Source organism: Streptomyces sp. NPDC047841, from assembly GCF_040704085.1.
GTDB classification, from domain to species: Bacteria; Actinomycetota; Actinomycetes; order Streptomycetales; family Streptomycetaceae; genus Streptomyces; species Streptomyces argyrophylli.
Genome location: NZ_JBEYRP010000011.1, coordinates 187006 through 240685 on the forward strand (window position 1 = coordinate 187006; position 53680 = coordinate 240685).

General features: G+C 72.8%; 59 protein-coding genes and 1 riboswitch (2 of these 60 running past the window's edge). Of the genes, 36 read left to right on the plus strand and 23 right to left on the minus strand.

Annotation, left to right across the window (positions count from 1 at the left end; translation table 11 throughout):
• Positions 1-362: the 5' portion of a hypothetical protein gene (locus AB0947_RS19975; RefSeq protein ID WP_366751654.1), read on the minus strand. 145 nt of this gene lie to the left of the window's left edge; only the first 362 of its 507 coding nucleotides appear in the window; its start codon is at positions 360-362; its stop codon lies beyond the left edge, outside the window.
• A gap of 127 nt (positions 363-489) precedes the next feature.
• On the opposite strand from AB0947_RS19975, the gene AB0947_RS19980 reads away from it, so the two are divergent.
• Both AB0947_RS19980 and AB0947_RS19985 read left to right on the plus strand, forming a co-directional pair.
• The gene (locus tag AB0947_RS19980; protein ID WP_189889987.1) at positions 490-849 is read left to right on the plus strand and encodes a DUF779 domain-containing protein; all 360 of its coding nucleotides are present in this window, start codon (positions 490-492) and stop codon (positions 847-849) included.
• 141 nt (positions 850-990) lie between these two features.
• Positions 991-2160 carry a phosphodiester glycosidase family protein gene (locus AB0947_RS19985; protein WP_366751655.1) on the plus strand — a complete coding sequence of 390 codons (1170 nt, stop codon included), beginning with the start codon at positions 991-993 and terminating at the stop codon, positions 2158-2160.
• A gap of 33 nt (positions 2161-2193) precedes the next feature.
• Here the strand turns inward: AB0947_RS19985 and AB0947_RS19990 are convergent, their stop codons facing one another.
• The 6 genes from AB0947_RS19990 to AB0947_RS20015 all read right to left on the minus strand — a co-directional run bounded on the left by AB0947_RS19990 (position 2194) and on the right by AB0947_RS20015 (position 7428).
• Positions 2194-2388: a hypothetical protein gene (locus AB0947_RS19990; RefSeq protein ID WP_366751656.1), complete on the minus strand. Its 195-nt coding sequence runs from the start codon at positions 2386-2388 to the stop codon at positions 2194-2196.
• Between the two features lie 103 nt (positions 2389-2491).
• Entirely contained in the window at positions 2492-3355 is an 864-nt protein-coding gene (locus AB0947_RS19995; RefSeq protein ID WP_366751657.1) for a phosphatidylinositol-specific phospholipase C/glycerophosphodiester phosphodiesterase family protein, read from the minus strand.
• Between the two features lie 158 nt (positions 3356-3513).
• Positions 3514-4623 (minus strand): acyl-CoA dehydrogenase family protein, encoded by a 1110-nt coding sequence (locus tag AB0947_RS20000; RefSeq protein ID WP_366751658.1) that lies wholly within the window; start codon positions 4621-4623, stop codon positions 3514-3516.
• The gene (locus AB0947_RS20005; protein WP_366751659.1) at positions 4620-5801 is read right to left on the minus strand and encodes an acyl-CoA dehydrogenase family protein; all 1182 of its coding nucleotides are present in this window, start codon (positions 5799-5801) and stop codon (positions 4620-4622) included. Before AB0947_RS20005 ends, AB0947_RS20000 begins: the two co-directional genes overlap by 4 nt.
• Entirely contained in the window at positions 5798-6769 is a 972-nt protein-coding gene (locus AB0947_RS20010) for an NADPH:quinone oxidoreductase family protein (RefSeq protein WP_366751660.1), read from the minus strand. Before AB0947_RS20010 ends, AB0947_RS20005 begins: the two co-directional genes overlap by 4 nt.
• Positions 6770-6855: 86 nt before the next feature.
• On the minus strand, positions 6856-7428 hold the full coding sequence (locus tag AB0947_RS20015) for an XRE family transcriptional regulator (RefSeq protein WP_366751661.1): 573 nt from the start codon (positions 7426-7428) through the stop codon (positions 6856-6858).
• 65 nt (positions 7429-7493) lie between these two features.
• Here AB0947_RS20015 and AB0947_RS20020 point away from each other — a divergent pair, with 65 nt between their 5' ends.
• The 8 genes from AB0947_RS20020 (at position 7494) to AB0947_RS20055 (ending at position 15500) form a co-directional block, all read left to right on the plus strand.
• Positions 7494-8423, plus strand: a complete 930-nt coding sequence (locus AB0947_RS20020) for an NAD(P)/FAD-dependent oxidoreductase (RefSeq protein WP_366751662.1) — start codon at positions 7494-7496, stop codon at positions 8421-8423.
• A 117-nt stretch (positions 8424-8540) separates the two neighbouring features.
• A complete protein-coding gene (locus tag AB0947_RS20025) occupies positions 8541-10079 on the plus strand; it encodes an ATP-dependent DNA ligase (RefSeq protein WP_366751663.1) in 1539 nt (512 codons plus the stop codon).
• On the plus strand, positions 10076-10549 hold the full coding sequence (locus tag AB0947_RS20030; protein ID WP_366751664.1) for an NUDIX domain-containing protein: 474 nt from the start codon (positions 10076-10078) through the stop codon (positions 10547-10549). The genes AB0947_RS20025 and AB0947_RS20030 overlap by 4 nt, the downstream gene beginning before the upstream one ends.
• A gap of 108 nt (positions 10550-10657) precedes the next feature.
• On the plus strand, positions 10658-12043 hold the full coding sequence (locus tag AB0947_RS20035; protein WP_366751665.1) for an NADP-dependent succinic semialdehyde dehydrogenase: 1386 nt from the start codon (positions 10658-10660) through the stop codon (positions 12041-12043).
• Positions 12044-12068: 25 nt separating this feature from the next.
• Positions 12069-12302, plus strand: a complete 234-nt coding sequence (locus AB0947_RS20040) for a DUF6213 family protein (RefSeq protein WP_030655224.1) — start codon at positions 12069-12071, stop codon at positions 12300-12302.
• A 384-nt stretch (positions 12303-12686) separates the two neighbouring features.
• Positions 12687-13751: a type III polyketide synthase gene (locus AB0947_RS20045; protein WP_366751666.1), complete on the plus strand. Its 1065-nt coding sequence runs from the start codon at positions 12687-12689 to the stop codon at positions 13749-13751.
• Positions 13748-14971 (plus strand): cytochrome P450, encoded by a 1224-nt coding sequence (locus tag AB0947_RS20050; protein ID WP_366751667.1) that lies wholly within the window; start codon positions 13748-13750, stop codon positions 14969-14971. Before AB0947_RS20045 ends, AB0947_RS20050 begins: the two co-directional genes overlap by 4 nt.
• Positions 14972-14978: 7 nt before the next feature.
• A complete protein-coding gene (locus AB0947_RS20055) occupies positions 14979-15500 on the plus strand; it encodes a cupin domain-containing protein (protein ID WP_366751668.1) in 522 nt (173 codons plus the stop codon).
• A gap of 14 nt (positions 15501-15514) precedes the next feature.
• Here the strand turns inward: AB0947_RS20055 and AB0947_RS20060 are convergent, their stop codons facing one another.
• Positions 15515-16741 carry an acyl-CoA dehydrogenase family protein gene (locus AB0947_RS20060; protein WP_366751669.1) on the minus strand — a complete coding sequence of 409 codons (1227 nt, stop codon included), beginning with the start codon at positions 16739-16741 and terminating at the stop codon, positions 15515-15517.
• Positions 16742-16908: 167 nt separating this feature from the next.
• On the opposite strand from AB0947_RS20060, the gene AB0947_RS20065 reads away from it, so the two are divergent.
• Positions 16909-17553 (plus strand): TetR family transcriptional regulator, encoded by a 645-nt coding sequence (locus tag AB0947_RS20065; protein WP_014671263.1) that lies wholly within the window; start codon positions 16909-16911, stop codon positions 17551-17553.
• 16 nt (positions 17554-17569) lie between these two features.
• On the opposite strand, the gene def is transcribed toward AB0947_RS20065, so the two are convergent.
• A complete protein-coding gene (def, locus tag AB0947_RS20070) occupies positions 17570-18124 on the minus strand; it encodes a peptide deformylase (RefSeq protein ID WP_366751670.1) in 555 nt (184 codons plus the stop codon).
• Positions 18125-18276: 152 nt separating this feature from the next.
• On the opposite strand from def, the gene AB0947_RS20075 reads away from it, so the two are divergent.
• From AB0947_RS20075 to rocD, 8 genes are all read left to right on the plus strand, one after another.
• On the plus strand, positions 18277-19515 hold the full coding sequence (locus AB0947_RS20075) for a MurT ligase domain-containing protein (protein ID WP_366751671.1): 1239 nt from the start codon (positions 18277-18279) through the stop codon (positions 19513-19515).
• A gap of 28 nt (positions 19516-19543) precedes the next feature.
• Positions 19544-20272: a glutamine amidotransferase gene (locus AB0947_RS20080; RefSeq protein WP_366751672.1), complete on the plus strand. Its 729-nt coding sequence runs from the start codon at positions 19544-19546 to the stop codon at positions 20270-20272.
• A gap of 279 nt (positions 20273-20551) precedes the next feature.
• On the plus strand, positions 20552-21577 hold the full coding sequence (locus tag AB0947_RS20085) for a 6-phosphofructokinase (RefSeq protein WP_366751673.1): 1026 nt from the start codon (positions 20552-20554) through the stop codon (positions 21575-21577).
• Between the two features lie 128 nt (positions 21578-21705).
• Positions 21706-22656, plus strand: a complete 951-nt coding sequence (locus AB0947_RS20090) for a cytochrome c oxidase assembly protein (RefSeq protein WP_366751674.1) — start codon at positions 21706-21708, stop codon at positions 22654-22656.
• Between the two features lie 114 nt (positions 22657-22770).
• On the plus strand, positions 22771-22938 hold the full coding sequence (locus AB0947_RS20095; protein ID WP_366751675.1) for a hypothetical protein: 168 nt from the start codon (positions 22771-22773) through the stop codon (positions 22936-22938).
• Between the two features lie 37 nt (positions 22939-22975).
• On the plus strand, positions 22976-23461 hold the full coding sequence (locus AB0947_RS20100; RefSeq protein ID WP_366751676.1) for an Lrp/AsnC family transcriptional regulator: 486 nt from the start codon (positions 22976-22978) through the stop codon (positions 23459-23461).
• A gap of 152 nt (positions 23462-23613) precedes the next feature.
• Positions 23614-24423, plus strand: a complete 810-nt coding sequence (gene ddaH / locus AB0947_RS20105) for a dimethylargininase (protein WP_366751677.1) — start codon at positions 23614-23616, stop codon at positions 24421-24423.
• Positions 24423-25640: an ornithine--oxo-acid transaminase gene (rocD, locus tag AB0947_RS20110; protein WP_366751678.1), complete on the plus strand. Its 1218-nt coding sequence runs from the start codon at positions 24423-24425 to the stop codon at positions 25638-25640. The genes ddaH and rocD overlap by 1 nt, the downstream gene beginning before the upstream one ends.
• A gap of 48 nt (positions 25641-25688) precedes the next feature.
• Here the strand turns inward: rocD and AB0947_RS20115 are convergent, their stop codons facing one another.
• A complete protein-coding gene (locus AB0947_RS20115) occupies positions 25689-26333 on the minus strand; it encodes a DUF305 domain-containing protein (RefSeq protein WP_366751679.1) in 645 nt (214 codons plus the stop codon).
• A 93-nt stretch (positions 26334-26426) separates the two neighbouring features.
• Entirely contained in the window at positions 26427-26837 is a 411-nt protein-coding gene (locus AB0947_RS20120; protein WP_366751680.1) for a DUF6153 family protein, read from the minus strand.
• Between the two features lie 455 nt (positions 26838-27292).
• On the opposite strand from AB0947_RS20120, the gene AB0947_RS20125 reads away from it, so the two are divergent.
• Both AB0947_RS20125 and AB0947_RS20130 read left to right on the plus strand, forming a co-directional pair.
• Complete coding sequence (locus tag AB0947_RS20125; RefSeq protein ID WP_366751681.1) at positions 27293-28015, plus strand: lysophospholipid acyltransferase family protein; 723 nt, start codon at positions 27293-27295, stop codon at positions 28013-28015.
• A gap of 58 nt (positions 28016-28073) precedes the next feature.
• Entirely contained in the window at positions 28074-29096 is a 1023-nt protein-coding gene (locus AB0947_RS20130; RefSeq protein ID WP_366751682.1) for an NAD(P)-dependent oxidoreductase, read from the plus strand.
• A 92-nt stretch (positions 29097-29188) separates the two neighbouring features.
• Here AB0947_RS20130 and AB0947_RS20135 read toward each other — a convergent pair whose 3' ends face one another.
• The 8 genes from AB0947_RS20135 to AB0947_RS20170 form a co-directional block, all read right to left on the minus strand.
• The gene (locus AB0947_RS20135) at positions 29189-30754 is read right to left on the minus strand and encodes an alpha/beta hydrolase (RefSeq protein WP_366751683.1); all 1566 of its coding nucleotides are present in this window, start codon (positions 30752-30754) and stop codon (positions 29189-29191) included.
• Between the two features lie 195 nt (positions 30755-30949).
• Positions 30950-31708 carry an urease accessory protein UreD gene (locus tag AB0947_RS20140; RefSeq protein WP_366751684.1) on the minus strand — a complete coding sequence of 253 codons (759 nt, stop codon included), beginning with the start codon at positions 31706-31708 and terminating at the stop codon, positions 30950-30952.
• Positions 31705-32382, minus strand: coding sequence for an urease accessory protein UreG (gene ureG, locus AB0947_RS20145; protein WP_366751685.1), 678 nt, complete (start codon positions 32380-32382; stop codon positions 31705-31707). The genes AB0947_RS20140 and ureG overlap by 4 nt, the downstream gene beginning before the upstream one ends.
• A 61-nt stretch (positions 32383-32443) precedes the next feature.
• Positions 32444-33118: an urease accessory UreF family protein gene (locus tag AB0947_RS20150; protein ID WP_366751686.1), complete on the minus strand. Its 675-nt coding sequence runs from the start codon at positions 33116-33118 to the stop codon at positions 32444-32446.
• Positions 33118-34839: an urease subunit alpha gene (locus AB0947_RS20155; RefSeq protein ID WP_366751687.1), complete on the minus strand. Its 1722-nt coding sequence runs from the start codon at positions 34837-34839 to the stop codon at positions 33118-33120. Before AB0947_RS20155 ends, AB0947_RS20150 begins: the two co-directional genes overlap by 1 nt.
• Complete coding sequence (locus tag AB0947_RS20160; protein ID WP_366751688.1) at positions 34832-35143, minus strand: urease subunit beta; 312 nt, start codon at positions 35141-35143, stop codon at positions 34832-34834. Before AB0947_RS20160 ends, AB0947_RS20155 begins: the two co-directional genes overlap by 8 nt.
• A gap of 9 nt (positions 35144-35152) precedes the next feature.
• A complete protein-coding gene (locus tag AB0947_RS20165; protein WP_366751689.1) occupies positions 35153-35455 on the minus strand; it encodes an urease subunit gamma in 303 nt (100 codons plus the stop codon).
• A gap of 227 nt (positions 35456-35682) precedes the next feature.
• On the minus strand, positions 35683-35961 hold the full coding sequence (locus tag AB0947_RS20170) for a type II toxin-antitoxin system Phd/YefM family antitoxin (RefSeq protein WP_366751690.1): 279 nt from the start codon (positions 35959-35961) through the stop codon (positions 35683-35685).
• Positions 35962-36047: 86 nt separating this feature from the next.
• Here AB0947_RS20170 and AB0947_RS20175 point away from each other — a divergent pair, with 86 nt between their 5' ends.
• The 3 genes from AB0947_RS20175 to AB0947_RS20185 all read left to right on the plus strand — a co-directional run bounded on the left by AB0947_RS20175 (position 36048) and on the right by AB0947_RS20185 (position 38044).
• Entirely contained in the window at positions 36048-36683 is a 636-nt protein-coding gene (locus AB0947_RS20175; RefSeq protein ID WP_366751691.1) for an ATP-dependent Clp protease proteolytic subunit, read from the plus strand.
• 7 nt (positions 36684-36690) lie between these two features.
• Positions 36691-36996, plus strand: coding sequence for a hypothetical protein (locus AB0947_RS20180; protein WP_366751692.1), 306 nt, complete (start codon positions 36691-36693; stop codon positions 36994-36996).
• Positions 36997-37336: 340 nt separating this feature from the next.
• Positions 37337-37567: riboswitch (cyclic di-AMP (ydaO/yuaA leader) on the plus strand.
• 3 nt (positions 37568-37570) lie between these two features.
• Positions 37571-38044 (plus strand): C40 family peptidase, encoded by a 474-nt coding sequence (locus AB0947_RS20185; RefSeq protein ID WP_366751693.1) that lies wholly within the window; start codon positions 37571-37573, stop codon positions 38042-38044.
• Between the two features lie 1211 nt (positions 38045-39255).
• On the opposite strand, the gene AB0947_RS20190 is transcribed toward AB0947_RS20185, so the two are convergent.
• Positions 39256-39711, minus strand: coding sequence for an ATP-binding protein (locus AB0947_RS20190; RefSeq protein ID WP_366751694.1), 456 nt, complete (start codon positions 39709-39711; stop codon positions 39256-39258).
• A 212-nt stretch (positions 39712-39923) separates the two neighbouring features.
• Between AB0947_RS20190 and AB0947_RS20195 the strand changes: the two genes are divergently transcribed.
• Entirely contained in the window at positions 39924-40784 is an 861-nt protein-coding gene (locus AB0947_RS20195; RefSeq protein ID WP_366751695.1) for a helix-turn-helix transcriptional regulator, read from the plus strand.
• Between the two features lie 9 nt (positions 40785-40793).
• Complete coding sequence (locus tag AB0947_RS20200) at positions 40794-41015, plus strand: DUF397 domain-containing protein (protein WP_366751696.1); 222 nt, start codon at positions 40794-40796, stop codon at positions 41013-41015.
• A gap of 68 nt (positions 41016-41083) precedes the next feature.
• Here AB0947_RS20200 and AB0947_RS20205 read toward each other — a convergent pair whose 3' ends face one another.
• Positions 41084-42211, minus strand: coding sequence for an 8-amino-7-oxononanoate synthase (locus AB0947_RS20205; protein WP_366751697.1), 1128 nt, complete (start codon positions 42209-42211; stop codon positions 41084-41086).
• A gap of 147 nt (positions 42212-42358) precedes the next feature.
• Here AB0947_RS20205 and bioB point away from each other — a divergent pair, with 147 nt between their 5' ends.
• The 4 genes from bioB to AB0947_RS20225 all read left to right on the plus strand — a co-directional run bounded on the left by bioB (position 42359) and on the right by AB0947_RS20225 (position 47019).
• Positions 42359-43510 carry a biotin synthase BioB gene (gene bioB / locus AB0947_RS20210; protein ID WP_366751698.1) on the plus strand — a complete coding sequence of 384 codons (1152 nt, stop codon included), beginning with the start codon at positions 42359-42361 and terminating at the stop codon, positions 43508-43510.
• Positions 43503-44783 carry an adenosylmethionine--8-amino-7-oxononanoate transaminase gene (locus AB0947_RS20215; protein WP_366751699.1) on the plus strand — a complete coding sequence of 427 codons (1281 nt, stop codon included), beginning with the start codon at positions 43503-43505 and terminating at the stop codon, positions 44781-44783. The genes bioB and AB0947_RS20215 overlap by 8 nt, the downstream gene beginning before the upstream one ends.
• Position 44784: 1 nt before the next feature.
• Complete coding sequence (gene bioD, locus AB0947_RS20220; RefSeq protein WP_366751700.1) at positions 44785-45501, plus strand: dethiobiotin synthase; 717 nt, start codon at positions 44785-44787, stop codon at positions 45499-45501.
• Between the two features lie 825 nt (positions 45502-46326).
• Entirely contained in the window at positions 46327-47019 is a 693-nt protein-coding gene (locus tag AB0947_RS20225; RefSeq protein WP_366751701.1) for a class I SAM-dependent methyltransferase, read from the plus strand.
• Here the strand turns inward: AB0947_RS20225 and AB0947_RS20230 are convergent, their stop codons facing one another.
• Together AB0947_RS20230 and AB0947_RS20235 are read right to left on the minus strand one after the other, a co-directional pair.
• Positions 47020-47394, minus strand: coding sequence for a fic family toxin-antitoxin system, toxin component (locus AB0947_RS20230; protein WP_103815754.1), 375 nt, complete (start codon positions 47392-47394; stop codon positions 47020-47022).
• A gap of 4 nt (positions 47395-47398) precedes the next feature.
• Positions 47399-47641 (minus strand): toxin-antitoxin system HicB family antitoxin, encoded by a 243-nt coding sequence (locus AB0947_RS20235; RefSeq protein ID WP_366751702.1) that lies wholly within the window; start codon positions 47639-47641, stop codon positions 47399-47401.
• Positions 47642-47783: 142 nt separating this feature from the next.
• Between AB0947_RS20235 and AB0947_RS20240 the strand changes: the two genes are divergently transcribed.
• The 6 genes from AB0947_RS20240 to mug all read left to right on the plus strand — a co-directional run.
• On the plus strand, positions 47784-48209 hold the full coding sequence (locus AB0947_RS20240; RefSeq protein ID WP_366751703.1) for a GNAT family N-acetyltransferase: 426 nt from the start codon (positions 47784-47786) through the stop codon (positions 48207-48209).
• Positions 48210-48361: 152 nt separating this feature from the next.
• Positions 48362-49822: a hemolysin family protein gene (locus tag AB0947_RS20245; protein WP_366751704.1), complete on the plus strand. Its 1461-nt coding sequence runs from the start codon at positions 48362-48364 to the stop codon at positions 49820-49822.
• Positions 49819-50838, plus strand: coding sequence for a hemolysin family protein (locus AB0947_RS20250; protein WP_366751705.1), 1020 nt, complete (start codon positions 49819-49821; stop codon positions 50836-50838). Before AB0947_RS20245 ends, AB0947_RS20250 begins: the two co-directional genes overlap by 4 nt.
• Before the next feature lie 139 nt (positions 50839-50977).
• On the plus strand, positions 50978-51766 hold the full coding sequence (locus AB0947_RS20255) for an SGNH/GDSL hydrolase family protein (RefSeq protein ID WP_366751706.1): 789 nt from the start codon (positions 50978-50980) through the stop codon (positions 51764-51766).
• 267 nt (positions 51767-52033) lie between these two features.
• Complete coding sequence (purB, locus tag AB0947_RS20260) at positions 52034-53476, plus strand: adenylosuccinate lyase (protein ID WP_366751707.1); 1443 nt, start codon at positions 52034-52036, stop codon at positions 53474-53476.
• Positions 53477-53547: 71 nt separating this feature from the next.
• Positions 53548-53680 carry the start of a G/U mismatch-specific DNA glycosylase gene (mug, locus tag AB0947_RS20265; RefSeq protein WP_366751708.1) on the plus strand. The gene runs 398 nt beyond the window's last position, so only the first 133 of its 531 coding nucleotides appear in the window; the start codon lies at positions 53548-53550; its stop codon lies off the right edge, out of view.

Here is a 53680-nt window from a genome sequence, read left to right on the forward strand (position 1 = left end):
GCCGGGCGGCCGGACTCCTTCCCCAGGTGCATCCCGAGGCCGTGGAGCGTGCAGACCGGCCACACCTGCCACAGGCACCCCGTGATCGTGTCCTGGGCGGCCTCGGCGATGTCCCACAGCGCCCGGTCCGTGGAGCCGGCCGGTCGCAGGGAGTTGCCGTGCGCGTTGCCGTCGGCCAGTGCGACGTAGACCTGTTCGTCCTCGCCCGCGTCCGCCGGGTACGCGATGAGGCAGAGCGGGCGCTGCCCGGGCAGGGTGGCCGCGACGTCCCGGTTGACCGTCGCCAGTGCCTCGTCCCACAGCGGGTGTTCACCGGCGGGGACGAGGCGCGGCTCGGGCGGACTCGGGAAGGAAGGGCGCATGCGCCCCATGGTCCCAGCCCGCCCCTTGCGCGGACGCGGTGGGGCCACGAGGCGTTCTGGACGGGTTCGTGGCCGTCCGTGAGACTGGAGCCGACGATCCGACGCCCCCGCTGTCCAGGACGGTGACATGGAAGAGGAGATCCCGCGCGTCGCGCTGACCCCGCAGGCCGCGGAGCTGGTGCGTCGTCTGCGCGCCGAGCACGGTCCGCTGATGTTCCACCAGTCCGGCGGCTGCTGTGACGGCAGCGCCCCGATGTGCTATCCGGACGGTGAGTTCCGTACCGGCGGCTCGGACGTGCTGCTGGCCGAGCTGGCGGTGGACGGCGTGCCGGAACCCGTCACGTTCTGGATGTCGCGCAGCCAGTACCAGGCGTGGAGCCACACCCGGCTGATCGTGGACGTCGTGCCGGGACGAGGCAGCGGCTTCTCCCTGGAAGCACCCGAGGGGGTGCGTTTTCTCACCCGTTCTCGCGTCGTCGACGCCTAGTCGGCCCGCCGGCCCGCCCTTGTCTGGTCCACTGCCCCTGCACTGAGGACAGTTGACGAGACATCAGGGGGCACGGTGACGGGACCTCGCAGGCGTTCGGCAGCGGGCAGAGCGGTTCTCACGGTTGTCACGGCGTTCGGTGTGCTCGCCGGCGCCGCCCTGGCGGGGGCGGCACCGGCCGGTGCCGCGCCGGCGGGCAGGAGGCTCGCGCCGGGCGTCACCTACCGGCAGTTCGACATCGACGGGGCGGCGGGGAAGGCCCGCGCGCACCTGCTCACGGTGGACCTGGCCGACCCGCACGTCCACGTCGGCCTGCTGTACCCGGGCGCGGTGGCGGCGCGGGCCACCGTGTCCCGGATGGCGGACTCGGCGGGCGCGGTCGCCGGCGTGAACGGCGACTTCTTCAACATCACCGAGACGCAGCACCCGGGCGTGCCGGCCACGGGCGCGGCCGTCGGGCCGGCCGTGGCCGGCGGACAGGCGCTCAAGGCGGCGGTGCCCAAGGGCCAGCGGTTCGGACCCGCGCTGCCCCCGGGCACGACCACCCGGGACGTGTTCGGCGTGGGCACCGACCGGCGGGCCCGCCTGGACCGCCTCTCCCTTGCCGGTTCGGTCGGCACACCGGACGGGCAGGTGCCGCTGAAGGGCCTCAACCAGTACGCGCTGCCGGTGGATTCGGTCGGCGCCTTCACCGCGCGCTGGGGCAGCGCCTCCCGGCTGCGGGCCGTGTGCGGCACGGACACCCGGCGCGCGGCACCGTGCAGCGACGACACGTACGAGGTGAAGGTGCGCGGGGGCCGGGTGGTCTCCGCCGCCGGCGCCCCGGGAAGCGGCTCGATCCCGGCGGACACCACGGTCCTGCTCGGGCGCGAGGAGGGCGCGCGGCGGTTGCGCAAGCTGTCGGTCGGTGACCCGGTGGACGTGACGCACACGCTGGTGGCGTCCTCGTCCGGGGTGCCGTACGCGTTCGCGATCGGCGGCTTCCCGGTCCTGCGCGACGGCGTCCCGCTGTCCGGCCTGGACGACGGCACCTCGGCGGTGCGGACGGTCGTCGGGTACAAGGGCGGCGGACGGCAGATGCTGCTGCTGGCGCTGGACGGCTCGGCGGGCTACCGCAGCGGGCTGACCGTCGCCGAGGAGGCGGAGACCATGCGTTCGCTCGGGGCCACCGCCGCGTTCAACCTCGACGGCGGCGGCTCGACGGAGCTGGTCGCCCGCGACACGGGCGGCATCGCCGTGACGGTGCGCAACCACCCGAGCGGCGGCGCCGAACGCCCGGTGCCCAACGGCATCGGCGTCTTCTCCGACTGAGCCCGGTGCACCACCGGCTGCGGCCGCCGCGGCTCAGGGCCGCAGGCTGCCCACCAGCTCGGCGGTCGCGGTGAGCCCGCTCTGGATGGTGGGCGCCATGCTGGTGCAGGCCAGGTAGAAGCCGAGCAGCAGGCAGACCAGGGCGTGGGAGATCTTCAGCGAGCAATTCCGGATGAAGATCACGGCCAGGAACAGAAGCAGCAGCACCACAGAGATGGAAATGACCATCGGGAACCCTCCTCCGCCACGCCCCATGTGCGGCGTTCGGCCGCAAGTGTGGCGTAGCGGAGGGTTCGTCCGGGCTGCTGACGTGTCCTCCGATCGTGTGGTCTTACGCGGAGGGGTGGGCGTCGAGGAAGGTCTCCAGGCCGGCGAGGTCGTCGGTGTTGAGGTAGTCGACCCCGGCCGCGAGCAGTTCCGTCCACAGCGCGTCCCGGGCGGGGCCCGCGGTGTCCGGGGTGGCCCAGAACCGGACCTGCTGCCCGCGCGCGTGGGCGGCGCCGGTGATGCTCCGCAGCTTGTGCCGCTCGGCGTCCGGGAACGTCCCGGCGCCCGTCCAGGTGAAGTTCTGCGTCCAGTTGTCGCTGACCAGGGAGATGAAGGAGGCCGGGGCGGGGCCGCCGAGGTCGGCGAGGCGGCCGTCGTAGAAGGCGCGGCGCTCGGTCTGCGCCTCCATCGGGGTACGGGCCGCCCGGTCGCCGGAGACGACCGCGGTGACCGGGCCGGGGTGGACGCGGCCGTGCGCGTAGCGGGTGAACAGGTGCGGGTAGCGGCGCAGGTGGCGGTCGAGTTCGAGGTAGGTGGCGGAGCCCTCGGTCTTGATGTCGACGAGGAGCTGGAGCGGCCGGCGCGCACCCCGGTAGACGTGGCCGTGGTTGGCCTCGACCCGGGCGGCGAGCGGTTCCAGGTAGAGGGATTCGAGGGTGCGGGACGGGTCGAGGTCGGATGCCTCGTGGCCGACGAGGAGCTGGTCGCCGACGAGGAAGATGTCGGCTTCGACGCTGCCGAAGCGGTGGTCGAGGGCGTCGGACAGGGGCCGGGGGTGCTCGTAGTCGTTGTGGGCGTGGGCGTGCCACAGCGGGCGCGGGTGACGCTTCCGTTCACCGGCCAGCGCGTGGCCGGCGGGCAGGGCGAGGGTGCCCGCGAGGGCGGCGCCGAGGGTGGTGAGGGCTCTGCGACGGGTGGTGAGGGCCATGCACTGCCTCCCTGGGGGTGATGGGGACCGGGGAGAGTATGCGTGCGCCTGTCGCCGAAGGGGCCTCCTCGCACGGGGAGTTGGCGCTCTGTTCACTTCGTCGGTGGGCGTGCGCGGAAAAGCCCGCCCCGGGTGGGGCGGGCTTCACCACGGGTGCGTCAGGGTGCCTGGAGGGGTGCCCGGACGGACGGCTGGACGGGTGCCTGGAGGTCGACCAGCGCGGCCAGCGCCTCCCGGTGGGCGCCCGCCGTGCCGTAGGCGATCGAGTCCGCCTTGGCCCGCTTGAGATACAGGTGGACCGGGTGCTCCCAGGTCATCCCGATCCCGCCGTGGAGCTGCAACGCCTCCTCGGTGACACGGACGGCGGCGGTCGCCGCGTACGCCTGCGCCACGGCGGCCCTGACCTCCACGTCCTCGCCGGTGGCGAGCGCGTCGGCGGCGGCGCGGGCGGCGGCCCGCAGGTGCACGACCTCGAGCCACAGCTGGGCGAGCCGGTGCTTGAGCGCCTGGAACCCGCCGACCGGCCGGTTGAACTGCCTGCGCTCCTTCAGGTACCGGACGGTCTGTGTCAACGCCCAGTCGGCGACTCCCAGTTGCTCGGAGGCGAGCAGTCCGGCGGCGGCCCGCAGGGCACGTAGTACGGCGGGCTCGGCGGCGCCGACGCGGCGGCCGGGAGCACCCTCCAGCCGTACGCTCGCGAGGGGGCGGGTCAGGTCCAGGGAGACCTGCGGGGTGATGGTGGCGGCGTCGGCGGCGACCGCGTACAGGCCGCCGTCGTCGGCCGGGACCAGCAGGACGTCGGCGACGGCCGCGTCCGCGATCCCCGTCAGCTCGCCGTGCAGGGTGCCGTCCTGCGCGCGTACGGCGGTGACGCCGGCGCCCGGGGCCGTGTGCAGGCCGACCGCGAGGGCGCCGATGGTGCGTCCCGAGGCCAGCTGTGCCAGCAGCTCGGCGTCGTCGCAGGCGAGCAGGGCCTCGGTGGCCACGACCGCGCTGGTGAGGTACGGCACGGGGGCCACCGCCCGCCCCAGCTCCTCCAGCACGACGGCGGCCTCGCGCGCGGAGGCGCCCTGGCCGCCCCGCTCCTCGGGCACCAGGAGGCCGGCCAGGCCCATGCCGTCGGCGAGCAGCTTCCACAGGGCGCGGTCGTGCGGGGCGTCCGACTCGGTGCGGCTGATCACGTCGGCCGGTGCGCAGTGGTCCGTGAGCAGGTCGCGGACGGCGGCCCGCAGCGCCTCTTCCTCCTCGGAGTACAGCAGGTCGGTCATCGGGCGAGGTCCTTCCAGGCGACGTCCTTGTCGGTGCGCGGCTCGGCGGGCAGGCCCAGGACGCGCTCGGCGACGATGTTCAGCAGGACCTCGCTGGTCCCGCCCTCGATGCTGTTGCCCTTGGAGCGCAGGTAGCGGTAGCCGGCGTCCCGGCCGGTGAAGTCGACCAGTTCGGGGCGGCGCATGGTCCAGTCGTCGTACAGCAGGCCCTCCTCGCCGCGCAGTTCGACCTCCAGGCCGCTGATCTCCTGGTTGAGGCGGGCGAAGGCGAGCTTCATGCCGGCGCCCTCGGGGCCGGGCTGGCCGGCGACGAGCTGCTGGCGCAGGCGTTCGCCGGTGAACCGGGCGACCTCGGCCTCGACCCACAGCTTCAGCAGGCGCTGGTGCAGGTCGTGGGTGCGCAGTTCGGGGCGTTCGCGCCAGGTCTTCGCGACCGGGCCGATCATGCCGCCCTCGCGGGGCAGGGCCATGCCGCCGATGGCGACGCGTTCGTTGTTCAGCGTGGTCTGGGCGACCCGCCAGCCGTCGCCGGCCTCGCCCAGGCGGCGGTCGTCGGGGATGCGGACGTCGGTGAGGAAGACCTCGTTGAACTCGGCCTCGCCGGTGATCTGGCGCAGCGGCCGGACCTCGACGCCCGGGTCGGTCATGTCACAGACGAAGTAGGTGATGCCCTGGTGCTTGGGCACGTCCGGGTCGGTGCGGGCGATGAGGATGGCCCAGCGGGCGAGGTGCGCGCTGGACGTCCACACCTTCTGCCCGTTGACCACCCAGCCATCGTCCTCACGGACCGCCCGGGTGCCGAGCGCGGCGAGGTCCGAGCCGGCGCCGGGCTCGCTGAACAGCTGGCACCAGACCTCCTCGCCGGTCCACAGGGGGCGCAGGTAGCGCCGCTTCTGCTCCTCCGTGCCGTACTTCAGGATCGTCGGCGCGGCCATGCCGAGGCCGATGCCGATGCGCCGGGGGTCGTTGTCGGGGGCGCCGGCCGCCGCGAGTTCGGCGTCCACGACGCCCTGGAGGGTGCGCGGGGCGCCCAGTCCGCCGAGGCCCTGGGGGTAGTGCACCCAGGCGAGGCCGGCGTCGAAGCGGGCCCGGAGGAAGTCCAGGCGGCCGGTGGTCGCGGGCGGGTGCTGCGCGAGCAGTTCCCTGGTACGGCGGCGCAGTTCATCGGCGTCGGTCATGCGACGGCTCCGTTCTCCAGCACGACGGCGATCCGGCCCGTGGTCACCCCGTCGGCGACCCGCTGCACGGCACCGGCCGCCTCGGCGAGCGGCACGCGCTCGCTGACCAGCGGCTTGATCGCACCCCGGGCGGCCAGCTCGGTCAGTTCCTCGTGGCAGCGCCGGACCAGCTTCGGGTCCTTGGTGTTGTACAGGCCCCAGTGCAGGCCGACGATCGAGTAGTTCTTCACCAGGGCGTGGTTGAGGGCGGGGCTCGGGATGGTGCCGCTCGCGAAGCCGACGACGACGATCCGGCCCTCGAAGGCGACCAGCTTGGCGGACTGGGTGTAGGCCTCGCCGCCGACGGGGTCGTAGACCACGTCGGCGCCCCGGCCGCCGGTGGCCTCCTTCACGGCGGCGACGACGTCCTCGGAACGCCGGTCGACCACCACGTCGCAGCCGAGCCGCCGGGCGACGGCGGCCTTGTCCGCGCCGCCCACGACACCGATCACCGTGGCGCCGGCCGCCTTGCCCAGCTGGACGGCGGCGCTGCCCACGCCCCCGGCGGCGGCGTGCACCAGCAGGGTCTCCCCGGCTTCCAGGCGGGCGCGGCGGTGCAGGCCGAACCAGCCGGTCTGGTAGCCGATGTGCAGGGCGGCCGCCTCGGCGTCGTCGAGCGACTCGGGCGCGGGGAGCAGGGCGCGGGCGTCGGCGAGGGCGTACTCGGCGAAGCCGCCGTGGGGCAGCGCGGGGTTGGCGATCACCCGGCGGCCGTCCTCGGTCTCGCCGCAGATCTCCACACCGGGCGTGAAGGGCAGCGGCGGACGCACCTGGTACTGGCCGCGGCACAGCAGCGCGTCCGGGAAGTTGACGTTGGCGGCGCGCACCCGCAGCAGCACCTGGCCGTCGCCGGGCGTGGGCCGCTCGACGTCGTGGAGGCGCATCACCTCGCTCGGCTCGCCGTTCTCGTGCACTTGCCATGCCTGCATGCGGGGCCTCCACGGGACTGCTTCGTCTGACCGGGTCCGACGGCATACTAAGCGGTCGCTTGCCGATCAGGGAACAGTCGCGTGGGTCACGTGCGGGCGGGCCGCGCCCGTACGTGCATCCGCTCGCCCTGCGGCCCGAACAGACTCAGGAACTCCACGGGCCCCTCCCCCGTCGACCCGAACCAGTGCGGCACCCGTGTGTCGAACTCGGCCGCCTCGCCCGCGGACAGCACGACGTCGTGCTCGCCGAGGACCAGGCGGAGCCGGCCCGACAGGACGTAGAGCCACTCGTAGCCCTCGTGGGTCCGCGGGTCGGGCTCCTGGCGGCGCCGGGGTTCGAGGACCTTGAACGCCTGGAGGCCGCCGGGCTGGCGGGTCAGCGGCCAGTGCGTGCGCCCGCCCCGGACGATCGGCTTGGACCGCACCCGCGGGTCCCCCACCGGCGGCGCCCCGACCAGTTCGTCCAGCGGCACCTGGTGGGCCTGGGCGATCGGCAGCAGCAGTTCGAGGCTGGGCTTGCGCAGGCCCGACTCCAGCCGGGAGAGGGTGCTCACGGAGATGCCCGTGGCCTCGGACAGCGCGGCCAGGGTCACCTCGCGCTCCTTGCGGATGCGGCGCAGCCGGGGACCCACTCCCGCCAGTACGTCGTCTGTGCTCATGGCCCCTATTGCAGAAACGGCAAACCTGTTTGTCAATCCCGCGGCCGTCGGGCGACCGTCGCCTCATGACCGAGAACAACGCGTACGAAGTCGTCGTCGTCGGCGGCGGGGCCGCCGGCCTGTCCGCCGCGCTGGTGCTGGGCCGGTCCCGGCGCCGCACGCTGGTCGTCGACGCGGGCGAGCCGCGCAACGCGCCGTCCGCGCACATGCAGGGGTATCTGTCCCGGGACGGCATGTCCCCGGCGGAGTTCCTGGCCGTCGGGCGCGAGGAGATCGCCCGGTACGGGGTGGAACTGGTGCGGGACCGGGTGGTGGACGTGACCCGGGAGGGGGACTTCGCCGCCGTCCTCGCCGGCGGCCGGACCGTGCGGGCCCGGCACCTGGTGATCGCGACCGGCCTGACGGACGAGCTGCCGCCGGTCCCGGGGCTCGCCGAGCGGTTCGGCCGGGACGTGGTCCACTGCCCGTACTGCCACGGCTGGGAGGTGCGCGACCTGCCGACCGGCGTCCTCGCCACCTCACCGCTCAGCGTGCACCAGGCGCTCATGGTCACCCAGTGGTCCAAGGACGTACGGCTCTTCCTGCACGAGGTGGACGAGGCGGAGCTGACGGACCAGGACCTGCGCCGGCTGGCCACCGCCGGGGTCACGGTCGTACCCGGCGAGGTGGCCGAAGTGGTGGTCACCGGGGACCGCCTCACCGGCGTCCGCCTGGTGGACGGGACGGTCCACGACCGGGAGGTCCTGTACGCCGCCCCGCGCGCCGTGCCCCACAACGACCTGCTGATCAGGCTGGGCGCCGAGCTGCGCGAGACCCCGTTCGGCAGCTATCCGGTGATCGACGAGCGGGGCCTGACCACCGTGCCCGGCCTGTGGGCGGCGGGCAACGCGAGCGGCTTCGCGGAGCAGGTGATCAACGCGGCGAGCAGGGGTTACCGGGCGGGGGCGGCGATCAACGGGGAGCTCCTGACGGCCGGCCTTGACGCAGCCGCCTGAAGGGGCGCCGGGCCGTGTCGGGCGTGCGGCCACCGCCGCGCGGGACCGGTCGGCCCCGCACGCGCCCGCACGGAACGCAACCGCGCACCCGGCGATGCGCTGAGGCACGATGACTGCATGCTGCTGACCCGGTTGGCCCAGGTGTCCCGGGAGGTCGCCGCGACAGCGGCGCGGTCCCGGAAGATCGCGCTGCTCGCGGAGCTGTTCCGGGACGCGGAGGCGGACGACGTCCCGGTCGTCATCCCGTACCTGGCGGGACGCCTGCCGCAGGGGCGCCTCGGGGTCGGCTGGAAGGTGCTGGGCCGCCCGGTCCCGCCCGCCGCCGAGCCCTCCCTCACCGTCCGGGAGGTCGACGCCCGGCTCACCGCACTGGGCAAGGTGTCCGGGCCCGGCTCCCAGGCCGAGCGGACGCGGATCGTCGGGGAGCTGATGGGCGCGGCCACCGAGGAGGAGCAGCGCTTCCTGCGCGGTCTGCTCACCGGCGAGGTGCGCCAGGGCGCGCTGGACGCGGTCGCGGTGGAGGGGCTGGCCCGGGCGACCGGCGCGGACCCGGCGGACGTGCGGCGGGCCGTGATGCTGGCGGGGTCGTTGCAGACGGTGGCGCAGGCCCTGCTCGGCGAGGGACCCGGATCGCTCGACCGCTTCCGGCTCACGGTCGGCCGGCCCGTTTTGCCGATGCTGGCGCACAGCGCGTCCTCGGTCGCGGAGGCGGTGGAGAAGCTGGGCGCGTGCGCGGTGGAGGAGAAACTGGACGGCATCCGGGTCCAGGTCCACCGGGAGGGCGACACGGTCCGGATCCACACCCGCACGCTGGACGACATCACCGGCCGGCTGCCCGAGGTGACGGCCGCCGCGATGGAGTTGCCGGGCGAGCGGTTCATCCTGGACGGCGAGGTGATCTCCTTCGACGCGGCGGGGCGGCCGCGGTCCTTCCAGGAGACGGCGGGCCGGGTCGGCTCGCGCACGGACGTGGCGAGGGCGGCCGAGGAGACCCCCGTCTCCCCCGTCTTCTTCGACGCCCTCTCGGTCGACGGCCGGGACCTGCTCGACCTGCCCTTCACCGAGCGGCACGCCGAGCTGGCCCGGCTGGTGCCGGAGCCGATGCGGGTCCGGCGCACGGTGGCCTCGGGCCCCCGGGACATCCCGGAGGCGGAACAGTTCCTCGCCGACACCCTGGCCCGCGGCCACGAGGGCGTGGTGGTCAAGGCGCTCGACGCGCCCTACAGCGCGGGCCGGCGCGGCGCCGCCTGGCTGAAGGTCAAGCCCGTGCACACCCTCGACCTGGTGGTGCTGGCCGCCGAGTGGGGTCACGGCCGGCGCACCGGCAAGCTCTCCAACCTCCACCTCGGCGCCCGCACCCCGGACGGCGGCTTCGCCATGCTCGGCAAGACCTTCAAGGGCATGACCGACACCATGCTCGCCTGGCAGACCGAGCGGCTGCGGGAACTGGCGGTCGAGGACGACGGCTGGGTGGTCCGGGTCCGCCCCGAACTCGTCGTGGAGATCGCCTACGACGGCCTCCAGCGCTCCACCCGCTACCCGGCCGGCGTCACCCTGCGCTTCGCCCGCGTGATCCGCTACCGCGAGGACAAGCGCCCCGAGGAGGCCGATACCGTGGAGGCCCTGCTGGCAGCCCACCCGGAGGTCTCGCCGTGACGGTACGGACGACGAAGCGGAGCGCGGGACTGCTGTTGTTCCGGCACACCGACCAGGGGCTGGAGGTTCTGCTCGGCCATATGGGCGGACCGCTCTGGGCGAAGAAGGACGCGGGCGCCTGGACCGTGCCGAAGGGCGAGTACGACCCGGCGGAGCCGGCCTGGGAGGCGGCCCGGCGGGAGTTCCGGGAGGAGCTGGGGGTGGCGCCGCCCGACGGGGAGGCCGTAGCGCTGGGCGAGGTGGTGCAGCGCAACGGCAAGATCGTCACGGCCTGGGCGGTGGCGGCGGACCTGGACCCGGAGACGGTCACCCCGGGGACCTTCACGATGGAGTGGCCGCCGCGGTCGGGGCGGAGGCAGGAGTTCCCGGAGCTGGACCGGGTGGCGTGGTTCGGTGTGGACCGGGCGCGTGAGGTGATCGTCACGGCGCAGGCCGCGTTTCTCGACCGGCTGGCGGAGCACTCGGGCTAGCGGGAACCCTCGCGGCGACGGGGAAGAACGCCCGGGGGGCCTGTCGCGTTGCGGCTTGCGGGGCCGCGCGCGAAGGTCGAGACAAGCCCGCTCCCAGGGAGGTCAGCCATGCCCATCGCGACGGTGAACCCGGCGAACGGCGAGACGCTCAAGACGTACGAGCCCATGGACGAGGACGAGCTGGAGCGCCGGCTCGAACTCGCCGAGGCCACCTTCCGCACGTACCGGACGACCTCCTTCGCCGATCGCGCCCGACTGCTGAACAAGGCCGCCGACCTGCTGGAGGAGGACCAGCGGGAGATCGGCCGGATCATGACCACCGAGATGGGCAAGCCGGTCAAGCAGGCCCGCGCGGAGGCCGCGAAGTGCGCCAAGGCGATGCGCTGGTACGCGGAGCGCGCCGAGGGGCTGCTGGCGGACGAGGAACCGGCCGAGTCGGACGTGACGGACTCCGGCGCCTCCCGGGTCCGGGTCCGCTACCGGCCGCTCGGCCCGGTCCTCGCGGTGATGCCCTGGAACTTCCCCCTGTGGCAGGTCGTCCGGTTCGCGGCGCCCGCCCTCATGGCGGGCAACGTGGGCCTGCTCAAGCACGCCTCCAACGTCCCGCAGACGGCGCTGTACCTGGAGGACCTGTTCCACCGGGCGGGCTTCCCCGCGGGCTGCTTCCAGACGCTGCTGATCGGCTCGGCGGCGGTGGACGACATCCTGCGCGACGAGCGCGTGAAGGCGGCCACCCTGACCGGCAGCGAACCCGCCGGCCGGGCGGTCGCCTCCACCGCCGGGGAGATGATCAAGAAGACGGTGCTGGAGCTGGGCGGCAGCGATCCCTACATCGTGATGCCCTCCGCCGACCTGGACCGCGCGGCCGCGGTCGCGGTGACCGCCCGCGTGCAGAACAACGGGCAGTCCTGCATCGCCGCCAAGCGGTTCATCGTGCACAGCGACGTCTACGACGCGTTCGCCGAGAAGTTCGTCGCGGGCATGGAGGCCCTCACGATCGGCGACCCGCTGGCGGAGGACACCGAGATCGGGCCGCTCGCCAGCGAGCAGGGCAGGAACGACCTGGAGGAGCTCGTCGACGACGCGAGGCGCAGCGGGGCCGAGGTGCTGTGCGGCGGGCAGCGGCCGGACGGGCCCGGCTGGTACTACCCGCCGACCGTCCTCACCGGCATCACCCGGGAGATGCGCATCCACCGCGAGGAGGCGTTCGGGCCGGTGGCCACGCTGTACCGGGCGGACGACCTGGACGAGGCGGTGCTGATCGCCAACGATTCGGCGTTCGGCCTGAGTTCGAACGTGTGGACGCGGGACGAGACGGAGGTGGAGCGGTTCGCGCGCGACCTGGAGGCCGGCTCCGTGTACGTCAACGGGATGACCGCCTCGCACCCGGCGTTCCCGTTCGGCGGAGTGAAGCGGTCGGGGTACGGGCGTGAGCTGTCCGGGCACGGAATCCGGGAGTTCTGCAACATCACCACGGTTTGGCAGGGTGCGTGAGCGCCGCGCGGCTACCATCCCGATTGTGAACCGCGAAGTGACCCTGCCTCTGATCGTCGACGACCGCGGGACCTTGCAGGTGGCCGCGGTGGACGTGAGTAAGTTGTTGCGGACCGTCGGCGCGCGGTGGCTGCATCTTGTCGAGGCCGGGGAGCAGGGGCTGGACGAGGACACGGTCGCCGCGCTGACCATCGAGCTGGCCAAGCTGGCGGACCGTATCGACGTGGCGTGCATCGCCCACAGCAGCGGGGCGCCCTGACAGCCGTACACACGCTCGTACGCACCCGCACCCGCCGGTCGTCACCGCCGCGACCGCACCGGTCGCCACAGCCACGCCGGTGACCTCGGCCGCGCCCGTCGTCCCGGCCGAGCGCACTCCCGCGGCCGTGCCCCGGTCACGGGGGCGCCGGCAGCTCCGGCGGCCGCCCGGAGCCGCCCTCCCGCCGTAACGGCCGTACCGGCGTTTTCCCTCGTCCGGCGGCATGAATGGCCCTGCGCGCCTGACCCCGGGTCCCCGATTCGGAGTAACCCAGCGCGAGATCGTCGTCCTCCCGGGTGACGGTGGGTGAAGCACCCACAGAGGTGAACCCACCTTCTGGCCGGTGGGCGAAGGCCCCCGGAGAGCGGAAAGCAGGGACGGTTCATGGCGACTTTGTGCAAGCCCTCGGTGTCGGTCCCGGAGCACGTGATCACGATGGAGGAGACGCTCGAGCTGGCGCGTTCGCGCCACGCGGACCACCCCCAACTGCCACTGGCCCTCAGGCTGATCGAGAACACCGGCGTCAAGACACGGCACATCGTGCAGCCCATCGAGGAGACCCTGAAGCACCCGGGCTTCGAGGAGCGCAACAAGCTCTACGAGGCCGAGGCCAAGGCCCGCGTCCCCGCCGTGATCCAGCAGGCGCTGGACGACGCGGAGGTGCTCACCAGCGACATCGACGTGATCATCTACGTGTCGTGCACGGGCTTCATGATGCCCTCGCTCACGGCCTGGCTGATCAACGAGATGGACTTCGACAGCACCACCCGTCAGCTCCCCATCGCCCAGCTGGGCTGCGCGGCCGGCGGAGCGGCCATCAACCGGGCGCACGACTTCTGCTCGGCCTATCCGAACGCCAACGCGCTCATCGTGGCCTGCGAGTTCTGCTCGCTGTGCTACCAGCCCACCGACCTCGGCGTCGGCTCGCTGCTCTCCAACGGGCTGTTCGGCGACGGCATCGCCGCCGCCGTGGTGCGCGGGCAGGGCGGCACGGGCGTCCGTCTGGAGCGCAACGGCTCCTACCTGATCCCGAAGACCGAGGACTGGATCGCCTACGACGTCCGGGCCACCGGCTTCCACTTCCTGCTGGACAAGCGGGTGCCGGCCACCATGGAGCCGCTCGCCCCGGCGCTCAAGGACCTGGCAGGCGACCACGGCTGGAACGCGTCCGACCTGGATTTCTACATCATCCACGCGGGCGGTCCCCGAATACTCGACGACCTGAGCAAGTTCCTGGAGGTCGAGCCGCACGCCTTCCGGTTCAGCCGGTCCACGCTCACCGAGTACGGCAACATCGCCAGCGCCGTCGTCCTGGACGCGCTGCGCCGGCTCTTCGACGAGGGCGGCGCCCAGGACCGGGCACGCGGCCTGCTCGCCGGCTTCGGTCCCGGCATCACCGCCGAGATGTCCGTGGGCCGCTGGGTCACCGGGGACGGCGACGCGCGATGATCGAGGAGGCGACGCGCACCGGCGTCGAGGTCATGCCCCCGATCCGGCACTGGCCGGCGCTCGACCTCACGGGCACGGACTTCGACCCGGTGCTGGCCGAGCTGATGGCGGAGGGCCCGGTCACCCGCGTCCAGCTGCCCAACGGCGAGGGCTGGGCCTGGCTGGTCACCCGGTACGACGACGTACGGATGGTGGCCAACGACCCCCGCTTCAGCCGGGAGGCCGTCGTCGACAGGCCGGTCACCCGGCTCGCCCCGCACTTCATCCCCGAACCGGGCGCGGTCGGCTTCCTCGACCCGCCGGACCACACCCGGCTGCGCCGCTCGGTCGCCGCCGCCTTCACGGCCAGGGGCGTGGAGCGGGTCCGCGAGCGGGCGCGCGGCATGCTGGACGAGCTGGTCGACGACCTGCTCGCGGCCGGGCCGCCCGCGGACCTCACGGCGGCGGTCCTCGGCCCGTTCCCGATCGCGGTGATCTGCGAGCTGATGGGCGTGCCGGCCGGCGACCGGCACGACATGCACACCTGGACGCAGCTGATCCTGTCCGCCGCGCACGGCAAGGAGGTCAGCGAGCGGGCCAAGCGGGAGATGAGCGACTACTTCGACGACCTGATCGGGCTGCGCGAGAACAGCGCGGGCGAGGACGTCGCCTCGCTGCTCGGTGCCGCCGTGGGCCGCCGCGAGATCACCCTGGACCAGGCCGTGGGCCTCGCCGTGCTCCTCCAGATCGGCGGCGAGGCGGTCACCGCCAACAGCGGGCAGATGTTCCACCTGCTGCTGACCCGCCCCGGCCTGACGGCGCGGCTGCGCGCGGACCCGGCGATCCGCCCCCGGGCGATCGACGAACTCCTGCGCTACCTCCCGCACCGCAACGCGGTCGGCCTGTCCCGGATCGCCCTGGAGGACGTGGAGATCGCGGGCGTCCGCATCCGCGCGGGCGATCCGGTGTACGTCTCCTACCTGGCCGCCAACCGGGACCCGGACGTCTTCCCCGCGCCGGACACCGTCGACTTCTCCCGCCGTCCGAACCCGCATGTGGCGTTCGGTTTCGGCCCGCACTACTGCCCGGGCGGCATGCTCGCCCGGCTGGAGGAGGAACTGCTGATGAACGCCCTGCTGGACCGGGTACCGGGCCTCAGACTGGCCGTGGCGCCGGATCAGGTCCCCTTCCTGAAGGGGGCCCTGATCCGGGGGCCCGAGTGCCTGCCGGTGACCTGGTGAGGTCGCCATGACAGAGACCGAGGGACTGTACGTGCCACCGGGCCACGGCCGGGTCGTCGAGACACCGGCCCAGCGGGTGACCTTCAAGGTCACCGGCCTGCACTCGCGCATGGCCTCCACCTTCGAGGTGGAGGTCCCGCCCGGCTTCGACGTGGGCGCCCATGTGCACACGCGCAGCGAGGAGTTGTTCTACATCCTCGAAGGCGAACTGGACGTGCTCGCCTTCGAGCCGCGCGTGCGCACCCCCGACAACTGGCGGAAGTGGGAGTCGTCCTCGGGCAGCCGGGTGGTCCGGGCGACACCGGGCACGGTCATCGTCGTACCGCCCGGCTGCCCGCACGCGTTCGCGAATCCGACGGAGACGCCGGCGAAGATGTTCTTCCAGGCCGCTCCCCCGCCGGACCACGAGCGCTATTTCGAGGAGCTGCTGGACATCCTCGGCAACGGCGGTCCTCCGGACCAGGAGGCCATCGAGGCGTTGCGTGCCAAGTACGACATCGAGCAGATCACACCGCTCAGGCACCGGTGAGGCGCCGGTGAACGCTAGCGGATGGGCATCCCCGACAGGGTTCGCGCGATGACCAGCCGCTGGATCTCGCTCGTGCCCTCGAAGATGGTGTAGATGGCCGCGTCCCGGTGCATCCGCTCGACCGGGTACTCGCGGGTGTAGCCGTTGCCGCCGAGGATCTGGATCGCCTGGGCCGTCACCTTCTTGGCGGTCTCGCTGGCGAACAGCTTCGACATGGAGCCCTCGGCGGCGGTGAACGGCTTGCCGTTGACCGCCATCCAGGAGGCGCGCCACACCAGCAGGCGGGCGGCGTCGATCTGGGTGCGCATGTCCGCCAGCTGGAAGGCCACGCCCTGGTTGTCGATGATCGGGCGGCCGAACTGCTCGCGGGTCGTGGCGTAGTCGAGGGCGACCTCGTAGGCGGCCCGGGCGGTGCCCACCGCCATGGCGCCGACCGCCGGGCGGGACGCCTCGAACGTGGCCATGGCGGCGTTCTTCAGGCGTTCGCCCCCCTTCTTCGCCTTCTCCCGGGCGCGGGCGAGGCGCTCGTCCAGCTTCTCCTTGCCGCCGAGCAGGCAGGACCCGGGCACCCGGACGTTGTCGAGGATGACCTCGGCGGTGTGCGAGGCGCGGATGCCGTGCTTCTTGAACTTCTGCCCCTGGGAGAGTCCGGGCGTGCCCGGCGGGACGATGAAGGAGGCGTGGCCCTTGGAGCCCAGCTCCGGGTCGACGACGGCGACGACGACGTGGACGTTGGCGATGCCGCCGTTGGTCGCCCAGGTCTTCGTGCCGTTGATCACCCACTCGTCCTTGGCCTCGTCGTACACGGCGCGCGTACGCATGGAGGCGACGTCGGAGCCGGCGTCGGGCTCGGAGGAGCAGAACGCCGCGACCTTGACGTCGTTCTGGTCGCCGTACATCTGGGGTATCCAGGTGCCTATCTGCTCCTCGGTCCCGTTGGCGAGTACGCCCACGGCGGCCAGGCCGGTGCCCACAATGGACAGGGCGATGCCCGCGTCGCCCCAGAACAGCTCCTCCATGGCCATCGGGATGCCGAGACCGGTGGAGTCGAAGTACTGCTGCGCGTAGAAGTCGAGGGAGTAGATGCCGACCTTCGCGGCCTCCTGGATGACCGGCCAGGGAGTCTCCTCGCGCTCGTCCCACTCCGCCGCCGCGGGACGGATCACGTCCGCGGCGAAGCCATGGAGCCAGTCGCGTACTTCCTTCTGCTCCTCGTTCAGCTCCATGGTGAACTCGGCCATGTCCCCTCCAGCGGCGGTGCGATGTTACTTACGGTAACCCGAGTGTGTTACCGATCGGTAGGAAAAGTCAACCGCCGATGACGCCTCGGCTGCCCGTTCGATGCCGGGGACCCGGTCAGTGTTAGTTTGCGCAGGCGTCACCGAATCAGCACGGGTGGGGAGAGCACATGGACACCACGCAGCGGACCGATCAGCAGCGGTCCGCCGACCGCCGACGGCGCGAGCTGCTGGAGGCCGCCGACCGGGTGGTGCTGCGCGACGGCCCGCAGGCGTCGATGAACGCGATCGCGGCGGAAGCGGGTATCACGAAGCCGATCCTTTACCGGCACTTCGGCGACAAGGGCGGTCTTTACGCGGCCTTGGCCAAGCGACACACCGACGCGTTGCTGGCATCGCTGCGGGCGGCGCTGGACGCGCCGGTCGACCGGCGCGAGCGGGTCGAGTCCACCCTGGACACCTATCTCGCCGCGATCGAGGCGCGGCCCCAGGTGTACCGGTTCCTCATGCACCCGGCGGAGGGCAGCACCGGCGGCGACCAGGGCTTCGACGTCGGCAAGCACTCGGCTCCGCTGCTGCGGCGGATGGGCGAGGAACTGGCCCAGGTCATCGAGGAGCGGGTGGACCTCGGACCGGAGAGCCAGCGGCTGGCGCGGGTGTGGGGGCACGGGATCGTCGGGATGATGCACGCCGCCGGCGACTGGTGGCTGGGGGAACGGCCCTGCTCCCGCGCCGAGTTGGTGCGGTCACTCGCCGACCTGCTGTGGGGACGCCTGGCGGCGGCCGGCGACAGGGTGGGGGGCCCGGGGTTCTGAACGGCCCCCGCACCCCTCAGCCCCGTGCGCCCGCCCGGTTCCAGGAGGCCCTGGAGACCTGCCTCAGCAGCCTCCGCTTGCGCCACCCCGTGACGTGGTCCGCGTACACACGGCCCTCCAGGTGGTCGCACTCGTGTTGCAAGCATCTGGCAAAGAAGCCGGTGCCGTGGACGGTGACCGGATCGCCGCTCAGCGTGAAGCCCTCGACCACCGCGTGGTCGTAGCGCTCGGTTCCCGCCTCCAGGCCCGGCAGGGACAGGCAGCCCTCGGGACCCCGGACCACCACACCGTCCGCCTCCACCAGCCGGGGGTTCACCACGTGCCCCAGGTGACGCACGTCCTCGTCATCCGGACAGTCGTAGACGAACACCCGCAAGCCGGCCCCGATCTGATTCGCGGCCAGGCCCACTCCCTGCGCCGCGTACATCGTGGCGAACAGGTCCTCCACGAGGGCGGCGAGGCCGGGACCAAAGTCGGTGACGTCCCGGCAGGGCCGGCGCAGGACGGCGTCGCCGAGCAGGGTGAGGGGCCGGACGCGCCCGTGGACGCCCGGAATGGAACCGTGTCGCATGGCGGCAAGGGTACGGTTCGTATCGCTCATGCCCGCCGCTCGAGGTCCGGGCCGGGATTCGGGTGTGGGAATGGATCTCGATAGGCTGAGGTTCACACCACGTTGCCGGATGGCCCCAGGCGCGGCGCGTACGCAAGGAGGATCGAGAACTGATGGCAGGCAACTCGGACCCGCTCACGCCGCGGGCCAAGCTGGCCGTGACCGCGGGCAAGGCGGTAGCTGCGGCGTCCCGCGCCGCGGGGCGCGGCAGCGGATCGGTGATCGGCGGCCGGGTCGCACTGAGGCTCGACCCCGACCTGCTCGCCCGGCTCGCCCAGAACCTGGACGTCGTCCTGGTGTCGGCGACCAACGGCAAGACCACGACCACCCGGCTCATCGCCGAGGCGCTGCGCGCCGCGGGCCCGGTCGTGTCGAACGCGCTGGGCGCCAACATGCCGGCCGGCATCACCTCCGCGCTGGCGGGCGGTTCGGACGCCAAGTTCGGTGTCATCGAGGTCGACGAGAAGTACCTGGCCGGTGTGGCCCGGGACACCAGCCCGAAGTGCATCGCCCTGCTCAACCTCTCCCGTGACCAGCTCGACCGCGCCGCCGAGACCCGGATGCTCGCCGAGAACTGGCGGGAGGGCCTGGCCGGCTCCAAGGCCGTCATCGTCGCCAACTGCGACGACCCGCTGGTGGTGTGGGCCGCGTCCTCGTCCCCGAACGTGATCTGGGTCGCGGCCGGGCAGATGTGGAAGGACGACGCCTGGTCCTGCCCGTCGTGCGGTGGCGTGATGCAGCGCCCGGGTGACGACTGGTTCTGCGGTGAGTGCGGGTTCCGGCGGCCGACGCCGACCTGGGCGCTGTCCGGGGACCACGTGCTGGACCCGCACGGGTCCGCCTGGCCGATCCACCTCCAGCTGCCAGGCCGTGCCAACAAGGCGAACGCGGCCTCCTCCGCGGCCGTCGCCGCCGTCTTCGGGGTGCCGCCGCAGGTCGCCCTGGAGCGGATGTACCAGGTGCAGGCGGTGGCCGGCCGGTACGACGTCGTCCAGTTCCAGAACCGCGACCTCAGGCTGCTGCTGGCCAAGAACCCGGCCGGCTGGCTGGAGACGTTCTCCCTGATCGACCCGCCGCCCGCCCCGGTGATCCTGTCCGTGAACGCGCGCGGCGCCGACGGCACCGACACCTCCTGGCTGTGGGACGTCGACTACACCCGGCTGACCGGACACCCGATCTTCGTGATCGGCGACCGGAAGCTGGACCTCGCCGTCCGTCTGGAGGTCGCCAACCAGCACTTCCAGGTCTGCGACAACCTCGACCAGGCCGTGCAGATGTGCCCGCCGGGCCGGATCGAGGTCATCGCGAACTACACCGCGTTCCAGGACCTGCGCCGCCGCGTCGGCAACTGATCTTCTGATCTCGAAGGGCGATCACCTCATGAGCGACAACCAACTGCGGCTGGTGTGGATCTACCCGGACCTGCTGAGCACCTACGGCGACCAGGGCAACGCGCTCGTCGTGGAGCGCCGGGCCCGGCAGCGCGGCCTGGACGTGGCCCGCCTCGACGTGCGCAGCGACCAGCCGATCCCGACCTCCGGCGACATCTACCTCATCGGCGGCGGCGAGGACCGTCCGCAGCGGCTCGCGGCCGAGCGGCTGCGCCGGGACGGGCACCTGCACCGGGCGGTGGAGAACGGCGCGATCGTCTTCTCGGTCTGCGCCGGCTACCAGATCCTCGGCCACGAGTTCATCAACGACCTCGGTCAGCGCGAGCCGGGCCTCGGCCTGCTCGACGTGGTGTCCGTGCGCGGCGAGGGCGAGCGGTGCGTCGGGGACGTGCTGGCCGACATCGACCCGCAGCTGGGTCTGCCCCCGCTGACCGGCTTCGAGAACCACCAGGGCGTCACCCACCTGGGCGCCACGGCCCGCCCCTTCGCCCGGGTGCAGATCGGCAAGGGCAACGGCACCGGGGACGGCACGGAGGGCGCGTACAACGGGACCGTGTTCGGTACGTACATGCACGGGCCGGTCCTCGCCCGCAACCCGCAGATCGCCGACCTGCTGCTGAAGCTGGCGCTCGACGTCAACGCGCTGCCGCCGATCGACGACCGCTGGTACGAGGCGCTCCGCAACGAGCGCATCGCGGCTGCGCAGCAGCCTGCGTAGGCACAGTTGCGCAGCAGCCTGCGTAGGCACAGTTGCGCAGCAGCCCGCGTAGGCACAGCTGCGCAGCAGCCCGCGTAACCCGTTCTTCAGCCGGATGTCAGTGTGGTCCGGCAGGCTCGTGGCGGGCCCGCCTGACGGTCCGTCCGCTCACATGTGCGGGCGCGTCCAGCAGGCGGACGCCCGCTACGGAGCCACCCCCTCACGCCGGTAGGGTGACCGGGAATCCGCCGGACAACGTGGTCCGGTTACCCGGCCCACGTTGAGAAGGTATTTCGGGCTATGCGCATTGGTGTCCTCACGTCCGGCGGCGACTGCCCCGGCCTGAACGCCGTCATCCGGTCCGTCGTGCACCGCGCCGTCGCCGACCACGGCGACGAGGTCATCGGTTTCCGGGACGGCTGGAAGGGCCTCCTGGAGTGCGACTACCTGAAGCTCGACCTGGACGCCGTGGGCGGCATCCTCGCGCGCGGCGGCACCATCCTCGGCTCCTCCCGGGTCCGCCCGGAGCACCTGCGGGACGGCGTGGAGCGCGCCAAGGGCCATGTCGCGGAACTCGGCCTCGACGCGATCATCCCGATCGGCGGCGAGGGCACGCTGAAGGCGGCCCGGCTGCTGTCGGACGCCGGGCTGCCGATCGTGGGCGTGCCCAAGACCATCGACAACGACATCGCGGTCACCGACGTCACCTTCGGTTTCGACACGGCGGTGACCGTGGCGACCGAGGCCCTGGACCGGCTGAAGACCACCGCCGAGTCCCACCAGCGCGTGCTGATCGTGGAGGTCATGGGCCGGCACACCGGCTGGATCGCGCTGCACTCCGGCATGGCGGCCGGCGCCCACGCCGTGGTCGTGCCGGAGCGGCCCTTCGACATCGACGAGTTGACGCGGAAGGTCGGCGAGCGGTTCGAGGCCGGCAAGCGGTTCGCCATAGTGGTCGCCGCGGAGGGCGCCAAGCCGCGTCCCGGCTCCATGGAGTTCGACGAGGGCGGCAAGGACGTCTACGGCCACGAGCGCTTCGCGGGCATCGCGCGGCAGCTGTCGGTCGAGCTGGAGCAGCGGCTCGGCAAGGAGGCCCGGCCGGTGATCCTCGGGCACGTGCAGCGGGGCGGCACGCCGACGCCGTACGACCGGGTGCTGGCGACCCGCTTCGGCTGGCACGCGGTCGAGGCCGTGCACCGGGGTGAGTTCGGCAGGATGACGGCGCTGCGCGGGACCGACATCGTCATGGTGTCGCTGGCGGAGGCGGTGGAGACGCTGAAGACCGTGCCGGCGGAGCGCTACGACGAGGCGGAGTGCGTTCTCTGATCCAGTGGTCCGGGTGAGGACGAACCGGCCCCGGTCACCGCGGTGACCGGGGCCGGTTCTACTCTTGGTGCGGACACAGACAGCTGTGGACAGACACCGCTCAACCCCCACGAACCAGGAGCCGCCGGATGGATCACAGCGGACACGGCATGACCATGGATCTGCCGCCGTTCACGCTGGGGCGGGGGCTCGGATGGTCGGCGGACCCCTTCTTCCTCGTCGCCTGCCTCGCCGGTCTGGCTCTCTACGGCTGGGGTGTCGTGCGGTTGCGGCGGCGCGGGGACGCCTGGCCGGTGAGCCGTACCGTCTCGTACGTCGTCGGCGTGCTCACCATCGCGCTGGTGATGTGCACCAGACTGAACGACTACGGCATGGTCATGTTCAGCGTGCACATGGTGCAGCACATGGTGATCAGCATGCTGTCGCCGATCCTCATCCTGCTCGGCGCCCCGGTCACCCTGGCGCTGCGCGCGCTGCCGACCGCCGGCAGGGGCCGCAAGGGCCCGCGTGAGCTGCTGCTGATGCTGCTGCACAGCCGGTACATGCGGATCATCACCCACCCGGCGTTCACCATCCCGCTGTTCATCGCGAGCCTGTACGCGCTCTACTTCAGCCCGCTGTTCGACTTCCTGATGGGCTCGAAGACCGGGCACGTCGCGATGATGGTGCACTTCCTCGCGGTCGGTGTCGTGTTCTTCTGGCCGATCATCGGTGTCGACCCGGGCCCGCACCGGCCGGGCCACCTGATGCGGATGCTGGAGCTGTTCGCGGGCATGCCGTTCCACGCGTTCTTCGGCATCGCGCTGATGATGGCGTCGACGCCGATGGTGGAGACCTTCCAGCACCCGCCCGCCTCGCTGGGCATCGACGCGCTGTCCGACCAGAGCGCGGCGGGCGGCATCGCCTGGGCGTTCAGCGAGATCCCGTCGGTGCTGGTGCTGATCGCGCTGCTGTTCCAGTGGTACCGCTCCGAGCAGCGGCAGGCCAAGCGCGAGGACCGGGCGGCCGACCGGGACGGCGACAAGGAGCTGGCGGCGTACAACGCCTACCTGGCCTCGCTGAACGCGCGCGAGGGATAGCCGCACCGCGCACGAGGGATGGCCGCACCGCTCGCCGGAGCCGGCCGCACCTATCCCCTCCCGGCCCGAACCGGGGCACCATGGTCGTGGACGGACCATGAGGAGGGTGTCGCGATGCCCGGTTCCACGAACGGTTCCACCAGGACGATGGGGGCGCTCACGGTCGGCGGGCTGGTCGTCGTGACCGCCTACACGGTCGCGCTCGGCAGCAACGGCTGGCTGTGGTTCGGATGGGTGGTGCTGGGGCTGCTGACGCTCGCCCTGGTGGTCACCCAGCCGTGAGCCGCGCGGGGCGGGCGGGGCTGGCTACAGTGCCCGCATGAACAGCAGGACGCCCTCGTTCGACGAGCTGGACCGCCGGATCATCACCGCGCTCATGACGAACGCGCGGACCAGCTTCGCCGAGATCGGAGGCGCGATCGGGCTGTCCGCCACCGCGGTCAAGCGGCGGGTGGACCGGCTGCGGGAGACCGGGGTGATCACCGGTTTCACGGCGACGGTCAAGCCGTCCGCGCTGGGCTGGCGGACGGAGGCGTACGTCGAGGTGTACTGCGAGGGCGCGGCCCCGCCCCGGCGGCTGGCGGAGGTCGTCCGCAACCATCCGGAGATCGCGGCGGCCATGACGGTGACCGGTGGCGCCGACGCGCTGCTGCACGTGCGCGCCCGGGACGTGGAGCACTTCGAGGAGGTGCTGGAGCGGATCCGCGCCGAGCCGTTCATCCGGAAGACGATCAGCGTGATGGTGCTGTCCCACCTGCTCCCGGAAAGCCCGGAAGCGGGTGCCACCCACGCGGCGCCCGAGTGACCGGACCGGCGCGCAGGAGTCGTGCGTGCGCCCCGGCAACACGCAGCGATCCTGCCTGTCCGCGCAGCTTTTCGCGCTTGTCGTCCGTCTTCCTCTCTTCCTACCGTGGTGTCACCCCTCAGTGACACACAGGAAAGCGGAGGAAACCCTCTGTGACCGCAACTCGTGTGCCGCGTTCCCGGCGGTTCCTGGTCTGTGAACCCAGGCACTTCGCCGTCCAGTACGCGATCAACCCCTGGATGCATCCCGACAAGCCCGTCGACGTCGACCTGGCCCAGGAGCAGTGGCAGCAGCTGATCCGCGCCTACCGCGACCACGGCCACACCGTGGACTCCGTCGAGCCGGTCCCCGGCCTGCCGGACATGGTGTTCGCCGCCAACGCGGCCTTCGTCGTCGGCGGCCGGGTCTTCGGCTCCCTGTTCCACGCCCCGGAGCGCCGCCCCGAGTCGGTGCACTACGACACCTGGTTCAAGGCGGCCGGCTACGACGTCCACCGGCCCGAGTCGGTGACCGAGGGCGAGGGCGACCTGGTGTGGACGGGCCGGTACGTGCTCGCCGGCACCGGGTTCCGCACGACGCGCGAGGCGCACCGGGAGGCACAGGAGTTCCTCGGCCACCCGGTGATCGGCCTGACCCTGGTCGACCCCTACTTCTACCACCTGGACACGGCGCTGTTCGTCCTCGACGACGACAACGTCTGCTACTACCCGGAGGCCTTCTCGCCGGGCAGCCGGGAGGTCCTCAAGCGCCTGTACCCGAACGCGGTGCTCGCCACCCGGGAGGACGCGATGGCCTTCGGCCTGAACTCCGTCTCCGACGGCCGTAACGTCTTCATCGCGCCGCGGGCCGAGGCGCTCGCCGAGCGTCTGGCCGGCCACGGCTACGTCCCCGTCCCCGTCGACCTGTCCGAGTTCCACAAGGCCGGCGGCGGCATCAAGTGCTGCACCCAGGAGATCCGCTGATGACCGCACCCGCGCGCACCCGTACGTCCGACGACCTGATCCGCGCGGAGGAGCCGGTTCTCGCGCACAACTACCATCCGCTGCCCGTGGTGGTGGCCCGTGCCGAGGGCACCTGGGTGGAGGACGTCGAGGGCAACCGCTACCTCGACATGCTGGCCGGCTACTCGGCCCTCAACTTCGGCCACCGCCACCCGGCCCTGATCGAGGCGGCGCACCGCCAGCTCGACCGGCTGACCCTCACCTCCCGCGCCTTCCACAACGACCGGCTGGCCTCCTTCGCCGAGCGGCTCGCGGAGCTGACCGGCCTGGACATGGTGCTGCCGATGAACACCGGCGCGGAGGCGGTGGAGAGCGGGATCAAGGTGGCCCGCAAGTGGGCGTACGACGTGAAGGGCGTCCCGGCCGGACAGGCGACGATCGTGGTCGCGGCGGAGAACTTCCACGGCCGTACGACGACCATCGTCAGCTTCTCCACGGACGAGACGGCCCGGGCCGGTTTCGGACCGTTCACGCCCGGTTTCCGGATCGTGCCGTACAACGACCTGGCCGCGCTGGAGGCGGCCGTCGACGACACGACGGCCGCGGTGCTGATCGAGCCGATCCAGGGCGAGGCCGGGGTGATCGTCCCGGACGACGGCTACCTCGCCGGGGTGCGGGAGCTGACCCGCCGCGCGGGCTGCCTGTTCATCGCGGACGAGATCCAGTCGGGCCTCGGCCGGACGGGCCGCACCCTCGCCGTCGAGCACGAGGACGTCGTGCCGGACGTGCTGCTGCTCGGCAAGGCGCTCGGCGGCGGCATCGTGCCGGTGTCGGCGGTGGTGGCCCGGCGCGAGGTGCTGGGGGTGCTGCACCCGGGCGAGCACGGTTCGACGTTCGGCGGCAATCCGCTCGCCGCGGCGGTCGGCACGGCCGTGGTCGAGCTGCTGGAGACCGGTGAGTTCCAGCGCCGGGCGGCCGAGCTGGGTGTGGTCCTGCGGGACGGGCTGACCGAGCTGACCGGCAAGGGCGTGACCGGTTTCCGCTCGCGCGGGCTGTGGGCCGGCGTGGACGTCGACCCCTCCCTCGGCACCGGCCGGGAGATCAGCGAGCGCCTGATGCGCGAGGGGGTCCTGGTCAAGGACACCCACGGGTCCACGATCCGGCTGGCGCCGCCGCTGACGATCACCGCGGAGGAGCTGCGGTCGGCGCTGGCGGCCCTGGAGAAGGTGCTGGCCTGAGGGGCGTGCGGGGACCGGTGCCGGCACAGGTCCCCGCACGCCGTGCCGTCACTCCGTGCCGAGGAGCTGCCTCATCTCCTTGATCTCGGCGTTCTGCGCGGTGACGATGGCGTCCGCCATGGCCTTGGCGGGGCCGTACCGGCCCTTCTCCTTCTCGGTGGTGGCCATCTCGACGGCGCCCTTGTGGTGGTCGACCATCATCGACAGGAACTTGGTGTCGAAGTCCTTGCCGGTGGCCTTCTCCAGGGCCGTCATGTCGGCCTCGCTCATCATGCCGGGCATGTCAGACATCCCGGAGTGGCCGGAGTGGTCCATGCCGGCCATGGGGACCTGCTTGCCCCAGGACGTCAGCCAGCCGGTCATGGTGCGGATCTCCGGGTCCTGCGCCTTCTCGATGCGCGAGGCGAGGTCCTTCACCCGCGCCGAGGAGGCCCGGCCGCCGGCGAGCTTCGCCATCTCCAGGGCCTGCCGGTGGTGCGGGATCATGCCCTGCGCGAAGGAGACGTCCTGGGCGTTGTGCGCGGTGGCCGACGCGCCGGGAGCGGCCGGCGCGCTCGCGGTGGCGGAGGGGCCGTGGCCGGTGTGGCCGCCGCCCGCGCCGGCGTTGTCGCCGCCGCAGGCGGCCAGGACGAGGGCGCCGGTCACGGCGACCGCGGCCAGGGCGGCACGGCGCGTCAGGGTACGGATGGTCATACGGGTAACTCCTGCTGTTCCTGAAGGGATTTCGGGCGCGCGTGGACACGACCGCGGCGCCTGCGCCGGGGCAGGCGGGCGGCCGGGGCGGCTCTAGATCCGCAGGAGTTGGAGTTCCGCCAGATCGGGCGGGGCACGGGCGCCGTCCGGCGCGGTGGCCGGACCGGGGCGCGGACAGGCGGCCGGTGCGACGACGGCCACCGGGCCGGCGGCCGGCACGGGCAGCCGGGGCCCGCCGTCGAGGGCGCCCGAGGCACAGCTGGGGTCGGCGTGGTGCAGCCGCTCGCCGCCGCAGTGACCGGCGGCGTCCGGGCAGTCGTCCGGCGCGCTGACGGCGACCGCGCCGTACCCGGCCCGGGCGTGCCCGGGGTGTCCGGCGTGAGCCATGCCCCCGCCGGGCGCCAGCGCGTGCATCCCGAGCAGTCCTGCCAGCAGGGCGAGCACGAGCAGCCCGCGGTGCCGCCGCTGGGGCGGTCGCGGGGCGTGTGCTCGGGTGCCGGTCATCGGGGACATCGTACGAGGGCCGGATGCGGCCGGCGTGCGGGGGCACGCCGGGTTCCCGTGGTGCGGGGCGGCCTCGGGCGAGCGGTGCGGGCGGCCGCCCGAGAGGCATGGTCACCACGAACGTGGTCGGTGCGTCCGACTGGGCGTTGCCGTCCTGGTAGGGGATCACGTCACGCACCTCCGCAGGCCCGCCCGGACCGGACGATCCGGCGTCGGCCGCCGCGGCCTCGGGACCACTCTGCCTCCCGTCGACGGCAGCCACCGTTCGGGAGCCGCCGGTCCATGCGGTCCCCGGTTCTGACCGGCCATCAGCCGATTCGGCAACGGGCCAGCATAAGACCCCCTGAACATGGCTACAGATGACGGCAAGCGCACGTCAGCCCATGCCCGCCGATCCCGGGTCGACGCGGGAAAACGCCGGTTCGAAGGGGAGCCGGCAGAGTGAGGAGCGAGCCGTGTTCTACTACCTGCTCAAGTACGTGGTCCTCGGCCCGCTGCTCAGGGTGGTCTTCCGGCCCCGGATCGAAGGTCTGGAGCACGTGCCCGCCTCGGGTCCGGCGATCATCGCCGGGAACCACCTGTCGTTCTCCGACCACTTCCTGATGCCGGCGATACTGAAGCGCCGCATCACCTTCCTCGCCAAGGCGGAGTACTTCACGGGGCCCGGCGTGAAGGGCCGGCTCACGGCGTTCTTCTTCCGCAGCGCCGGGCAGATCCCGGTGGACCGCTCCGGCAAGGAGGCGGGGCAGGCCGCGATCCGTGAGGGGCTCGGGGTGCTGCACAGGGGGGAACTGCTCGGCATCTACCCGGAGGGCACCCGGTCGCACGACGGCAGGCTCTACAAGGGCAAGGTCGGGGTCGCCGTGATGGCCCTCACGGCAGGCGTCCCGGTGGTGCCGTGCGCGATGATCGGCACGTTCGAGGCACAGCCGCCCGGGAAGGTCGTCCCCAGGCTCCACCCGGTGACCATCCGCTTCGGCGAGCCCCTGGACTTCTCGCGCTACGCCGGCATGGAGCATCAGAAGACCGTGCTGCGGGCGGTCACCGACGAGATCGTCTACGCCATCCTGGCGCTGTCCGGGCAGGAGTACGTCGACGAGTACGCGGCCGTCGTCAAGGAGCGGCAGGCGGCGGAGCAGAGCGCACGGCGCAGGTTCCCGCGGGCGCCGCTCAGTTGACCTCTGCTGTCGGCAGAAGGACGGTGGCGGGCCGGGTCCGGATGCCTAGGCTCGGCGTATGAAGACAGCTGTGGTGATCGGGGCGAGCGGGCAGATCGGGCGTCCGGTGGTGGAGGCGCTGGCGCGGGACGGCTGGGCGGTGACGGCCGCCTCACGCGGCGGCGGCCGGGACGCGGCGTGGGACGAGGGGGTGCGGACGGTACGGCTGGACCGCGCCGACGGCACGGCCCTGGCGGCGGTGGTGGGCGACGGCTGCGACCTGCTGGTCGACGTGGTCGCCTACGACGCCGGGCACGCACGGCAGGTGACGGGGCTCGCGGGCCGGATCGGCTCGGCGGTGGTGATCTCCAGCGTGTCCGTGTACGAGGACGGCGCGGGACGGGGCTTCGACACGATGGGCGAGCCGGACGGCTTCCCCGGCTACCCGGTGCCGGTTCCCGAGACCCAGCCGACGGTCGCTCCGGGCGAGGCCACCTACAGCACCCGCAAGGCCGCGCTGGAACGGGAACTCCTCGCTCCCGGCGCCGGGCTGCCGGTCACCGTGCTGCGGGCGGGCGCGGTGCACGGGCCGTACAGCTCGCTGCCGCGCGAGTTGTACTTCGTGCGGCGGAACCTGGACGGGCGGCGCGAGCGGGTGCTGGCGTACCGGGGCGAGAGCCGGTTCCATCCGGCGAGTGTCCGGAACATCGCCGAACTGGTGCGGCTGGCGGCGGCCCGGCCGGGCTCCCGGGTGCTCAACGCCTGTGACGGCCAGGCGCCGACGGTCGCCGGGATCGGTGCCGCGATCGACGGCGTGATGGGGGTGGAGACCCGGACCGCGTACCTCGACGGGCCGCCCGAGGGCTCGGTGGGCGCGACCCCGTGGTCGGTGCCGGGGCCGGTGGTGTTCGACATGTCCGCCGCCGAGCGGGAGTTGGGCTACAAGCCGGTGGTGTCGTACGCCGAGAGCCTGCCGGAGACGGTGGAGTGGCTGACCGGGGCGCTGCGCGGCCGGGACTGGCGGGAGGTCTTCCCGGTGCTCGCCCAGGCGTACCCGGACCTGTTCGACTACGCGGCGGAGGACGCCTGGCGCACGGCTTAGCCACCGTACGGGAGGGCGGCCGGGCGGGAGGGCCGCATGGGAGAGGGGCGGCCGGGAAGGTCCGGCCGCCCCTCGTCACTGTGCCGGTGCGGTCACGGCTTGGGCGTGGCGTGCGGCGCGCAGGTCACGTCCTTGCCGTCCAGCGTGCCGTCGAGCAGGTAGGCGTCGACGCGCTGGTTGATGCACGGGTTGACCAGGCTGGTCACGCCGTGGGAGCCCGCGTTCTTCTCGGTGATCAGGCGGGAGCCCTTGAAGCGCTTGTGCAGTTCGACGGCGCCCGCGTACGGAGTGGCGGCGTCCCGCGTGGACTGCACGATCAGGACCTTCGGCAGTCCCTGGTGCGTCCTGACCTCGACCGGGGTGTGCTGCTTGGCCGGCCATGTGGCACAGGGCAGGTTCATCCAGGCGTTGGCCCAGGTCAGGAACGGGTAGTCCTTGTTGAGCCGGGTGTTGTCCCGGTTCCACTTCTGCCAGCTGGTGGGCCACTTGGCGTCGGCGCACTCGACGGCGGTGTAGACGGCGTTGCCGTTCTCCGCGCTGATGTTGCCGGCCGTGTCCGACAGGTCGGGGGCGGCGGCGTCGACCAGCGCCTGGGTGTCACCGGCGAAGTACTTGCTGAACACGGTGGCGACCGGCACCCAGGAGGAGTCGTAGTACGGCGCGCCCTGGAAGAAGGAGATCAGCTCGGCCGGGCCGACGACCCCGCCGATCGGGCTCTTCTTGGCGGTGGCGCGCAGCTGGAGCCACTTGTCCTGGACGGCGGCGCGGGTGGTGCCGAGGTGGAAGGCGGCGTCGTTGGCGGCGACCCAGTCCTGCCAGTCCTTCCAGCGGCCCTCGAAGGCGACGTCCTGGTCGAGGTTGGCCTCGTACCAGATCTTCTCGCGGGAGGGGTTGACCACGCTGTCCACGATCATGCGGCGGACGTGGCCCGGGAAGAGCGTGCCGTAGACGGCGCCCAGGTAGGTGCCGTAGGAGACGCCGAGGTAGTTGAGCTTCTTCTCGCCCAGCGCGGCCCGGATGACGTCGAGGTCGCGGGCGGTGTTCGGCGTGGTCATGTGCGGCAGCATCGCGCCGCTGCGTTCGGCGCAGCCCTCCGCGTACTCGCGGGCCAGCTTGCGCTGCGCGGTCTTGTCGGCCTCGGTGTCGGGCACCGGGTCCATCTTGGGTGCCTTGACGGACTCCTGCGGGTCGATGCAGGAGATGGGCGCGGAGTGGCCGACGCCGCGCGGGTCGAACCCGACGAAGTCGTAGGCCTTGGCCACGTTCGCCCACACCGGGGCCTTGGTGGTGACCCGGCGCGGGAAGCGCAGACCGGAGCCGCCGGGGCCGCCCGGGTTGTAGACCAGCGCGCCCTGGCGCTCCTTCTTGGTGCCGGTGTTGCCGATGCGGTCCACGGCGAGCTTGATCTGCTTGCCGTAGGGGTGGGCGTAGTCGAGCGGCACGCTGACCCAGCCGCACTGGATGGGCTTCTCCAGCCCCCAGTCGGCCGGGCAGTCCTGCCAGTCGATGCCCGTCTTGGCGGCCCGGGCGGCGGCGATCTCGGCGCCCTTGGCCTCCCGGTCCTGCGCGGGCCTGCCGGTGGCGCCGGCCGTGGGAGCCGAGACCACGCCGGCGATCAGGGTGGCGGTGACGAGTGCTCCAGCGGAACCGAGTGCCATCAGGCGGCTCTTCGGTCTGTTCTCCCTCAAGTGGGCCCCTCCCCGTACCTCGCTGCGAGTTGTCAGGCGGGGATCCTCTCGGCTGTGAGTCGGCTGAGAACAGGGGTCGTCACCTATCTTTACCAATCCGATAACCGGACGATCATGTTCGGTCCCTCGGGCGGCCCGACGGCTTCACCGGACGGCCCGGCTGCCTCAGCCGAGCTCGGCCAGTGCCTCGTCCAGGAGCCCGCGCAGTCGCAGCGCATCCGGTGCGACGGCGGTGACAAGGGCGGCGGGCCCGGCCAGGGGTACCAGCGAGGCGTGCTCCCCCAGCATCCGCGCGGCCACCGGGGCTTCGGTGAACTCGGGTCGGACGACGACGAGCTGCCCCACGGCACGGCACCCCGACAGCACGGCCGGCCCGTCCCAGCCGCCCGGTGCGCCGGGTCCGCAGGCCAGTTCCTGGTCCAGTACGGTCCGCCCCGCGACCCGTACGGTGAGCCGGCTGGTGAGGCGTCCGGGCGCCTCCCCGGCCCGCCCCAGCACCTGCTCCTCGCGCAGCACGAACCGGGCGCCGGCGGCGAGGTCGGCCCGGGTGGTGACGCGCAGGTCGCTGCCGCCCGCGGAGATCAACTGCTCGGGCAGCCAGTGCAGTTCGGCACCGGCGGCCACCTCCAGCCGGACGTCGTAACGGGCCTCGCCCTTGGCCTGGCCCGGCAGCGCGAGGGTGGCGGCGGCCGACCCGACGTGCAGCCGGGCGCCCTCCTCCACCCGTGCGTCCAGGGTGAAGCGGTCACCGCCGAGCGGCCCGCTCATGGCGCCGACGACCATGACCCTCGCCTCGGCTCCGGCCGACCGGGTGCGGCGCGGCGCCAGGGGGCCCTCGCCGTCCAGGACGGGCAGGGCCGTCCCGCCGCGGCCGTCGGCACGGGCGACGATCCGGGCGCGTCCCCGGACCCCGGTGACGGTCACGCCGTCCACGCGGCGAGCCGCTCACGGACCCAGGCGGCCACGTCGGCGACACCCGTCTCGCCGCGCAACGACTGGAAGACGACGGGGAGTTCGCCCCGCTGCGCCTTGGCGTCGGCGGCCATCCGGGCGAGGTCGGAGCCGACGTGCGGGGCGAGGTCGGTCTTGTTGACGACGAGGAGGTCGGCGGTGGTGACACCGGGTCCGCCCTTGCGCGGGATGTCGTCGCCGCCGGCCACGTCGATCACGAAGACCTGGGCGTCCACGAGCCCCTTGGAGAAGGTGGCGGTGAGGTTGTCGCCGCCGGACTCGACGAGGATCAGGTCCAGGGGGCCGACCGCGTCCTCCAGGTCCTCCACCGCTTCGAGGTTGGCGGAGATGTCGTCGCGGATCGCGGTGTGCGGGCAGGCGCCCGTCTCGACGGCGGTGATCCGCTCGGGCGGCAGCACGGCCTCCCGGAGCAGGAACTCGGCGTCCTCGCGGGTGTAGATGTCGTTGGTGACGACGGCGAGGGACAACTCGTCGCGCAGCGCCCGGCAGAGGGCGGCGACGGTGGCGGTCTTGCCCGAGCCGACCGGGCCGCCGAGCCCGATCCGCAGGGCGCGGCGGGTCCCGTCGGGGCGGCGCGCGTCCGCACTGAGGGCGGCGGGGGCGGGGTGGGTGTGGTCGAGGTGCATGTACGGCTCCTGTGATCGGTGGGTTCTCGGCCGGGCGCGTCGCGCGTGCGGGTGGGCGGACTCATGACGCGAACAGCCGCACGGGCCAGCCCGCATGCCACTGCGCGTCCACCTCCAGCAGGGGCGCGGAGGCCGCGGGCAGCGCGTCGGCCCCCTCGTCGGCCACCCTCCGCGCCGCCTCCACGGCACAGTCCGCCACGCGGTCCAGCTCGGGGGCCAGCCGGGCGAGGACGCCGGCCGCGTCGAACGGGTCGAGGCTGAGCAGCCGCACGGTGGCCGTCGCCGGTCCGCTCACGCTCTCGTACACCGCGCAGTGGGCCGCGTCCCCGGGAGCGAGCCCGGCGGCCCGGGCGGCGAGGCCGAGCACGACGGGCTGGTGGGCGCCCTTGGGGAACCGGCGGGCCACGGCGTCCAGTTCGGCGGACGGCCAGGTCGCCCTGGCGGCCCGCAGCAGCTGCCGGCCGAGGCGTCGCGCGGCGGCCCGCAGGGCCGGGGACGGCGTACGCGCGTCGGCCGCCGCGTCCAGCTCTCCCGGGTCGGCGCCGAGGACGGCCGCCGCCGCCAGTGCCGCCGCGACCAGCCCGGCGGTGTGCAGCCGGCCCCGGCAGAACTCCTCCAGGCTCGGCGCGTCGGTGACGCGGCCCGCCCTGACGGCGGCCTCCGCCCCGCCGGAGTGCGCGTGCCCTCCGGCGGGGAAGCGGCCGTCGGCCAGGACGAGCAGTGCTGCCCTGGACATCAGAAGAGGAAGTAGCGCTGGGCCATGGGCAGTTCGGCGGCCGGGGCGGCCTCGACGAGTTCGCCGTCGATGTGCACGGCGAAGCTGTCGGGGTCGATCCGGACGTCCGGCCGGGCGTCGTTCTCGCGCATGTCGGCCTTGGTGACCGCGCGCGTGGACCGGATCGCCGCGAACCGCTTGCCGAGCCCCAGCCGTTCCGGCAGCCCGTCCTCGATCGCCAGGTCCGACACGAAGTTGACGGAGTTGGCGGCGGGCGCCCGGCCGATGGCGCCGTACATCGGGCGGGGCAGGATCGGCTGCGGGGTGGGGATGGAGGCGTTGGCGTCGCCCATCTGCGCGTACGCGATCTGCCCGCCCTTGATGACCAGGAGCGGCTTGACCCCGAAGAAGGCGGGTTCCCACAGCACCAGGTCGGCGAGTTTGCCGGTCTCGACGGAGCCGGTCTCGGCGGCGAGGCCCTGGGCGAGCGCGGGGTTGATCGTGTACTTGGCGACATAGCGCCGGACCCGGTGGTTGTCGGCGCGGCCGTCGCCCGGCAGGGCGCCGCGCCGGCGCTTCATGACGTGGGCCGTCTGCCAGGTGCGCAGGATCACCTCGCCCACGCGCCCCATCGCCTGGGAGTCGGAGGAGATGATCGAGATCGCGCCGAGGTCGTGGAGGATGTCCTCCGCGCCGATGGTGGAGGGCCGGATCCGGGACTCGGCGAACGCCAGGTCCTCGGGGACGGCCGGGTTGAGGTGGTGGCACACCATCAGCATGTCGAGGTGTTCCTCGGTCGTGTTGACGGTGAAGGGCCGGGTCGGGTTGGTGGAGCTGGGCAGGACGTTCGGCTGCGAGACGACCGTCATGATGTCCGGGGCGTGGCCGCCGCCGGCGCCCTCGGTGTGGTACGAGTGGATGCCCCGGCCCGCGATGGCGGCGAGGGTGTCGCCGACGAACCCGGCCTCGTTCAGGGTGTCGGTGTGGATGGCGACCTGGATGCCGGTGCGGTCGGCGACCGTGAGCGCCGCGTCGATGACGGCGGGCGTGGAGCCCCAGTCCTCGTGCAGTTTGAGCCCGACGGCGCCGCCGCGGATCTGGGAGAGCATCGCCTCGTGGCTGACGGTGTTGCCCTTGCCGAGGAAGCCGACGTTGACGGGGTAGGCCTCCATCGCCTCCAGCATCCGGGCCAGGTGCCAGGGGCCGGGGGTGACCGTGGTGGCCTTGGAGCCCTCGGCGGGTCCGGTGCCGCCGCCGACCAGGGTGGTGACGCCGGAGGCCAGCGCCTCGTCGGCCACCTGCGGGCAGATGAAGTGGACGTGCGCGTCGATGGCGCCGGCGGTCAGGATGCGCCCGTTGCCGGCGATGATCTCGGTCTCGGGGCCGATGACGAGGTCCGGGTGGACGCCGTCCATGGTGTCCGGGTTGCCGGCCTTGCCGAGGGCGGTGATCCGGCCGTCGCGGATGCCGACGTCGGCCTTCACGACGCCCCAGTGGTCGACGACGACGGCGCCGGTGATCACGGTGTCGGGGGTGCCCTCGGCGCGGGTGGCGCGGGACTGGCCCATGGACTCGCGGATGACCTTGCCGCCGCCGAAGACCGCCTCGTCCCCGGAGCCGCCGGGGCCGCCGCAGCGGTCCTCCTCGATCTCGATGAGCAGGTCGGTGTCGGCAAGCCGGATGCGGTCGCCGGTGGTGGGGCCGAACAGGTCGGCGTAGGCGGCGCGGGAGATCTCAGGCATCGAGGGCTCCTCCGGTCTCCCCGCGCAGCCCCGGCACGATCCGGGCGCCGGTCAGGGGCACGAGCTCGACCGCCACGGGGATGCCGGGCTCGAAGCGGACGGCGGTGCCGGCGGCGACGTTGAGCCGCTTGCCGCGGGCGGCGGCGCGGTCGAATCCCAGACCGGGGTTGGCCTCGGCGAAGTGGTAGTGGGAGCCGACCTGGACCGGCCGGTCGGCGGCGTTGAGGACGGTCAGCCTGGTGACCTCGCGGCCCGCGTTGCACACGACGGGGCCGTCCGCGAACAGGATCTCTCCGGGAATCATCGCGGCCCCTCAGACGATCGGCTCGTGGACGGTGACGAGCTTGGTGCCGTCCGGGAAGGTGGCCTCCACCTGGACGTCATGGATCATCTCGGCGACCCCGTCCATCACGTCGTCCCTGGTCAGGATCTTGCGGCCGGAGGACATCAGCTCGGCGACGGTGCGGCCGTCCCGCGCGCCCTCCAGGACGTGCGACGTGATGAGGGCGACCGCTTCCGGGTGGTTGAGCCTGAGCCCGCGGGCCCTGCGCTTCTCGGCCACGTCGGCCGCCACATGGATCAGCAGCCTCTCTTGCTCATGCGGGGTCAGTTGCACGTCCCACCTCACAGTCCTTGCTCCGGACCGTGCGGGGTCCGGTCGCCGCGGCCACCACGACGGGGACAGATGTAACACACAGACAAATTGCCGGAGTTTCGTCAATCCGGGGCAGAAAAACCCCTGGTGGCGTGGATGGGCAGGCTAGAACGCCGGAGTTTCAACGACGTTAACCAGACCTTGGCCGGCTCATGACCGGCCGATGGGCCCCCGTGGGGACGCGGGGCTCAGGAGGCGCCCGGCCGTCGGTGCTCCGCCGCGATCCCGAAGCGCCGCTGTTCGCGGGGGGCGGAACCGGCCTCGTGGACGCCGGAGACGGAGCTGATGATCTGCTCCTCGGCCGGCTCCTCCAGGGCGTCCAGCCGTTCCAGGTCGGCGGCCGAGACCAGCGCGACCAGCGGCTTGCCGTGCCGGGTCACGACGACGCGCTCACCGCCGTACACCACGCGGTTGATCAGGTCGGCGAGTTCAGCCCTGGCTTGCGTCACCGGAATCTCGTAGGCCATACCCCCATCATAACGTCACGTACGTCCTGTACATTTTTTACAGAAGCCGAGCCCATCGGGGCCTCGCCATGAGGAGGGGTACGTCCATGTCCCGACCGTCCGCCCGCCATGTCCTGCCCGAGTTCACCGAACGCACCGGGAGCACCGTGCGCACCCTCGATCCGTACGCGAAGCTCTTCGAGGACCGGATCGTCTTCCTCGGCACGCCGGTCGACACCGTGGCGGCCAACGACGTGACCGCACAGCTCATGTACCTGGAGCACGCGGCGCCGGACCGGGACATCACGCTGTACGTCAACTCGCCGGGCGGCTCGTTCGACGCCATGACGGCGATCTACGACGTGATGCGGTACGTCGGCTGCGACGTGGCGACCTACTGCCTGGGCCAGGCCTCCGCCTCGGCCGCGGTGCTGCTCGCGGCCGGCACCCCGGGCAAGAGGTTCACGCTGCCCGGCGCCCGCATGGTGCTGGAGCAGCCCGCGCTGCCCGAGCCGGTGCGCGGACAGCCCAGCGACCTGCTCATCCAGGCGGAGGAGCTGACCCGGATCCGCGCGACGCTCGCGGAGATGCTCGCGCGGCACACGGGGCGCACGGCCGGGCAGGTCCACGAGGACCTGGAGCGCGACCTGATCCTGGACGCCGCCGGGGCGGTCGCCTACGGTCTGGTGGACGGCATCGTGCCGAGCCGCCGGGACACGCCCGGCGCACCGGACGCGAGGTGAGCCGCCCATGCAGCCGGACCTGCCGCCCCTGCCCGCGCTGACCCGCGCCGAGGGCGAGTTGATCGACCGTTACCTGGAGGCGGTCGACCTGCTGGGCCGCATCAACCCGGCCCGGCCCGGGGACACCTACCGCGGGCTGCGCGCGGCCCAGGCGCTGGTGCGCAAGGCGGCAGAGCTGCGGGACGCGCTCGCGCTGATGCACCAGCGGGGCGAGACGGAGCTGCACGGGGACACGCTGGCACGGGCGTTGCGGGTGCTGGACGGTGAGCGCCGGGCCGCTCGCGTCGCGCTCCCGCCGGACGGCGTCGGCTGAGGCGGACGCCCCGCCGGCCCGGCTGGCCCCGCGCGTCGACACGCGTCGTTCGGAGGGGAGTTGAAACGGCCCGAACGACGTACCGCCGACCGGTGTACTTCCAGATCGTTTTCCGGGCCTCCCGAGTTGCGCCAGGCGCCACCGCGTTGGCCGCCGGGAGCCGCTTCGCCCCAGGTCGGGGGCTACGTCCGGGATCTGACGGACGCTCGAACAGAGCAGTGTTCACCCGAACGGGTGAGTGGTGAGTAACGCCACAAATCCCCGATTCCGTTGGGATTTTCGGACAGTCGTGAGCCAAGATCCGTGTCGACGACAAGCCCCCGCCACCGCGGCGGGGCGATCCGGGCGGACGCCGAATCCTGCCGCCGCCTGGATGACCGGTCGACGGAGTGGATCGGCAGGAGTGGAGGACCCAAGCAAGGCGGGTCGCCGGAACAGATGTTCGTCCGTACGACACGGACGGTCGTCGGCTCCGGGTGACCCTTGGGGTGAAGCCGTGGCAACGCGGCCGGGCAACTTCGCCAGCCCGAATCCGACAGGTCATCCTTCACAGGCGGCTGACGAAGGGTTGCGCATGACTGCGCTCAATCGTGTCCCGTCGCTGATGGCCCGGGCCGGCACGGCCTCGGCTCTGACCCTCGCCGCCGTGGGCGGCTCGATCGCGTTGCCCGGTTTCGCCACCGACGCCTCCGCCGCGACGATGGCGACTCAAGCACTCAAGGTCGCGGCCTCCAAGAAGGGCGCGCCCTACGCATGGGGAGCCACCGGTCCGCGCCGGTTCGACTGCTCCGGGCTGACGCTCTACTCCTTCAAGAAGGCCGGCAAGAAGCTGCCGCGCACCGCCGCCCAGCAGTACAACAAGACGCACCACATCTCCTCCAGGAGCCGCAAGGCGGGCGACCTGGTCTTCTTCCACTCGGGTTCGTACGTCTACCACGTCGGCATCTACGCGGGTCACGGCAAGATCTGGCACGCCCCGAAGACCGGGGACGTGGTGAAGCTCGAGAAGATCTGGACGAAGAGCGTCTGGTACGGCCGGGTCAGCTGACCCGCCCTCACACCGGGAGCGGCTCCAGCAGCAGGGCCGCCGTCGCCGCCGGGGCGCCTGGGGGCCGGCCGAAGCGAGCCATGGGTGAGACCCCGGAACCGCGGCTCCGCCCGGCGCCCGGGTGGCTGCCGAAGCGTTCCGGGGGCTGTGACGTCGAGCTGGGGCGCGCAGGCACCGCCTCGCGCCCCGGCTCGACCCCGGCACGGGCCAGACCGGCCGCGAACGCCGGCTACCGCCAGAGCGGCCTGCACCAAGGCTCCGCCCGCCGACGCCGCCCCGCAGACCGCGTTTACGCCTGGGTGGGCCCCCCGAAGTGTCTCGGCGGTAGGACGTCGAACTTGGGGCGCATAGGCGCCCCCTCGCGCCCGAAGCACCCCCGCCACGGGCCAGACCCGACATCGACGCGGGCTGTTGCCAGGGCAGCCTGCACCGTGGCTCCGCCCGCGACGCCGCCCCTCAGACTGCGTCAGCGCCTGGGTGAGGCGCCGAACTGGGGCGCATAGGCGCCACCTCGCGCCCGAAGCGTCCCCGCCACCGGCCAGACCGGCCGCGACGCCGGACACCGCCAGAGCGGCCTGCACCGAGGCTCCGCCCGTCGACGCCGCCCCGCAGACCGCGTCGACGCCTGAGTGGGCCCCCGAAGTGTCCCGGCGGTGAGGCGCCGAACTGGGGCGCATAGGCACCGCCTCGCGCCCGAAGCGCCCCCGCCACGGGGTCAGACCCGGCCCGGCCGCGACGTCGGCCCGCAGACCGCGTCGGCGCGGGGCGGGGGGTCGTGCGCGACCGCATGACGCCGGCGCCCGACATGACGGCCAGTCCGGCGGCGTCCCGACGTGCCGGTGACGGAGGCCGGCACGATCACCCGGCCGCCCGCCGAGACTCGGGCACGCGCCGCCCACGCTCTCCCAGCAGTCCGCCCCGGCACGGCTCGGCATGGCTCACCGGCGGCCCCCTGCGGCTCGGTTCCTCCCCGGCCGCCGGAGGTACCTACGTGCGCGTCCCAGTCGCCGACGACGACCGGCCGGCGAGGGAGCCGAGGCACGCGCTCGCCGGACCTTCTCGCGGCTGCCGCCGGTGGAGATGTACGGGCAGCCGCTGATCCGCATGGTGCCGCGCCCCCCCGGACCGGCGGGAGTTCGAGGCCCTGCTCGCCGCGTGTCTGTCGCGGCGCCGCCTGACCGGGCCGGGAACGCCCCGCCCCGCCCGGAGGGTCACGGCTCCTGGGGGCCCGCCGGTACCGGGGTCGCCGGGATCGTCCAGGGCAGTTCGATCGAGACCGTCTTGCCGCCCTCGCGCGTGGGGCGGACGCGGAGTCTGCCGCCGCACTCGGCGGTGAGGCAGCGGATGATGACCATGCCGCGGCCGTTGTCCTGCTGGACCGCGGCGGGCAGTCTCTTCGGGAAGCGGGGATGGCTGTCCGTGACGCCGATGCGCAGGTGTTCGTCATGGTGCAGCGCGACGTCGACCGTGAAGGTGGGTGACTGGCCGAAGGTGTGCTGTACGGCGTTCGTGGCGAGTTCGGAGACGATGAGCCGTACGGTGTCGGCGACATCGGTGTCGGACGGCAGGCCCCACTCCGCCAGGGTGCCGACCACGTAGGAACGGGCGGCGGAGACCGAGGCCGGATCGCTCGGCAGAGTGACGGATGCTTCCAGGTGGTCTGCCATGGCGACGTCGTCCCTTTCCCACGGGGCCGTGGTCCGACATGTGGCGGAGGGTTCGAGTACGGTCCCGGACTGGTGCTTGTTCGCCAGACTGCCACCAACGCGCGGTCACGGGGAGCGATCCACCAAGATATGCATATATCTGTCGCTCGAAGCGGTGAACTCTGCGACGCGAGACCGTATGTGGGCGGCCCGGAAGGAGTAAGGAGGAGCCCATGCAGAACGGTCCGGCAGTGCGCCGCCGCAAACTGGGCGCCGAACTGCGCATGCTGCGCACCGGTGCGGGGCTCACGAGCGGTGAGGCCGCCCGTCTGGTCGGCTGGCACCAGTCGAAGGTGAGCCGCATCGAGACCGGCGCCAGTGGTGTGAAACCGGCCGATCTACGGTTACTGCTCGACGCCTATCAGGTGCGGGACGCGCATCTGCGCGAGTTGCTGCTGATGCTGGCGGGGTCGGAGGACGCGGGCGGCCGGCCTCGCTGGTGGCACGCCTACCGCGGGGTGCTGCCGCCCACCTACCGCGACTTCATCAGCCTGGAGTCGCAGGCGAGCGCGATGCGCACCCTGGAGACGACCGTGGTGCCGGGGCTGCTCCAGACACCGGAGTACGCCCGCGCGGTGACCCGTGCGGCCGTGAAGGACCTGGACGAGGACCGCCTGGACACGCTGGTGGAGGTGCGCCTGGCCCGGCAGGACGTGCTGCGTTCCGATCCGCCGCTGGTGCTGAGCGCCGTACTGGACGAGGCGGTGCTGCGCCGCGAGGTCGGAGGTCCGGAGGTGATGGCCCGGCAGCTGGAACGGCTGATGGAGGCGGCCCGGCTGCCCCAGGTACGGCTCCAGGTGCTGCCGTTCGCGGCGGGGGCACATGTCGGCCTCACTGGCCCTTTCGTTATCTTCTCATTTCCGAGCACTTCTGATCTGGACGTGGTAGTTCTCGACCAGTTGGCGAGTAGCCTCTACCTGGAGCGGAAAGAAGACCTCATGGCCTACTCCGAGGCCTTCAACACCCTTCAGTTCCACGCCCTTTCCCCCGAGGAATCGTTGGACTACATCGCCGGGATAGGTGACGGCGCGTAAGGAGGCACCATGTCAGCTCTGCCTCGGAACGTCCCTGCCAGTACCGACCTGCACGCCGTGCGCTGGCTGCGCAGCAGCTACAGCACGGGCGCGAACAACTGCGTGGAGACGGCCCGGCCGCGCTCCGGCCCCGGGGCCGGACTGCTCGCCGTGCGCGACTCGAAGAACCCCGCCGGACCCGCTCTGCTCTTCTCCGCCGGCAGCTGGTCGGAGTTCGTCCTCACGCTCTGACCGGAGGTGCGATCAGAACCGATCACCCGTTCATCACCCTCGTGCGGCACACGGCCGTGTACGCCGACTCATGGTCGCGTTTCGCCGATGACTCGTACAGCGCGTTCGATCTCCGCCCCGGAGAGGTCCGCCCGGGCGGTCAGCCTCAGCCGTGAGACGCCGTCGGGCACGGAGGGAGGACGGAAACAGCCCACGGCCAGGCCCGCCGTACGGCAGTCGGCCGCCCAGCGCACCGCCCGCTCCGGGGACGGAGCCCGCACGGAGACCACCGCGGCGTCCGGACGCACCGCGTCCAGACCCGCGGCGGTCAGCCGTGCGTACAGCTCCGCGGCCACCCCTCGTGCCCGCGCCGCCCGTTCGGGCTCACGCTCCAGCAGCCGCAGCGCGGCCAGCGCGGCGCCGGCCGCGGCCGGTGCCAGGCCGGTGTCGAAGATGAACGTCCGGGCCGCGTTGACCAGGTGGTCGATCACCCGGGCCGGACCGAGCACCACCCCGCCCTGGCTGCCCAGCGACTTGGACAGGGTGGCCGTGACGACCACGTCCTGCGCGCCGGCGAGCCCGGCCGCGTACGGCGCGCCCCGGCCGCCGTCGCCCAGCACGCCGAGCCCGTGCGCGTCGTCCACGACCAGCCCCGCGCCGTGCTCCCGGCACGCCTCGGCCAGCGCGGTCAGCGGCGCCCGGTCCCCGTCGACGGAGAACACCGTGTCGGACACGACGATCGCGTCTGCCGCGTGCCCGGCCAGGGCCTTGCGCACGGCGTCCGGATCGGCGTGCCCGACGACCTGGGTCTCGCCCCGGGCCAGCCGGCAGCCGTCGATGAGGGAGGCGTGGTTGCCCGCGTCGGACACGATCAGCGAGCCGTGCGGGCCGAGCGCGGTGACGGCGGCCAGGTTGGCGGCGTACCCGGAGGAGAACACCAGGGCGGCCTCGAACCCGCAGAACGCGGCCAGCGCCCGCTCCAGTTCGGTGTGCAGGGCCGTGGTGCCGGTGACCAGCCGGGAGCCGGTGGAGCCGCCGCCCCAGGTCCGGGCGGCCCCGGCCGCTCCCTCGACGACCTCCGGATGGCGGGTCAGGCCCAGGTAGTCGTTGCTCGCCAGGTCCAGCAGCGGTGTGTCGGCGGGGCGCGGACGCAGGGTGCGCACGAGTCCGGCGCGGCGGCGCGCCCCGGCCTGCTCGTCGATCCAGCCGAACGCCATGGGTCCTCCGGTGCTTTTGTAGGTAGCGGACAGACCCTAGCGGTACGACCAGCCGCCCAGTGTGTGGCAATACCCACACGGTGAACGTGCTCCGTTGTGCGAAGTCTCCTTGGCCCGGGGCGGTCCCGTAGGACAGGATCAGGGCTCATGGACCTGCTGAACACGCTGGTGGACAAGGGGCTTCGGCGCGAGCTGCCGACCCGCGAGGAAGCGCTCGCCGTGCTGGCCACCTCCGATGACGACCTGCTCGACGTGGTGGCCGCGGCCGGCAAGGTGCGCCGGCACTGGTTCGGGCGCCGGGTGAAACTCAACTATCTGGTGAACCTCAAGTCGGGCCTGTGCCCGGAGGACTGCTCGTACTGCTCCCAGCGGCTCGGTTCCAAGGCCGACATCCTGAAGTACACCTGGCTCAAGCCGGACGAGGCCTCCCAGGCCGCCGCCGCGGGCCTCGCGGGCGGCGCCAAGCGGGTCTGCCTGGTGGCCAGCGGACGCGGGCCGACGGACCGGGACGTGGACCGGGTCTCGCAGACCATCAAGGCCATCAAGGAGCAGAACGAGGGCGTCGAGGTGTGCGCCTGCCTCGGCCTGCTCTCCGACGGCCAGGCCGAACGGCTGCGCGAGGCCGGCGCGGACGCGTACAACCACAACCTCAACACCTCGGAGTCCACGTACGGGGACATCACCACCACGCACACGTACGCCGATCGGGTGGACACGGTGCAGAAGGCGCACGCGGCCGGACTGTCCGCCTGCTCCGGGCTGATCGCGGGCATGGGCGAGAGCGACGAGGACCTGGTCGACGTGGTGTTCTCGCTGCGGGAGCTGGACCCGGACTCCGTTCCGGTGAACTTCCTGATCCCGTTCGAGGGCACCCCGCTGGCCAAGGAGTGGAACCTCACCCCGCAGCGCTGCCTGCGGATCCTCGCGATGGTCCGGTTCGTCTGCCCGGACGTCGAGGTCCGGATCGCGGGCGGCCGCGAGGTCCATCTGCGCACGATGCAGCCGCTGGCACTGCACCTGGCCAACTCCATCTTCCTCGGCGACTACCTGACCAGCGAGGGCCAGGCCGGCAAGGCCGACCTGGAGATGATCGCGGACGCCGGGTTCGAGGTGGAGGGCGCCGACCAGGTGACGCTGCCGGAGCACCGGGCGGAGGCCGCGGCCTGCGGGGACACCGGGGGCTGCCACGAGGGCGGCGGCGTCTGCGGGCCGGCGCCGGCGGTGGCGGGCGAGCCGCGCACCGACCTGGTCGCGGTCCGCCGCCGGGGCGCCGGGACGGACCTCGCGCCCAATGCCTGAACTCGGCGTGCCGGAGCTGCTGGAACTGGACCGGCGGCACGTGTGGCACCCGTACGGCCCGATGCCCGGCCGCGCGGAACCGCTCGTCGTGGAGGCGGCGAGCGGGGTCCGGCTGCGCCTGGCGGACGGGTCCGGCGAACTGGTCGACGGCATGTCGTCGTGGTGGTCGGCCATCCACGGCTACCGCCACCCGGTCCTCGACGAGGCCGTGCGCGAGCAGCTCGGGCGGATGAGCCATGTCATGTTCGGCGGGCTCACGCACGAGCCCGCCGTCCGGCTCGCGAAGCTCCTTGTCGACATGTCGCCTGACGGCCTGGAGCACGTCTTCCTGGCCGACTCGGGGTCCGTGTCGGTCGAGGTCGCCGTGAAGATGTGCCTGCAGTACTGGCGCTCGCTCGGCCGGCCGGGCAAGCAGCGGCTCCTGACCTGGCGCGGCGGCTACCACGGTGACACCTGGAACCCGATGTCCGTGTGCGATCCCGAGGGCGGGATGCACCAGTTGTGGACCGGTGTGCTGCCCCGCCAGGTGTTCGCGGACGCGCCGCCCGCCGAGTACGAGGAGGCGTACGCGGACCACCTGCGCGAGCTGATCGCGCGGCACGCCGACGAGCTGGCCGCGGTGATCGTGGAGCCGGTGGTGCAGGGCGCGGGCGGGATGCGGTTCCACTCCCCCGCCTACCTGCGGGTGCTCCGCGAGGCGTGCGACGCGCACGACGTGCTGCTGGTGTTCGACGAGATCGCCACCGGCTTCGGCCGCACCGGCGCGCTGTTCGCGGCGGACCACGCGTCCGTCAGCCCGGACGTGATGTGCGTGGGCAAGGCGCTGACCGGCGGCTATCTCACCATGGCGGCCACCTTGTGCACCGCGCGGGTCGCCGACGGCATCTCGCGGGGCGAGGTGCCGGTGCTCGCGCACGGACCGACGTTCATGGGCAACCCGCTGGCCGCGGCCGTGGCCTGCGCCTCCGTCGAGCTGCTGCGGGGCCAGGACTGGCTCGCCGAGGTCAAGCGGATCGAGGCGGCCCTGCGGGACGGCCTGGCGCCGGCGCTCGGCCTGCCCGGGGTGCGGGACGTCCGCGTCCTCGGCGCGATCGGGGTCGTCCAGCTCGACCACGCGGTGGACATGAAGGCCGCGACGGACGCCGCCGTGCGGGAGGGCGTGTGGCTGCGCCCGTTCCGCGACCTGATCTATACGATGCCGCCGTACGTCACCTCGGACGAGGACGTGGCACGGATCGCGCGCGCGGTGTGCGCCGCGGCGCGGGAGGGATGACATGCCGGTACTGGTGATCACGGGGACGGGCACGGAGATCGGCAAGACCGTCACCACCGCCGCCGTCGCCGTCGCCGCCCTCGCGGCCGGGCGCTCGGTGGCCGTGCTGAAAGCCGCCCAGACGGGTGTGGGGCCGGACGAGCGCGGGGACGCCGACGAGGTCGCGCGCCTCGTCGGGCCGGTCACGGCTGGTGAACTCGCGCGTTTCCCCGAGCCGTTGGCGCCGGGTACGGCGGCCCGGCGGGCCGGGATGGCACCGGTGCACCCGCACGAGGTGGCCGAGCGGGCCGCCAAGCTGGCCACCGAGCACGATCTGGTGCTGGTCGAGGGGGCGGGCGGGCTGCTCGTCCGCTTCGACGCGGCCGGCGGCACGCTGGCCGACGCGGCCAAGCTGCTCGGGGCGCCGGTGCTGGTCGTCGCCCAGGCCGGGCTCGGCACGCTCAACGTGACGGAACTGACGGCACGTGAACTACGGCGGCGGGAGCTGGAGCTGGCCGGTGTGGTGATCGGCAGCTGGCCCGCCACGCCCGATCTCGCCACCCGCTGCAACGTGGCCGACCTGCCGGAGGTCGCCGCCGCCCCCCTGCTCGGCGCGCTGCCCGCCGGCGCCGGCACCCTGCCCCCCGCGGAGTTCCGCACAGCCGCCCCGACCTGGCTGTCCCCCCGCTTGGACGGCACCTGGGACGCGGAGGCGTTCCGGGTGCGGCAGACACCGTAACCACACCGGATCCGGGCCCCGGCGGGACGCCGCGGTGGCGCCTGGCGGCCCAGGCCGGCGGGGCAGCGCTGCCGTGCCGGGGTCCGGCGTCGGGCGGGTATCTCAGCGGTGCCTGACGGGCGGGTCCGGCGGGACATCGCTGCCGTGCCGGTTCCGGCGCCAGTGGCGCATCACAACGGTGCCGAGCAGCCCGGAACCGGCGGGGCAGCGCTGCCGTACCGGGTCCGGCGTCGGGCGGGTATCTCAGCGGTGCCTGACCGGCGGGTCCGGCGGGACATCGCTGCCGTGCCGGTTTCGGCGCCAGTGGCGCATCACAACGGTGCCGAGCAGCCCGGGCCGGCAAGGCAGCGCTGCCGTACCGGGTCCGGGCGTCGGCGGCGCATCGCAACGGCCGGACGGCTCGGGCCAGCGGCGCACCACAGCGGTGCTTGGCAGCCCAGGCCAGCAGGACACCGATGACGTACCAGGCCCGGGCGTCCGCGGCGCACCTCAGCGGTGCCCAGAAGCCGAGGCCGGCGGGAGGTATCGGCACCGAGCCCGGCCCGGACATCGACGGTGCACCGCAGCCGTACCGGGCAGCCGAGGACGGCGGGATAGCCGCGCCGGGCCGGGTCTGGGCATCCTCGGCGCGCCGCAGCAGTGCCGGCACCGGCCTGCCCGGCGCAGCGCCGCCGAGCCTCCGCCTGGCGACGGGCGCCCGCGCCGGGCGGGCCTGCGGTGGTCGGCCCTGTGCCCGGCCGGGCGTGCCGCAGGCTCATCGGTGGGGTGCGTCGGGGCGGGTGTGGGGACACTCTCCCCAGGGGTGTGCTGTCCAGGGAGGTTGCCATGCGGCTGCTGTCCACCCGTTCCGGCCAGGTGGCGCGGGGTCCCGTCCACCATCCGCTGTTCGCTCGGTACTACGCCCGGATCAGCGTCGGCGCCGAGTCCCGGCTCGGGATGGCCGGGATGCGGGAGCGGCTGCTCGCCGGGCTGTCCGGGAGGGTGATCGAGATCGGCGCGGGCAACGGACTGAACTTCCGGCACTATCCCGGTACCGTCGCGGAGGTCGTCGCGATCGAACCGGAGTCGCTGCTCAGGCAGTTGGCGCTGGAGTCCGCGCTGCGCGCCGAGGTGCCGGTCGACGTGGTGCCGGGCGCGGCGGAGGCCCTGCCGGTCAAGAGCGAGGCGTTCGACGCGGCCGTACTGTCGCTGGTCCTGTGCAGCGTGCGGGATGTCGCGCGGACGCTCGGCGAGGTACGGCGGGTGCTCCGGCCCGGCGGCGAGGTGCGGTTCTTCGAGCACGGGCGGGGCGGCGGCCGGATGATGACGGTGACCCAGCAGACACTGGACCGCACCCTGTGGCCGGTGCTGAACGGTAACTGTCACCTGTCCCGGGAGCCGGTCTCCGCGCTGCGCGCCGCGGGATTCCGCCTCGGCCCGTACCGCCGGGTACTGCTGCCGGAGAGGCGGCGCACGCTGCCGGCCTCCTCCTGCGCGCTCGGCGTCGCCTGGCGGCCGGAGGAGCCGGCGGCCCGCTGATCACAGGCTCCAGCCGCGCAGCTCCCGCGCGATGTCGTCGACGCTCGCGGAGCCGTCCTTGACCAGCCGCGCCAGGTCCCGGACCTGCTCGGGTGTGGTGGCGACCTTCTCGCCGCTGGCGACCAGATAGGCGTAGGCGACCGCGGAGGCGAACAGTGCGTTGGCGCGTTCCAGCGCCGGGACGTGGATCAGCAGCTGGAGCAGGGAGGCGGCGCGGGCGTGCGGGGTGTCGTACACGGGCACGCCGAATATCTCGGCCCGGTGCCGGGCGACGGCGGCAACCAGGGCGCCCCAGTCGGTGACCTGCGGGTCCCCCGGGGTCTTCTGCTCGGCGAGCATGAGCAGCCAGGCGAGGTCGATGCTGAGATCGTTCAAGGGATCAGCGGCGGTCTTCACCGGTGTCGGTGCCGCGGTTCTCGGCGAACTCCTCGGCGAACACGGCCTCGTACTGCTTCATGAAGTCGGCGGCGGCCTCGACGAAGGTGCGGCCCGCCTCGCCGGCGTCCTGTCTGACCAGCTCTTCGATGTAGCGGTTGACGCTCATGCCGCGGGCCAGGGCGCGCTCGCGGGCGGCTCGGGCGGTGCCCTCGTCCACGCGCACGTTCAGCTGGGTCTTCGCCATACCCCCGACGCTAGCGCCGGAACGCTAGCGGCGGCAAGGGCGCACGGAAGCGAGGTGGACCACCCTCGCACCACGGCCGCGCGCCCCGTCCGCATGACGGAATCCGGAGTGATGCGCGGACGGCACCGATCACGATGAGCGCATGACTGATCTGCCTCTGCGCGCCGCCGTGTCCGACGATCTCGACGCCGTCCTCGCGTTCTGGAGGACGGCCGCGGAGGGCACCAGCATCAGCGACGACCGCGCCGGGGTGGAGCGGCTGACCGACCGCGACCCCGGGGCCCTGATCCTCGCCGAACTGGGCGGCGAGCTGGTCGGCACGGTGATCGCCGGCTTCGACGGCTGGCGGTGCCATCTGTACCGGCTCGCGGTGCACCCGCAGCGGCGGCGGCAGGGCATCGCCTCGGCGCTGCTGGGGGCCGCCGAGGAGCGGTTCGTACGGCTCGGCGGGCGGCGCGCGGACGCGATGGTGCTGGTGCGCAACGAGACCGCGCACCACGCCTGGGGAGCGGCCGGGTACGGGCCGGAGGAGCAGTGGCGGCGCTGGGTGAAACCGCTCACGGACTGAGACCGGAACGCATCTTTGCTCATCCTTTACCCTTGAGGGAGCACTCGGCCCTCTATGAAAGGTTGTGAGCGTCCGCCCATGGGCGAGCCTCCCAGTCCGCGATACCGCGCGTTCTTCCGAACCCTGTCCGATCCTGGGACGGGGGTGAACCGATGACCGAAGTGCTCCTCCTTCTGCTGGCGATCCTGCTGTCGCTGGCCTGTGGCGCCTTCGTGGCGGCGGAGTTCTCGCTGACCACGGTGGAACGCGGCGAGCTGGAGCGGGCCGCCGCGCGTGGCGAACGGGGTGCCGCAGGCGCCCTGAAGGCCGTACGGAACCTGACCTTCCAGCTGTCCGGCGCGCAGCTCGGCATCACCGTCACCAACCTGGTGGTCGGCATGCTCGCCGAGCCGTCGATCGCCAAGCTGCTCGCCGGGCCGTTCCAGGCGGCGGGTCTGTCCCGGACCACGGCGAGCTCGGCCGCGCTGGTCCTGGGCACGGCCCTGTCGACGGTGGTCCTGATGGTCGTCGGCGAGCTGGTGCCCAAGAACTGGGCGATCTCCTCGCCCCTGACCATGGCCCGGCGGGTCGGCAACGCCCAGCGCCTGTTCAGCGCCGCCTTCCGCCCCTTCATCACCCACCTGAACAACACCGCCAACCGCTTCGTGCGCCGGCTCGGCATCGAGCCCGCCGAGGAGCTGGCCTCCGCGCGCGGGCCGCAGGAGCTGGCCGCGCTCGCCCGGCACTCGGCCAAGGAGGGCGCCCTGGAGGCGGACACCGCCGAGCTGTTCGTCCGGACGCTGAACCTCGCCGACCTCACCGCGGAGAACGTGATGACACCGCGTGTCCAGGTCATCGCCCTGGACACCCAGGCCACCTGCGAGGACGTGGCCAACGCCACCCGGGCGACCGGCCTGAGCCGGTTCCCGGTCTACCGGGGCAGCCTGGACTCGGTCGTCGGCACGGCCCACATCAAGGACGTGCTGGCGGTTCCCGCCGACCAGCGGCAGCACCGCACGGTCGCGCAGGTGATGCGCGAGCCGCTGCTGGTGCCCGAGTCCCTGACCGTCGACCGGCTGCTGGACCGGCTCGGCGGCAGGCGCACCATGGCCGTCGTCATCGACGAGTACGGCGGTACGGCCGGGGTGGCCACCCTGGAGGACATCGTGGAGGAGGTCGTCGGCGAGGTGCGGGACGAACACGACCCGCACGAGACGCCCGACCTCGCCCCCGCGGGCGCGGACGAGCGGGGCCGGGCCCTGTACGCGGCGGACGGAGCCGCCCGCACCGACCAGCTCGCCCGCGTGGGGCTGCGCGTGCCGGAGGGCCCGTACGAGACCCTGGCCGGCCTGGTCGCCACCGAGCTGGGCCGGATACCCGCCGCCGGTGACAGCGTCGAGGTGGCCGGCTGGCTGCTGGACGTCGTCGACGCCTCGGGCCGCAGGGCCGCCCGGGTGCTGATGCACGCGCCGCTGGACGACGAACGGCCCGTCGGGCCCGACGGAACCGATCGCACCGGTCGGCCCGATCGCGCTGAGGGGCCGGGGGGATCCCGTGGGGCCGATGAGCGCCGCCGGGGCGAAGGACGCCGTGGGACCGAGGGGCACCGCGGGACGCGGGAGGGGACGCGATGACCGCCGTACAGCTGCTGATCGGTCTGGCGACCCTCGTCGTCAACGCCTTCTTCGTCGGCGCCGAGTTCGCGCTGATCTCCGTGCGCCGCTCGCAGATCGACCCACTGGCCCAGGAGGGCGACCGGCGCGCGCGGAGCGTGCTGTGGGGTCTGGAACACGTGTCCGCGCTGCTGGCGGCGGCCCAGCTCGGCATCACGCTGTGCACGCTGGTCCTGGGCGTGGTCGCCGAGCCGGCCATCGCGCATCTGCTGGAGCCGGTGTTCCACGCGGTGGGCGTGCCCACGAGCGCGGGTCACGTCGTGTCCTTCGTGATCGCGCTGACCCTCGCGACGTATCTGCACATGCTGCTGGGCGAGATGGTGCCCAAGAACATCGCGCTCGCCGAACCGGTGCGCAGCGCCCTGCTGCTCGGCCCGCCGCTGGTCGCGCTGTCCCGGGCGCTGCGTCCGGTGATCTTCGCGATCAACGCCTTCGCCAACGGGCTGCTGAAGCTGCTGCGCGTGGAGGCGAAGGACGAGGTCGCGGCGACCTTCACGGACGCGGAGCTGGCCGAGATCGTCAAGGACGCCAGCGAGGCCGGCCTGATCGACGACCGTGCGCAGGAGCGGCTGCACGACGCGCTGGAACTGGGCAGCCGGCCGGTGCGGGACGTGGTCGTACCGCTGCAACGCGTCGTCTACGCGCGCGTGGGCGTCACCCCGGAGCAGTTGGAGCGGCTGTCGGCCGAGTCCGGGTTCTCCCGCTTCCCGGTGGTCGACACCGGCCGCCGGATCGTGGGCTACCTGCACGTCAAGGACGCGCTGGACACCTCACCACGGGACATGGCGTTCCGCCTGGGCGACATGCGGCCCATCGCCCGCGTCCGCGAGAACACCCCGCTGGACGACGTCCTCACCGCGATGCGCGGCAGCCGCACCCACGTGGCGGGCGTGCTGGGCGACGACGGCCGGCTGGCGGGCCTCGTGACGATGGAGGACGTGCTGCGGGAACTGTTCGGCCAGCCGGTGCAGGGCTGAGGGGGCTGACGCGGGCCGGCAGCGGTGGCTCCCGGGGGCGCCGGTGCCGGCCCGCGGCTGTCCGAAGCGGCTGGGCCGGTCGGGAGGGGCGGGCCGACCGACCGGCAGGTATCGGCCCCGGGATACCATCTCTGTCGCCATGCAGACGAACCCCGCACCTCCCCCGTACACCAGCCTCGTCGCGGTCGGCGACTCCTTCACCGAGGGCATGTCGGACCTGCTTCCCGACGGCTCCTACCGCGGCTGGGCCGATCTGCTCGCCGCGCGGATGGCCGCCCGCACGCCCGGGTTCCGGTACGCCAACCTGGCCGTGCGCGGGAAGCTGATCGGGCAGATCGTCGACGAGCAGGTGCCGGTGGCCGCGGCCATGGACGCCGATGTCGTCACCCTGGTCGGCGGGCTGAACGACACCCTGCGCCCCAAGTGCGACATGGGCCGGGTCCGGGGCCTGCTCACCGAGGCGGTGGAACGGCTCGCGCCGTCCTGCAAGCAGCTGGTGCTGATGCGCAGCCCCGGCCGTCAGGGGCCGGTGCTGGAGCGGTTCCGGCCGCGCATGGAGGAGCTGTTCGCCTGCGTGGACGAGCTGGCCGAGAAGCACGGCGCCCTGGTGGTCGACCTGTACGGGGCGCCCGCGCTGGCCGACCCGCGGCTGTGGGACGTGGACCGGCTGCACCTGACGGCGGAGGGACACCGCCGGGTCGCCGAGGCGGTGTGGCAGACGCTCGGCCACGACGCCGAGGACGCCGAGTGGCACGTGCCGATGGCGGCGACCACCCCGCCGGGCTGGGTCACACGCCGGGTCGCGGACGCCCGGTTCGCCCGGCAGCACCTGCTCCCGTGGATAGGCCGCCGCCTGACCGGCCGGTCCTCGGGCGACGGCCTCCCGCCGAAGCGACCGGATCTGCTGCCGTACGAGGGCCAGGCGTAGCCCCTCCGGCACGACCGTCGCGTGTCACCCGCGCCCCGGGCCGGGTCCACGGGCCGGTCCCCGGCTGGAGCACACGCCCGCCGACGCGGTCCGCGTGGGCCGCCGCCGGCCGTGGGAGGGCCGGGACCTGCCCGGGCCCCCGCCACACGGCCTCCGCGCCCGTGGCACGGGTGCGGCCGGTGCCGGCGACGTGACCGGAGTCTCGTAGCTTCCGCCGAACACACCCATGGCGCTGGCCTGCACGAATCGCCAGTAGACTCTGGACACGTGACTCCTGCGCCCGCCAAGCCCCGCATCCCGAACGTCCTCGCCGGACGCTACGCCTCCGCCGAACTCGCCACGCTCTGGTCGCCCGAGCAGAAGGTGAAGCTGGAGCGCCGGCTCTGGCTCGCCGTGCTGCGGGCCCAGAAGGACCTCGGCATCGAGGTGCCGGACGAGGCCATCGCCGACTACGAGCGCGTCCTCGACACCGTCGACCTGGCCTCGATCGCCGAGCGCGAGAAGGTCACCCGGCACGACGTGAAGGCCCGGATCGAGGAGTTCAACGACCTCGCCGGGCACGAGCACGTGCACAAGGGCATGACCTCCCGCGACCTCACGGAGAACGTCGAGCAGCTGCAGATCCGGCTCTCTCTGGAGCTGATGCGCGACCGTACGGTGGCCGTGCTGGCGCGCCTCGGCAAGCTCGCGGGCGAGTACGCCGAGCTGGTCATGGCCGGCCGCTCGCACAACGTGGCCGCGCAGGCCACCACCCTCGGCAAGCGGTTCGCGACCGCCGCCGACGAGCTGCTCGTCGCCCACGGCCGGGTGGAGGAGCTGCTGGCCCGCTACCCGCTGCGCGGCATCAAGGGCCCGGTCGGCACCGCGCAGGACATGCTGGACCTGCTGGGCGGGGACGCGGCGAAGCTGGCCGAGCTGGAGAACCGGATCGCGCGGCACCTGGGCTTCTCGCAGGCGTTCACCTCCGTCGGCCAGGTCTACCCGCGCTCGCTGGACTACGAGGTCGTCACCGCGCTGGTGCAGCTGGCGGCGGCCCCCTCCTCGCTGGCCAAGACGATCCGGCTGATGGCCGGGCACGAGCTGGTCACCGAGGGTTTCAAGCCGGGTCAGGTCGGCTCCTCGGCGATGCCGCACAAGATGAACACCCGCTCCTGCGAGCGCGTCAACGGCCTCATGGTCGTCCTGCGCGGCTACGCCTCGATGACCGGCGAGCTGGCGGGCGACCAGTGGAACGAGGGCGACGTGTCCTGCTCGGTGGTGCGCCGCGTCGCGCTGCCGGACGCCTTCTTCGCCCTCGACGGCCTGCTGGAGACCTTCCTGACCGTCCTGGACGAGTTCGGTGCCTTCCCGGCCGTCATCGCCCGTGAGCTGGACCGCTACCTGCCCTTCCTGGCCACCACCAAGGTGCTCATGGGGGCCGTGCGGGCCGGTGTCGGCCGCGAGGTCGCCCACGAGGCGATCAAGGAGAACGCCGTGGCCACCGCGCTCGCGATGCGTGAGCAGGGCGCGGAGCGCAACGACCTGCTCGACAAGCTCGCCGCCGACGAGCGGCTGCCGCTCGACCGCGAGCAGCTGGCCGCGCTGATGGCCGACAAGCTCTCCTTCACCGGCGCCGCCGCCGACCAGGTCGGTGTGGTCCTCGGCCGCGTCGAGGAGATCGTCAAGCAGCACCCGGAGGCCGCCGGCTACACCCCGGGAGCGATCCTCTGACCGGCACACCCCGCTCACCGCGCTTCACCAAGGCGGAGCTGGAGGCCGCCCGCGACCGTCTCGTCCCGGACGTGGTCGCGGACGGCCTCCGCGTGCTCTTCTGCGGCATCAACCCCGGGCTGATGACGGCCGCGACCGGCCACCACTTCGCCCGCCCGGGCAACCGGTTCTGGCCGGTGCTGCACCTGTCCGGCTTCACGCCCC

Excerpts from the sequence above, each read along its gene's own strand:
- AB0947_RS19980 (WP_189889987.1), top strand. The coding sequence starts at position 490 with ATGGAAGAGGAGATCCCGCGCGTCGCGCTGACCCCGCAGGCCGCGGAG.
- AB0947_RS19990 (WP_366751656.1), bottom strand. The coding sequence starts at position 2,388 with ATGGTCATTTCCATCTCTGTGGTGCTGCTGCTTCTGTTCCTGGCCGTG.
- AB0947_RS19995 (WP_366751657.1), bottom strand. The coding sequence starts at position 3,355 with ATGGCCCTCACCACCCGTCGCAGAGCCCTCACCACCCTCGGCGCCGCC.
- AB0947_RS20000 (WP_366751658.1), bottom strand. The coding sequence starts at position 4,623 with ATGACCGACCTGCTGTACTCCGAGGAGGAAGAGGCGCTGCGGGCCGCC.
- AB0947_RS20005 (WP_366751659.1), bottom strand. The coding sequence starts at position 5,801 with ATGACCGACGCCGATGAACTGCGCCGCCGTACCAGGGAACTGCTCGCG.
- AB0947_RS20010 (WP_366751660.1), bottom strand. The coding sequence starts at position 6,769 with ATGCAGGCATGGCAAGTGCACGAGAACGGCGAGCCGAGCGAGGTGATG.
- AB0947_RS20015 (WP_366751661.1), bottom strand. The coding sequence starts at position 7,428 with ATGAGCACAGACGACGTACTGGCGGGAGTGGGTCCCCGGCTGCGCCGC.
- AB0947_RS20020 (WP_366751662.1), top strand. The coding sequence starts at position 7,494 with ATGACCGAGAACAACGCGTACGAAGTCGTCGTCGTCGGCGGCGGGGCC.
- AB0947_RS20025 (WP_366751663.1), top strand. The coding sequence starts at position 8,541 with ATGCTGCTGACCCGGTTGGCCCAGGTGTCCCGGGAGGTCGCCGCGACA.
- AB0947_RS20035 (WP_366751665.1), top strand. The coding sequence starts at position 10,658 with ATGCCCATCGCGACGGTGAACCCGGCGAACGGCGAGACGCTCAAGACG.
- AB0947_RS20045 (WP_366751666.1), top strand. The coding sequence starts at position 12,687 with ATGGCGACTTTGTGCAAGCCCTCGGTGTCGGTCCCGGAGCACGTGATC.
- AB0947_RS20050 (WP_366751667.1), top strand. The coding sequence starts at position 13,748 with ATGATCGAGGAGGCGACGCGCACCGGCGTCGAGGTCATGCCCCCGATC.
- AB0947_RS20055 (WP_366751668.1), top strand. The coding sequence starts at position 14,979 with ATGACAGAGACCGAGGGACTGTACGTGCCACCGGGCCACGGCCGGGTC.
- AB0947_RS20060 (WP_366751669.1), bottom strand. The coding sequence starts at position 16,741 with ATGGCCGAGTTCACCATGGAGCTGAACGAGGAGCAGAAGGAAGTACGC.
- AB0947_RS20065 (WP_014671263.1), top strand. The coding sequence starts at position 16,909 with ATGGACACCACGCAGCGGACCGATCAGCAGCGGTCCGCCGACCGCCGA.
- def (WP_366751670.1), bottom strand. The coding sequence starts at position 18,124 with ATGCGACACGGTTCCATTCCGGGCGTCCACGGGCGCGTCCGGCCCCTC.
- AB0947_RS20075 (WP_366751671.1), top strand. The coding sequence starts at position 18,277 with ATGGCAGGCAACTCGGACCCGCTCACGCCGCGGGCCAAGCTGGCCGTG.
- AB0947_RS20080 (WP_366751672.1), top strand. The coding sequence starts at position 19,544 with ATGAGCGACAACCAACTGCGGCTGGTGTGGATCTACCCGGACCTGCTG.
- AB0947_RS20085 (WP_366751673.1), top strand. The coding sequence starts at position 20,552 with ATGCGCATTGGTGTCCTCACGTCCGGCGGCGACTGCCCCGGCCTGAAC.
- AB0947_RS20090 (WP_366751674.1), top strand. The coding sequence starts at position 21,706 with ATGGATCACAGCGGACACGGCATGACCATGGATCTGCCGCCGTTCACG.
- AB0947_RS20095 (WP_366751675.1), top strand. The coding sequence starts at position 22,771 with ATGCCCGGTTCCACGAACGGTTCCACCAGGACGATGGGGGCGCTCACG.
- AB0947_RS20100 (WP_366751676.1), top strand. The coding sequence starts at position 22,976 with ATGAACAGCAGGACGCCCTCGTTCGACGAGCTGGACCGCCGGATCATC.
- rocD (WP_366751678.1), top strand. The coding sequence starts at position 24,423 with ATGACCGCACCCGCGCGCACCCGTACGTCCGACGACCTGATCCGCGCG.
- AB0947_RS20115 (WP_366751679.1), bottom strand. The coding sequence starts at position 26,333 with ATGACCATCCGTACCCTGACGCGCCGTGCCGCCCTGGCCGCGGTCGCC.
- AB0947_RS20120 (WP_366751680.1), bottom strand. The coding sequence starts at position 26,837 with ATGACCGGCACCCGAGCACACGCCCCGCGACCGCCCCAGCGGCGGCAC.
- AB0947_RS20130 (WP_366751682.1), top strand. The coding sequence starts at position 28,074 with ATGAAGACAGCTGTGGTGATCGGGGCGAGCGGGCAGATCGGGCGTCCG.
- AB0947_RS20135 (WP_366751683.1), bottom strand. The coding sequence starts at position 30,754 with ATGGCACTCGGTTCCGCTGGAGCACTCGTCACCGCCACCCTGATCGCC.
- ureG (WP_366751685.1), bottom strand. The coding sequence starts at position 32,382 with ATGCACCTCGACCACACCCACCCCGCCCCCGCCGCCCTCAGTGCGGAC.
- AB0947_RS20150 (WP_366751686.1), bottom strand. The coding sequence starts at position 33,118 with ATGTCCAGGGCAGCACTGCTCGTCCTGGCCGACGGCCGCTTCCCCGCC.
- AB0947_RS20155 (WP_366751687.1), bottom strand. The coding sequence starts at position 34,839 with ATGCCTGAGATCTCCCGCGCCGCCTACGCCGACCTGTTCGGCCCCACC.
- AB0947_RS20160 (WP_366751688.1), bottom strand. The coding sequence starts at position 35,143 with ATGATTCCCGGAGAGATCCTGTTCGCGGACGGCCCCGTCGTGTGCAAC.
- AB0947_RS20170 (WP_366751690.1), bottom strand. The coding sequence starts at position 35,961 with ATGGCCTACGAGATTCCGGTGACGCAAGCCAGGGCTGAACTCGCCGAC.
- AB0947_RS20175 (WP_366751691.1), top strand. The coding sequence starts at position 36,048 with ATGTCCCGACCGTCCGCCCGCCATGTCCTGCCCGAGTTCACCGAACGC.
- AB0947_RS20180 (WP_366751692.1), top strand. The coding sequence starts at position 36,691 with ATGCAGCCGGACCTGCCGCCCCTGCCCGCGCTGACCCGCGCCGAGGGC.
- AB0947_RS20185 (WP_366751693.1), top strand. The coding sequence starts at position 37,571 with ATGACTGCGCTCAATCGTGTCCCGTCGCTGATGGCCCGGGCCGGCACG.
- AB0947_RS20190 (WP_366751694.1), bottom strand. The coding sequence starts at position 39,711 with ATGGCAGACCACCTGGAAGCATCCGTCACTCTGCCGAGCGATCCGGCC.
- AB0947_RS20195 (WP_366751695.1), top strand. The coding sequence starts at position 39,924 with ATGCAGAACGGTCCGGCAGTGCGCCGCCGCAAACTGGGCGCCGAACTG.
- AB0947_RS20200 (WP_366751696.1), top strand. The coding sequence starts at position 40,794 with ATGTCAGCTCTGCCTCGGAACGTCCCTGCCAGTACCGACCTGCACGCC.
- AB0947_RS20205 (WP_366751697.1), bottom strand. The coding sequence starts at position 42,211 with ATGGCGTTCGGCTGGATCGACGAGCAGGCCGGGGCGCGCCGCCGCGCC.
- bioB (WP_366751698.1), top strand. The coding sequence starts at position 42,359 with ATGGACCTGCTGAACACGCTGGTGGACAAGGGGCTTCGGCGCGAGCTG.
- AB0947_RS20215 (WP_366751699.1), top strand. The coding sequence starts at position 43,503 with ATGCCTGAACTCGGCGTGCCGGAGCTGCTGGAACTGGACCGGCGGCAC.
- bioD (WP_366751700.1), top strand. The coding sequence starts at position 44,785 with ATGCCGGTACTGGTGATCACGGGGACGGGCACGGAGATCGGCAAGACC.
- AB0947_RS20225 (WP_366751701.1), top strand. The coding sequence starts at position 46,327 with ATGCGGCTGCTGTCCACCCGTTCCGGCCAGGTGGCGCGGGGTCCCGTC.
- AB0947_RS20235 (WP_366751702.1), bottom strand. The coding sequence starts at position 47,641 with ATGGCGAAGACCCAGCTGAACGTGCGCGTGGACGAGGGCACCGCCCGA.
- AB0947_RS20240 (WP_366751703.1), top strand. The coding sequence starts at position 47,784 with ATGACTGATCTGCCTCTGCGCGCCGCCGTGTCCGACGATCTCGACGCC.
- AB0947_RS20245 (WP_366751704.1), top strand. The coding sequence starts at position 48,362 with ATGACCGAAGTGCTCCTCCTTCTGCTGGCGATCCTGCTGTCGCTGGCC.
- AB0947_RS20250 (WP_366751705.1), top strand. The coding sequence starts at position 49,819 with ATGACCGCCGTACAGCTGCTGATCGGTCTGGCGACCCTCGTCGTCAAC.
- AB0947_RS20255 (WP_366751706.1), top strand. The coding sequence starts at position 50,978 with ATGCAGACGAACCCCGCACCTCCCCCGTACACCAGCCTCGTCGCGGTC.